Origin of the sequence: Aeromonas sp. s11 (assembly GCF_040907945.1) — a bacterium.
GTDB classification, from domain to species: domain Bacteria; phylum Pseudomonadota; class Gammaproteobacteria; order Enterobacterales; family Aeromonadaceae; genus Aeromonas; species Aeromonas veronii.
Map to the genome: position 1 here is coordinate 1 of NZ_JBFOCU010000016.1, position 57,343 is coordinate 57,343.

Below are 57,343 nucleotides of genomic sequence, written 5' to 3' on the forward strand. Positions count from 1 at the left end.
TGTAGTGGTCTAATCATCCCGGACACCATTTTAGGTGGTACAGTCGCCACCATGACCTGAGGTGTTCAATGACAAGATTACGTCGCTCATTTACTGCCGAATTCAAACTCGAAGCCGCATCCCTGGTGCTCGACCAAGGATATTCTGTCCCTGAAGCCAGCCGTTCACTGGATGTCGGTGAAACAGTGCTCCGTCGCTGGGTTCTGCAGCTGCAATCCGAACGAACTGGCACAACCCCAATCAGCAAAGCACTGACTCCAGAGCAGCAGAAAATTCAGGAGCTGGAAGCCCGTATCAACCGGCTCGAACGTGAAAAGGACATTCTAAAAAAGGCTACTGCTCTCTTGATGGCGGACGAGTTCACACATACGCGCTGATAGACCGATTAAGGGAGCAAGCCCCCATCACTTTGGTCTGCTGCGCCTTCGATGTTCCCACCTCCTGTTTTTACGATTATCTGGCTCGCAGGCGGACGATTAACCGTGAACGTATGCAACAGCGCTGTGAGTTGCGCCGGTTGTTCAAAGAGAGCAGGAGCTCTGCAGGCAGCCGCGCCTTGATGTCGATGATGCGAGAGTTGGGGTATCAGATTGGCCGATTCAAAGTACGTAACCTGATGAAGGAAGCCGGTCTGGTATCCAAGCAACCGGGCGCTCATCGCTATCAGGTGGCACAGTCTGAACGACCGGACATACCCAATCTGCTGGCCCGCGAATTTGATGTCCAGCAACCCAATCAGGTGTGGTGTGGCGATATCACCTACGTCTGGGCCGGTGGTTGCTGGCATTACCTGGCAGCGGTGCTTGACCTGCACACTCGGCGGGTCGTGGGCTGGGCGATGTCTGATAAACCTGATGCAGAATTGGCAATCAAAGCCCTGGAGATGGCCTATCAGCAGCGGGGTTGCCCATCTGGTGTGCTATTTCACTCTGACCAGGGCAGCCAATATGGCAGTAGGGCATTTCGGCAACGAGTGTGGCGCTATCGCATGACCCAGAGCATGAGTCGGCGTGGCAACTGCTGGGATAACGCCCCGATGGAACGGTTGTTCAGAAGCCTGAAGTCAGAGTGGCTCCCGGCTATGGGATATATGAGCTTGCGGGAAGCAAAGCGGGATATCAGTTATTACCTGATGGATTACTACAACTGGCGGCGTCCACATCAACACAATGACGGGATACCGCCAGCAAAAGCCGAAGAACGGCCTAACCAAGTGTCCGGATTTAGTTGACCACTACAATGGTCATGGCTGACCTGATGTGCCCAGTCCGGTGAGTAAACCCACTGTGATAACGGAACAAAGTGGTAAGGGGCATGAACCTGCGTCATTACTTATCTCCTTGCGCAAAGCCGGCAAACTGTTGCACCAGCGGCTGCCACAGGCCTTCTGTTGTGGCGGTTTGTCCTTGCTGCCACCACTGACGGTAGACCAGCTCTCGGCCTTGGGCGTGTGGCAGATCTTGGCGTAATACCAGACGTTGCTCACGGTAAGCTTGAATGAGGGTGCTGTTGCCATGGCTATTGCCATTACAATCAAGGCTATTCAACAAGGTGATCCGATAGGTTGTGCCGTGCTCGTGCTGAATATGCAGGCTGTTTCCGTTTTGGTGCCATTGGCCTTCTAGCAGATCTGCCGTGTGGGTGGGTAAGCCCAGAGCTAATTGGCTGGCGGTTTGATACCAACCTTCAGCCTGCGGCCATTGTGCCAATAAGGCGTTTAACTCTTCACGTTGGCCACGGCGACTTTCAATTTGCAGATGCCCGCTGATGAGCGTAGGCAGTTGGCAACCGAGAACTTCCGGTTGCTGTTGGCTGCATTGCGCGAGCGAGTTATAGGTTTTCAATGAGGATGCTGCTTGCATGTGTATTTACTCCTTGCCGCTGCCAGTTAATTGCGCAAAGTCGATGTCCCACGGTTGATGTGGCTGATGCATCACCAGAGATAAGCCTCGCCCACTGGCTGCGCCTAATGGCAATAAGCCCTCTTTGAGATCGTTGAGCGTTTCCTCGAAGGCTTGTTGTACCTTCGCAGATAACGGTTTTCCCGGCAGTACGTGCAATGTCAGCGTTATTTCCGGTTGCCACAAAATCTCTTCACTGAATAATCGGCCCTGACGAACCCCACCGGTAAAGCGATCAATGCTGGTATGCGTGCGATGCAGGGGATGTGGTTGCAAAATCACGCAGTCATCCACAATTAGTCGGCCCGCTAAGGGTGCATCGCTATCTTCGCTACCAAACAATTCAGCCAGTGCTGCTGGGCGGTTTTCCCAGCTCTTGCTATCGGTTTCGGTAAGCTGTTCGGCAAAGTCACCGTTAAGTCGGCGCAAGTTATACGCGGTACGGTGCGCGAGAATACCTTTAATAGTGCTACCACAGAGCACAGCTTGAGGCTTATCGCACCAGGTGGCGTGCTGTTTTTGCCATTGAATGGCACTTTCAGTGAACGTGAAGGTATCCGTATGTTCAGTGGTATTATTCCCGATTGGGCGAGCACCACTTCCCGCACGCCAGCCGCCTAGTGCCGTCACGCCGAGGAGAGCAAAAGGTGTGGCCTCTGAGGGGGGCAGAGCTTGGCCTTTCGGTAAGGTATCTCGCTGGGCAAAACGCAGCATTTGTGCGCCCGCCTGTGGCTGGCCTTGCAATGTCAGTGGCGTGATCTCACTGCTGACTAAGCCTAATTTGCCTAACCCATTGCGGGTTGATGCGCCGAGTGCAAAGGCCGGATCGGCTAACAGCGCCAGTAATGCATGCCACTGTGCTTCACGCTCGGGTGACTCATCACATTGCATCCAACGAATATCGACGACAAAACGTAAACCGCGCGGCAGTAATACGGTATCAAATTTTCCTTTATCCGCAGCGCAGCCTCTATCGTTGATCCGAACGCGTTCACGGTGTAACGGGTTGGCTTGGTATAAGCGGCTAAGTAGAGGGTCTTGATGAATATCTTGCTCGGTCATCAAACCTTGAACCGGTTTACCTTGGCTGTTCAGTAACAAGCCGTGATGTACCGAAAGCTGTGCGGATTCATTATCGGTAGTGCCAAACCAGTAATCGGCAATGGACTGACCCAGCGTGGGTGATGTGCCCAACTGTTGTGTGGCTTTTTGACGCCATACGCCGACGAAGCTGGTGGCAGGAATATAGGGCAGCCCGTTGGCATCACGCACTAATTGTTGATCAAATCCGGTATCGCGGTCACCAGAATAGATAGCAAGCGGCGAGCGGGTTTCAAAAAGTAGTCTGGCTAACCAAAGACGTTTCATTGTCCGGCCTCCTGCTGGTTGTCTGCATTATGGGTAGCATTGTTGGCCGCATATTTTTTACGGTAGGCGCGCAGACCGTCATCAGTTGACAGATCGTAACGGCATAACTCTTCAAGCAGTAAACGCAGATCATCAAGATCCAGTTGGTGACGCGTTACGGCCGCATCAAACTGTTGTGCAAAGGTGACTAATCGATCACCTTCTGGCCATTCGATACCCCAACCGCTCGGATCGTTGGTGGTTTTACAGATGGCACTTTCTGACTCAAAGGCAGCACGTCGCCAATCGAGAATGCCGTGGTGCTGGGCTCGGTCGGCATGCGATGAGCGAGCAAGATCGGCTAAACGACGCCACTGGCTGCTGCTAGGTCCGGCCTGATAAGCCGGTGGTGTGCGGTGATAGCGGCGCAGGGTCTGGTATGCATCGGCAATGTGGTGGTGCATGGATTGGCAACGCGTTTTGCGTTCAATAGTGCGAGTTTGCTTTGCCTGCTTGCTTTGCACCCATGCCAGCAGTGGGCTAGATGTTGCGTGGTTGGTCGGCGTTTCATGTAGAGCGGTCGGCTGTGGCAATGTCACGGCAAACGGCGTAAACAATTCGCTAGCTCCAGTACCAGGTGTTACTTGGTTTGCCCATGCGGGGTTAATCATGACCCAGCCTAAGCCTTGCTCTCTGGCGAAGCCACAACCTTGCTCCGTTAAGGCTTGTAGCGCCTGCTCTGTTGGTGCATCTTGTAACTGGTAAGTCAGTACGCTACCGGCTGCAATTAATAGTTGTTCGCTATTTAATCCACCTCGTGCGCGGTTAAAGCGGCGGACACGGCGACTACGAATAAAGGTACGTGTTGGGTCGAGCTCGCCACACAGCTCAGGGTGTAAATCTTGTGCACTTGGGGTGAGGGTTGGTTGGCCCAAGGCATCTAAACAAGCTACATCACTTAAACACCAGATCACCAACTCGTTACCGCGAGCCGCCGTTGGTTGAGGCTGTGTTTGTGGCTGGTACAGGCTCAGGCTGACTTTACCAAACTCACTGTTTCGTGAGCGCCCTAAAACGAACTCGCCGTGCAGAGTTTGCTCGAGCAATGCCGCAAGCGCAGGCTCTGCACAATCAACCCAGCCGGCAAATGTTTGTTCAGCCTGAATGAAGGCATATTGAAACAGTTGCCCTTCTTTAGCGCGCTGAGTGTCACTGTCTAGTGCCGTGCGGGCGGTCAGGCCGGTGCGGATATCCGCAGCGTACTGTAAGGTCCGCGCCGAAGAGATAAAACCTTGGCGGATTTGCTGGTATTGGATTAATTCATTACGCGCAAAGCGGCGAGCCGCATGGTTGGTTAGCGCGTTTTTCTCCCCTTTTGGGGTATGCCAACTGGCGGGAGCCGGTAGGGCAATTTCACCGTATTGTGGGTTATCTGGGCCGGTTACTACAGGGTAGGCGGGGGAAAAACGGCATTCACCGGAGTGAAACAAGGTAAACGCGTCTTCTGTGCTCAGTTGTGGATACAGTTTACTGGCCACCGCGCCGAGTAAGGCGCTACCCGGAATATGATCTAACGTTTGGTGCTGTGTGGTTGCAGAGCTGCGGCTAATGATCACAGGTTCGAGCGTGGTTAGGGTATAAAAAATACGCATCAGTTATTGCTCCTCTACAGTCACAATCACATCACCGAGGCCACGACGGCGTTTCCCCCCGACGGAATTAATCAGCGGAAGCACACTAGAAAGCCAATGTGCAAACTGCTGCTGTATTTCTGCAGAGGTGGTATTGAGCTCGAGATGGGCATGCAGAGCTAACGGTACGACAGTTTCCATTGCTCGTAATGACCCCTCTTTAGCCGCACCCGTGTGGCTATCAATTGCGGTGGCGTGGCGCACTAAATAAAGGTGCTCTTTATCTTTTGGATTTGCGTTGAAATAGGAGATTTCGGTGGGGCTTAATGTGGCACTGCTGATGCGCAGCGCCCCTTGGGCTTGTGCGTGTGTACCTTCGCAACCAAACAGTTGCGTTAAGGTGTGAGTATCAGCACCTTCAAGCCATTGCAGCTCAGAGGCTTCACGAAAGGCTTGGCGCAATAGCCCTTTGATACTTTTTCCACTGAGTACCGGCAGGGCGTGCTGGTCTTTTAAGACCAAACTATCGGCATAGGCACCCCCTTCACGGCCGGTACCCACATGCCATTCACTGCGCAGATCAAATTTGAGGCAAAAATGCAGCGAACTCATTGGGAACCCTCCTGCTCTGGCATGAAGTGTTCATAAACCAGTAAATCGACAATCCAGCTGTGATATCGGGTTTCACCCATATCATCGGTTTGAGACCAGAACCAGTTTGGCTCTGCGTGCTGCGCTGCAGGCATCAATGACACCAAGTGTTTATCCCACTCGATGCGCTGAGTCGGCGTGAGTTGGCTCAGGGCGCGATCATAGATCCGCATGGCTTCATCACTATTATCGCGACTTAGCTCTGTGGCCATTTGCCGGAATTTGTTGATAGACAACGGCAACGGCGCGTTACCCTTCACTTTTTGGCTCAAGAACTGACGCATACGCTCAAGTTCAATTAATGATGGCCCCGCTAAACTGGAGTTAAATTGATCTTCGTTGTCAGTGATCAGATAACCTGGCAGCGCACCTTGTAGCGGCTTACCTTTCCAGAGCCATTGCTGAGATTGCCCACGCAATACGCGAATATCTTCTGCCAGTGCTTTACTGATGCGATAAAAACTCAACGAAGCCGGTAGTACAGTAGGGGTTGCTTTGGTCACGGTTTTAGCTTCACTGCATAGCCCTTCAACCAAGTGATGGCACAGCATGAAAGGGTGATTGGCTTTGTGGTACAAAATGCCGCCACTGGCGGTCAAGTAAGGCAGCAAATCAGCGCTGCCTTTAAGGTAGCGAGTATGTAGACCTTTGAGTTGTTCTGCAGAGTACTTACGGAAAGCGCGGCAAAAACGCGTGGCATAACCTAAGGCTAAATCCGCGCGGCACAGCAGCGTAATATCATCGCCCCCTAGCACCAATGGGCGCATTGCGAGGTATGTGACAGATGCTTTTTTTAGCTGTGTTTGATAGAGCCATTGCGTGGCTTCTGCCGCGGCAAGCTCTGTGGCCTTAGCTAATGCATCTGAAAATTGGCGAAATGCCGTAGAAAATACATCATCTGGCTGATTTTCAAGGGCCTTGCGCAGAGCTCTTAACTGTTTACCAAGGCCGTTGCCATCAATATGAATGAGCGCCAAATCGCGCAAATCGGCATTCTCGGTTTGCTCGGTTTGCGCATTGTAGAAGGCGCTGGTATCCAGAGGGAATTGCAGATCGGCGGGGAGATCAGTATCGGTACTGAATTTTTGCAGTAACAGTGAGTCACGTAATCCTAGAAAGCGATAGCACTGCCGATGCAATTCAGTATCGAGATCAATGTGCTGTTCACTTTCATTAGCCTGTGGCGCAATTTCGCGCCGTGCCGCAGTCGAAAGAGGCACTGCCGCTAATCCAGTACGTGGTGAGGCAACGCAAGGCGCAGTACTGAGCGGATAGTGAGGGCGCGGTAAATTACGTGCCGCTGCCAGTGCCACATGCCCTAGTTGTAAGGCGTTCTGTAAAGAAGCGTCTTCACACAACGCATCACAAAACGTCAGGCCAGGAAACAGTTGTTGGACAGTCAGCGTCCAGAGGCTTCGCAGCTGTAACAGCGGGGCTTTACTGTGACACCACGCATAAAAGGCCCCCCCTTTACAGCGTACAAAATGGATTTGCTCATCGTGTTGTGTGCTAGGTGGGACCAGCAGATCTGACTCAAGGCCACACTGTTCGATAACGTGAGCCAGAACGGAGGTTGGGTGATTATCAATTAGACGATCCAACCGCTCGCTGGCTGAAATTACATCTTTTAACTTACCTGACCGGAACAGGTAGGACTGTATCGATTTGGCTTCGAAGAGATAAGTGAACATGAGGCATCCTGTAGAGTTCCACTAAGTAGGGCCGAAACCTGAAGAGATTTGCAATATTCAAATGCGGCCATTTTTAATCTAACTAATTAATTTGTAAAGTTTTTGACCAACACATCCAGTCGGAGTTGATCAATCTGAGCGGAACATCACGAAATTGGAAAGTGAATCAGTTCTTGGCCCATTTAATGGCATCGTGTTTCCAATCCTACGATCATGTCTGTCAATCAATCTTCTGACTAATTGGTCACTCATAATGGTTGTCGAGTGATTGCTAAAGTCCTTTCATCTAATGCAACGAGGTGAGAGATGGATACACAGGGCTGGCTCAATCAGATACTGGGGGCACTGGATAGGCCGATATCGGGCAAGCAGCAGGCTCGGGTGGCATTACCCACCAGGATGGCGAACCGTGAACAAGGGTTGCACCGGCAGGTATTCGATGCCACCGGCAGAGCGGTTGTTCTGGGGCCGCTGCTGGCCAGTGGCGGGGAGGGGAGTGTCTATCCGCTGGCAGGCAGGCCCGATGTGCTGGTGAAGCTCTACCATCCGGCCCGGTTGGCACAATCTGGGGGCAGGTTGCAGGCGAAAATCGAGGCGGCGATCATCTTGCGCCAGCGCATTCCCGAGCTGAGCCAGTTACCGCTCGCCTGGCCCCAGTTAGCGGTGTTTGATAGCCAGGGGAACTGGCTGGGGTATGCCATGCGACGTGCGCAGGGGCGGCCCATCCGTGGTTTTCGCAATCCGGCACTGGTGCGTCACGACTTTCCCGGTCTGGGGCGTGCCCTGCTGGCCACAGCGTTGTGCGATCTGATAGAGACAGTCAAGGTGCTGCATCGTCATCAGATCTGTTTGGGGGATATCAATCTGGACAACTTTTTGCTGGATATGGCCAATGGTCGCTTCTGGCTGATCGATTGTGACAGTTTTCAACTGACGCTGGATAACACCCGTTACCCCTGTCCGGTGGGGCAGGAGAGCATGATCCCCCCGGAACATCAGGGTCAGGATCTCGCCTCGGTGCGGCGTACACCAGAGAGCGACACTTTCTCGCTCACCGTGCTGGTGTTTATGGTGCTGATGAGTGGGCGTCACCCCTTCGAACATGTGGGGGGCAGTCGGGTGGCCGACAATATCCGTCAGGGCCATTTCCCCTATGGCCAGTCGATCCGGCCCGGCAGTCAGGGGGCGGTGCCGCTGGGTCCCTGGTATAACTGGTGGAGCCATCTCTCTTACCAGCTCAAAACCATCTTTATACAGACCTTCGGTGTAGGTGTGACCCAACCCGCCGGGCGGGTGCCCCTGAGCGAGCTGGCGACCCGGTTGCGACAGTATGGTTGGAGCATCCATCAGGGCCATCTCAGCGATGAACTGTGGCCGGCGCAGGCCAAGGTGGCCAGCCCGCCCCACGCTAAATAGCCGCTGAATAGCAAAACGCCCCACCCGGTGATCACCGGGTGGGGCGTTTTGCTTTTGCCAATCAGCCAATCCCTTTAGTCAGGGCGTGGTCCAACAGGACCTGTGTGGGCGTGTTACTCAACAGCTTTGCTGGAGTCTTAATCCCTTTAGTCAGGGCGTAGTCCAGTCGGACTGGGCAGGTCTGATCCTTACTCGCTGAGAGTATTGTCTTAATCCCTTTAGTCAGGGCGTAGTCCAGTAGGACAGATGGGTCCGGTTATGGAAGGCGGCGAGCGTATGTCTTAATCCCTTTAGTCAGGGCGTAGTCCAGTAGGACTACTCCGGTGTGATGTCTCTGTAACGCAGACTACGTCTTAATCCCTTTAGCCAGGGCGTAGTCCAGTAGGACCAAAATCCGTGGTCTGATGGGTACCAAAGCTAACGTCTTAATCCCTTTAGTCAGGGCGTAGTCCAGTAGGACCCCACTCGTGTAAATGAACTTCACCGCGCCTGTACGTCTTAATCCCTTTAGTCAGGGCGTAGTCCAGTAGGACTGAAGCAATTTATAACTCATTGTTTTTATTGATGCAACTTATCCACTGCAGTGAATAGGTCTGGGGATAAAAAAACGCCATTTAAGCATATTTCAGACCAGGATTATGACATGCGTTATTAACGTATTAATTTAATAGGATATTTAAATTCACCTATTTTTTAAAGTAGGGGAATATTATCTAAGAATGTTTTGCATTGACAGCTTCGCATTGCATGTGTTAAGTAGCTCATTTTCTTACCAGTTGGTGTCAATCCGTTTCCCTTTGAACGCTGTCATTATCTCTTCCGTCAGCCAATCCGGCTTTGTCACAGGAGAGAAGATGATGGAACTTGCCCATCTCGAGCAGAGTCTGCTCACCAACCCCGCCCCGCGTTGCCCCTGTATGTTGCTGCTCGACACCTCCGGGTCGATGCAGGGACGCCCTATTGCCGAGCTGGGGGATGGGGTCGGGCAATTTATCGCCGAGCTGCAGGGCGATGAGGTGGCCGCCAGTTCGGTGGAGCTGGGGATTATCAGCTTTGGGGGCCAGGTACAGGAGCTTCAGCCATTGGCCTCGGTCGCCGAATTCGATTCTCGCCCGGCCCTGGTGGCTGATGGAGTGACGCCACTGGGAGAGGCGATTGCCCTCGGCATCGAACGATTGGCGCAGCGCAAGCAGGCTTATCAACAGGCAGGGGTGAGCTATTACCAGCCGTGGATGGTGATCATGAGTGACGGGGTGCCCACTGACAGTGGTTGGCCGGTACGGGCGGCTGAGCTCAGGGCGCTGGCCCAGGCGAAGAAGATGGTGGTGCTCTGTGTGGCCATCGGTGCCGAGGCGGATATCGGTGAGCTGTCGCGTTGCGCCCTGTTGCCACCCAAGCGTTTGGCCGGATTGCGCTTTACCGAGTTTTTTATGTGGCTCTCCCAAAGCATGCAGCGGGTGAGCGCATCTATCCCCGGTGACAAGGTGCAACTGCCTGCCACCTCAGGCTGGGACAGTATCGATGTGTAACAGGAGACCGGCAGAGCATGCGTTGCATGGGGCGCAAGCCCCCCATTTGGCCATTGAGGAGCCTGTTATGACGGTGGCGTCTTATTATCATCCCCTGTTGGCCCAACTGCCTCGTTATCTTGAGCAGTTGTCAACAGCGCCGCTGGAACTGTCGGATTGGCATGGGGTGGCTAGCCAGGCGGTGGGTTACCGCCATCTGCAGCATGGTTTGCCCTGTCAGGATCATGGGGTCATCCACTGTCAGGGACGGCCGTTGCTGGTGCTGTGCGACGGGGCAGGATCGGCCCTATGCGCCGAGTTGGGGGCCCGTGCGTTAAGCGAGGGGTTACGGCGGCTGCTGATCTCGCTGGAACCTTGTTTGGCCAAGTGGCTTGATGAGGAAGAACAGAGCGCTGAGCTGGCGCAACTGGCCATGTTGTTGGTACGGCATGCCAAGGGGATCAATGCCGATCTGGCCGCAGCCGGTCGGCGCAGTGGCGATGATTTTCGTGCCACCTTGCTGTTAGCAGTAGCAGGCAAGCACTCCCTGTTCTGGCTGCAAGTTGGCGATGGCCTGTTGGCGTTACGGGAGCGGGGTTACGCTGAATCATCCTGGCGTCAGCTGGGCCAGGCGAACAAGGGGGAGTTTGCCAACCAGACTGCGTTCATCGATCCGCAGTTGGGTATGGCTCAGGTCAGTTGGGGTGCTGAGCCCGCAGGTAGGGTGGAGGCGGTTGTCGCGATGAGTGACGGGGCTGCCGAGCGACTCTATAGCAATGCACAGAGTCGGTTTGCCCCCATGCTCGATCATTGGGTTGAGCAGAAGGTGACCGTACGCGAGCTCTATGAGTGCTTGAGCCAGGGGGAGTTATGGCGACGCACTACCGGCGATGACAAGTCCGTGGCCTTGCTGGTTGGCCCGGGTGTTAAGACCGTCTGATAGATCCGCCTGCTTTTGCTGCGATGGGGAAGAGACAAGCGCTGTTTTTCCCTGGTGGCGGGACGCGCTTTATCGCCGAGCTCTGTTGCAGTTTCCAGGCATCTTGATGAGCCAACCTTGCTTCATTATCAATCATCACTGGAGTGTCATGACATTGACGCCGGGATCGGATCAGCTGGCCATGCCACTGATCAGGGGGATCTATTGCCTACTGTCAGCCGAGCGAGCTAGGGAGCTGACCGCTCTGCTTGCCAAAGGCGCGTGTCACCAAGAGGGTGAGACTTCACCGCTGGCGGTGGTGACGACATTGGCTATCCATGTCGAGCAACATCGGCTGGATCGCACGTTACAGCCCATCTACTGGGGATGTGAGCAACTGATGGCGGGTGCTGCCGATTTGCTGGGGGAGGATGCCAGCTTTGAAGATCAGGATGCGTTGCGCTTGTTGGCACTACTGCTCGACAAATTGCTGCGAGGAGGGCGCGGCAGCCGTCAGGCCAAGCTGGATGGACTCACACCAAGCGTGATGGAGCAGCGGGCGCTGGCGGCCAGATCCCCGAATACTGGTTCGGTGGTTCGGTGGTGCGTGGTAGCTGGCGGCGCAAGTCTCGCAATCAGCTGGGCCATGCCAGCTGGCTTGGATGTAGTGGAGGCAGCCCTCTGGTGCTTCTGGCATGGTGACGATTTGGCAAGCGGCGAAGTGCTACTCGGTGTGCTGCTGGGCAGGGATGAGCGAGTGCGGCTTGTTTATGGTCTGCTGGTGGGGGCTTTCTACATGGGGGAGCCTTTCAGGCTCGAGTGAGGTTGTTTGAATTTTTCAGCAAGTGATTTAAATATAACAGGAAAATGAACTTCTGCAGTTTATGCCCACGAACTTCTGCATGTGGTGTTTCAAATATGAAACAGCTGGACGGGTCTGGCTTGGCTCTATTACGGCAAAAACGTACGGCAAAAACGGATGAAATCCTGTCGGTTAAGTTGCTCAGTCGAAGAGTGTTACTATCTGTAGCAATGCCCCTCAAATTTCACCACGTCCCAGTTGTGTACCACTCTCATCAGCGTTAGAGCCATAAACCTTTATAAATCAGGTCATTAAAAAAGACATATTGCAAAACGTGGAAATAGAATGTTGGCTCGTTGCCCGCGTGTGCTGTTTTGCTCATGTTGCTCGAGATGAGGTATCCGATGACGGCGGCTAGCGCCTGGGTGGGCGGTGCCAGGCACCACAATTGTGTGCATGGTAAACCATAGCGCAGGCAGAACGAAGGGCGAGCCGCGCAGGTGGCGGTTTATTGGGCGGTTGTTCCCGATATCTTATGCACTTCTGTCTTGCTCACCGGGACTATACGACCAATTTATCTCTCAGGATATGATGATTGTTTAGTGATATCTGTAGTAACCGGTTAAGAGTGCCCTCATTGGCGATCCTGTCCAGGTTCGGGGTCTGGTAGCCCATCATCCCCTGGTTGTAGGCACTGATGTTCCAGTAGCCGATGTCATCGCCCATGATGGCAAGAATATTGGGCTTGGCGGCTGCTGTGGCACTACCAGCGGTGGCCATTAAGGCAGGGCTCATGGCTATTTTGTTTATTTGAATGGCCATTATTGGCTCCACTCCTAATCTGATGTGAATTGGTACACAAAGTGGGCGATGAAAGCAGCGTGCGTTTAACGCGGTGGAAATATCATCCCGTGCAGGCTGTTGGAGGGGATGGAATACCCGGATGGGCATATTCCCCTTTATCGCTGTCGTTATGACCTGCAAAGAGTGATATGACCTGAATAGCCCGAGTTAACCGCAGCTTGGAAATCAGCTTTCAACAGTTTCAATCTATAAATCCCGTTTATCCTTGTCGCCTTATAGCGAATATAACCGCTGGTTATCCGTTATTTTTTCGCCGACCCTTCGGTCGCAAGCTATCGGGTGAGCTGCGAGCGAGCATGGGAAGCTGTATCCAGAAGGCGGAGGTGTCTACAGCTATCGATGGCGATAAGGCGAATAAATAGGTGATGGAGTTCACAGTTCGGCTAATCAATTTAGGGGATGAGAGCTGTTATGAGCGTTGTGGTGTGCCTTTATTCAAAATTCTTACTGGCAAACCGAGCACTCTTTAATTCTGATTAAGTCATAATTAAGTAAAGTTGGGGTGTTGATTGTTTCGCTCAGATATGAGTTTTTAAAACTGCTCACAATCTCATCGCGAGATTTAAAAAGTCTGCTCGCATATTTTTGAACGTATACATATGACTTGAATGGGTGTGGCCAAATAAATCCAGCTGTAATCTTTGCCTTTTCAAGGTGTCAGGGTCATAAATGCCTATAAAAACAAGGTAAAAGGCTCGGCTATTGACTAAGTTGATAGAAGGCGAGGCATAAAACAGCGCCAGTTTGATACAACAACATCGCATGGGACCCGGATCATGGACAGAGCGCAGGGCGCAGCCCCCTTTTCGTTGCAAGTGGATCTAAGGCAGGTGGTGTATGCCCTGTCAGCCTCGCTGGATCTGGTGGGCATTGGCGATGTGGCCCACGGTAAACGGGTCGGGATTATGGCTGCCGAGTGCAGCCGGGAGCTGGGAATGAGTGAGGCCGAACGCTGTCTGCTGTTCGAGCTCGGGGTGCTGCATGATATCGGTGTCTCCTCGACCATCACCCATCACCATCTGGTCAGCGAGTTCGATTGGGAGTCCTCCCAGCGCCACTGCGAGGTGGGATATCAGCTGCTCAAGGATTTCCGTTTGCTGGCCCCATTGGCCCTGCCTATCCGCTATCACCACACCCACTGGCACCTGTTGCGCGAGATGGCCGATGTGGACCCCAATGTGGCCCGTCAGGCCAACCTTATCTTTCTGGTGGATCGCTGCGATGCGTTGGCGGCGCCCTACTATGGCGATGGTTCATTGTTGATGCATACCAACGAGATCCGCGCACGCCTGCAGGATTTCCGTGACGAGTTCTTTGCCCCCGAGCTGGTGGATGCCTTCCTCAAGGCGTCTCGCTCTGAGGCATTCTGGCTGCAGCTGGAAGCTCGCTCCATCAATGATTACATGCTGGAGATGCTGCAGGTGCGGGAGCCTTGCCTGACCTTCAACGGGGAGCTAAAAGCGCTGGCGCAGATCTTCTCTGGCATTGTCGACGCCAAAAGCCCATTCACGATGACGCATTCACTCGGTGTGAGCAGGTTGTCGCGGGCATTGGCCGAGCAGATGGGAGTCAGTGCCATCCATTGTGACATGCTGGAGATCGCCGGTTTGCTGCATGATCTGGGCAAGCTCAGGGTGCCGGACGAGATCCTAGACAAGCCTGCCAGCCTGACGAAAGAGGAGCGGGCCATCATTAATACCCACAGCTTCGAGACTTACCAGATCCTGCGCCATATCGAAGGGTTTGAGGAGATTGCCTGTTGGGCGGCCTATCACCATGAGGAGCCTGATGGGGAGGGCTATCCGTTCCACCTGCCGGCATCCGCCATGGCGCTCGAAGCACGGATCCTGCGGGTCGCCGATATTTTTCAGGCAATGGTGCAGGACAGACCTTATCGGCGCGGCCTGCCTGCCCGTGACGCATTGACCTTTATGCAGCAACTGGCGGATCAGGGGCGGGTCGATCCCGCTGTGGTGGCGGTGCTGGCCGATCACCTGCCGCAGATGATGATGGCAGCCATTCCGGATCGCGAGCCGGATCATGCCATCAATTGAGGGAGAGGCTGGCCGCTGACTCATACTGCCGTGAGCCAGCTATGCTTGGAACAAGCCGAGCATGGTGCCGGTACCGGCGCACAAGACGCCAGCTTGATGGACTACCGTAGGGGAGCAGATATGGAATCGCTAAAAGCCAAGGATTATATGCAGAGCAGACCCATCACCTTCACTGCCGACATGATGGTGCAAGCTGCGGTCGAGAAATTTCTGAACAGTCATCAGCTCGGTGGCCCGGTGGTGGATAGGCAGGGCCATCTGATTGGCTGGATCTCCGAGCAGGATTGCATCGCAGTGCTGCTTAAGGAGGCCTATCACTGCGAACAGGTGGCGCAGGTCAAGGATGTGATGCGCAAGGAGGTGTTGTCGGTGGGTCCCGATACCAGCATTTTGAGCCTGGCGGAGATGATGATGGGACAAAAGCCGAAGATCTATCCGGTGGTGGATGAGGGACGACTGCTCGGTGTCATCAATCGCCACAACGTCATGCAGGCCATTCACGCCCAGCTCACCACCTGTTTTGTCCATCACACCCACGGTTAACCCTGTTTTCCTCTCTCCCAAGGCAAGCTTCGGCTTGCCTTGGCTATTTCATATGCTGCGATTTATTCATGTTATGCCATCTTACAATGGTTGTTTTGTCATGTTTGAGGAGCGGCCAATCTCTCTGTCTTCCCATATATAACGCTACGTTAAGGCTTGCACCGTTCCCGCTCGCTCTTTAGGATCGCTCCCAGCTTATCGATATGGCCCCTCTGGGCACCTATTTAAGGAATTCGTACCTTGTCTCTCTCTATCGAGGCGCTGCGCCGCCGTCTCTCTGCCTGCATGAACCTCGACGCCCGCCGCCTTTCCAGCCGTCTGCACGGGGTCAAGAAGCTGCCTGAAGGCAAACAGGCCGCCGTGCTGGAGACCATCGCCGCTGATTTGGCCGCCGCCGAAGTACGCTATCAAACCCGTCTGGCCGGAGTGCCCAAGGTCACCTATCCGGACAACCTGCCGGTGAGCCAGAAGCAGGCGGAGATCGCCAAGGCAATTCAAGAGCATCAAGTGGTGATCATTGCAGGGGAAACCGGCTCGGGCAAAACCACCCAGATCCCCAAGATCTGTCTGGCGCTCGGGCGCGGGGTGAAGGGCTTTATCGGCCACACCCAGCCGCGCCGTCTGGCAGCCCGCACCGTCGCGGCCCGTATTGCCGAGGAGATGGAGTCCGAGCTTGGCCACTACGTGGGTTACAAGGTGCGCTTTACCGATCAGGTGAGCGAGCAGACCCACATCAAGCTGATGACTGACGGTATTCTGCTGGCGGAGATCCAGAACGACCGGATGCTCACCCAGTACGACACCATCATCATCGATGAGGCCCACGAGCGCAGCCTCAATATCGACTTCATTCTGGGCTATCTCAAGCAACTGCTGCCCAAGCGCCCCGATCTCAAGGTGATCATCACCTCGGCCACCATCGACCCGCAACGTTTCTCCCGCCATTTCAACAAGGCGCCGGTGATCGAGGTCTCCGGCCGCACTTATCCGGTGGAGGTGCGCTACCGTCCACTATTTGTTGATAAAAAAAGCAGTGACAAGAGCGAAGGGCTGGAGGAGCGCGACGAACTGCAGGGGATCTTCGATGCGGTGGAAGAGCTGGCCCGCGAAGGGCTCGGGGACATCCTTATCTTCATGAACGGCGAGCGGGAGATCCGCGATACTGCCGATGCCCTGCGCAAGCTCAACCTGCGCGACACCGAGGTGCTGCCGCTTTACGCCCGTCTTTCCAACGCCGAGCAGAACAAGGTGTTCCAGCCCCATGCTGGGCGACGCATCGTGCTCGCCACCAACGTGGCTGAGACCTCGCTGACGGTGCCAGGCATTCGCTACGTTATCGATCCGGGCACCGCCCGCATCAGCCGCTACTCCTGGCGCACCAAGGTGCAGCGCCTGCCCATCGAGCCGGTCTCCCAGGCCAGTGCCAACCAGCGTAAAGGGCGCTGCGGCCGGGTGGCGGATGGTATCTGTATCCGCCTCTACTCGGAGGAGGATTTCAATAGCCGTCCCGCCTTTACCGACCCCGAGATCCTGCGTACCAACCTGGCCTCCGTCATCCTGCAGATGCTGGCGCTCGGCCTTGGCAATATGGAGGCGTTTCCCTTCGTCGAGCCACCGGAGTCGCGCCATATCAAGGACGGTCTGACGCTCTTGAAAGAGCTGGAGGCGGTGCGCGAGCTGCCCGCCACCGGCGAGCGCGAAGCCAAGTTGCAGCTGACCGAGACCGGTCGCCAGCTCTCGCGCATCCCCCTTGATCCGCGTTTGGCGAAGATGGTGATCAGCGCGGCGCAGACCGGCTGCCTGAGCGAGGTGATGGTGATCACCGCGGCCCTCAGCATTCAGGATCCCCGCGAGCGGCCCATGGAGAAGAAGCAGGCCGCTGACGAGCAGCACAGACGCTTTGAGGACAAGGATTCCGACTTCCTTGCCTTCGTCAATCTGTGGAATTACCTGAAAGAGCAGCAGGATGCCCTTGGCAGCAACCCGTTCCGCCGCATGTGCCAGAAGGAGTTTCTCTCCTACCTGCGGGTGCGTGAATGGCAGGACATTCACTTCCAGCTGCGTCAGACGGTCAAGGAGCTGGGTTTTAAAGCCAACCATGAACCTGCAGATTTCAAGACGGTGCACTGCGCGCTGCTGACCGGACTCTTGAGCCATATCGGCAACAAGGATCTGGAAAAACCGGAGTTTCTCGGCGCCCGCAACGGCCGCTTCCACCTGTTCCCGGCCTCGGGTCTGTTCAAGAAGCCGCCCAAGTGGGTGATGGCCGCAGAATTGGTGGAAACCTCGCGCCTCTACGCCCGTATCAACGCCAAAATTGAGCCCGAGTGGGTGGAGCCGCTGGCAGGCCACCTCATCAAGCTGCACCACAGCGACCCCCACTGGTCGAAGAAAAACGGCGCCGTAATGGCCAAGGAGAAGGTGACCCTCTATGGCCTGACCCTGGTCAATGAGCGCACCATCAACTTCAGCCGTATCGATCCGGCGCTGTGTCGTGAGCTGTTTATCCGCCGCGCGCTGGTGGAGGGGGATTTCGAGACCCGTCATCGTTTCTTCAGCGATAACCGCAAGCTCTTGGCCGAGGTGGAGGCGCTGGAGCACAAATCCCGTCGGCGCGACATTCTGGTGGATGACGAGGATCTGTTCCGCTTCTACGATGCCCGTTTGCCGGAGGAGGTGATCTCTGCCCGTCACTTCGACAAGTGGTGGAAAGAGGCGCAAAAGCGGGATCCCGAGCTGCTCAACTTCGAAAAAGAGATGCTGATGAAGGGGGATGCCGCCCACATCAGCGATCTCGACTACCCCAACTTCTGGCAACAGGGGCGCCTCAAGCTCAAGTTGACCTATCAGTTCGAGCCGGGTGAGGCGGCGGATGGTGTGACCCTGCATATTCCGCTGCCGCTCCTGAATCAGGTGGAGGTGAAGGGGTTTGAGTGGTTGATCCCCGGGCTGCGTCACGAGCTGTTGGTGGCCCTTATCAAGTCGATGCCCAAGCCGATGCGCAAGAACTTTGTGCCGGCGCCCAACTATGCCGATGCGCTGCTCGCCAGTATCAACCCCGAGCAGGGGCCGCTACTGGACGAGATGGAGCGCCAGCTGCGGCGGATGACTGGCGTGACCGTGCCCCGTGAATCCTGGGACTGGAATGCGGTACCCGATCACCTGAAACTCACCTTCCGGGTGGTGGATGACAAGCACAAGAAGGTAGCGGAAGGCAAAGATCTGGAGGCATTGAAAGAGTCGCTTCGCGGCAAGGTGCAGGAGACCCTGTCGCAAGTGGCGGACGATGATATCGAGCAGTCCGGTCTCACTCTGTGGAGCTTTGGCGAGCTGCCGCAAGAGTACAGTCAGAAGCGGGGCGGTTTCGAGGTGAAGGCCTACCCGGCCTTGGTAGACGAGAAGGATTCGGTCGCCATCCAGCTGGTGGAGAGCCCGGTGGTGCAGCAGCAGCTGATGTGGGCCGGTCAGCGCCGGCTGGTGCTGCTCAACGTGCCATCTCCTATCAAGTATCTGCAGGAGAAGCTGCCCAACAAGGCCAAGCTGGGGCTCTATTTCAACCCGTTTGGCAAGGTGGCTGAGCTGATTGACGACTGCATCGCCTGCGGCTGCGACAAGCTGATTGAGCAGCATGGCGGACTGGCTTGGGACGAGGCCTGTTTCGAGGCGCTCAAAGAGTTTGTCCGTGCCGAGCTCAACGATGCGGTGGTGGAGGTAGCCAAGCAGGTGGAGGCCGTACTGACGCTGTCCCACGAGATCAAGAAACGGCTCAAGGGGAAGATGCAGCTCGACACCGCCTTTGCCATGTCCGATATCCAGCAGCAGTTGGGCAACCTTATTCACAAGGGCTTTGTCACCGAGACCGGCTGGCAGCGGCTGCCGGACCTCTTGCGTTACCTGCGGGCCATCGAGCGTCGCCTGGAGAAGCTGGCCATCGATCCCAACCGGGATCGGGTCTACATGCTCAAGGTGCACAGCGTGGAGTCGGAGTACAAGGCGCTGCTGGCCAAGATCCCCAAATCCCAGCTTATTCCCACCGAGGTGGCCAATATCCGCTGGATGATCGAGGAGCTGCGGGTATCCTTCTTTGCCCAGAATCTGGGGACCCCTTATCCGGTCTCCGATAAACGGGTGCTTAACGCCATCGCTCAGTGCTAAGCTGCTATCTAACTGTTTTAACAGCATGATAGCGGGTGCTGAGAAGGGGCTGCCGGTCAGGTAGCCCCTTCAAACCGCAAGTCAGGGAGGCAAGGATGCTGGGGATCTGGTTGAGTGTGGCGCAGGTGGTGATCAGCGGTTATCAACCCATCGCGGAACAAACCTGGGTGCAGTTGAACCCGGAATATTACCCGCTGGCGCGCACGCCGCCTGCGATGTTTGTGGCCTGGCGTGGCAATCAGTTTCCGCCGCTGGCCAAAAAGCAGAAGCACGGTCGCTGGCAGATCCTCTTTCCCGCCCGGTTGGTGCCCCCCTTCGATCTGTTCGAGGGGGAGGCGCAGCTCTCCAAAACCTATCTGGCAAGGCTGCGGCGCATCGACGAGATGGCTTACGGGGTCGTCCCCGGCCAGGTCGCTGCAATTGTGCAGCAGGGGAGTGGGTCCCCTGCTTATCACGCGCAACCTGTCGCGCCCTTTATCGCCGAGTTCCGTACACCCCAAGACGCGTTCGGTGGTGTTGATATACCCAGCGACCCCGACGAGAGCGAACCTCTACTGGCTCAGCTGGGGGCGACCTTTCGCACTGCGGGGATGAGTGGTGCCCAAGGAGATGAGGGAGTAGTGAGCGCAGATATAGCGCTCGCCAGCCACACGGCTAGCTTATCCGCAGGCAGTGACGTCATGCTTACCCTCTCGGCTCCTGCGGCCGGCGGTCCACAAACCGTGTGTCATCAGGTCGCCGCAGGGGAGACCCTGTGGCGTATAGCGAATCAGTTATCCAGCGCCCGGGGAGCAGATACCTACAGCTATTTGCTGGCGCTGGTGGCAGATAATCAGCCGCGGCTTGGCAAGAGCATTCGAGTCAGAACGGGGGAGGGTCTCTACTGCCCGCGCGCCGAGACCCTGGCGCGGTTTGATGCCCTGAGCCCGGCCCAGCGTCAGCAGCAATTCGCCCGGTTGGAGCAGGGGCGCTAAATGCAGAGTCGGTACCTTGTATCCGAAGTTGGCCCGTGGTAGTATTCGCGCTCGTTTTGCGAGGTGTTGACCGGTCGCAGTTAGCACCATAAATTCATCCAAAAGAGATACATACTATGTCTTTCGTATTCCAAGCTGAAGTCCGTTCTGACCTGGGGAAAGGTGCGAGCCGCCGCCTGCGTCAAGCTGACCAAGTTCCTGCCATCGTTTACGGTGCAGGCAAAGAAGCCCTGTCCATCACTGTTGACCACAAGAAAATGATCCTGGCTCAAGAGAAGCCGGAATTTTATGAGTCTGTACTGACTCTGGTTATCAACGGTGAAGAAGTTAACGTAAAAGTGAAAGCTATCCAGCGTCACCCGGTACGTTACAAGCTGATCCACCTGGACTTCGTTCGCGTTTAATAGCGAACCGTCAGGTCGAAGAAAAGCCACTCTCAGGAGTGGCTTTTTGCTATCTGGCATCTTGTGAGCGGGCTGAAAGGACTTTGCCTGATAAGCCAGCAAGGTGGTTATCCCAGCTGGCTAAGGGCCTGTTGGCAGCGCTGCTCGGCGGCATCAAGTTCCAGCAGTACCATCCTGATATCTTCCATCTGCTGTTGCAGTGTCTCCCGTTTCTCCTCAACCAGTCCCAGCATGGTCTGTAACTGGGTGCGGCTGCTCTTGTCGGCATCATAGAGATCAAACAGCTCGCGGATCTCGGCGAGGCTGAATCCGAGCCGCTTGCCGCGCAGGGTGAGCTTGAGGCGAACCCGATCCTGCTTGCTGTAAATGCGGGTCTGTCCTTCTCTGGCGGGATTGAGCAACCCCTGATCCTCGTAGAAACGGATACTGCGCGTCGTAATATCAAATTCCCGGGCCAGCTCACTGATGCTGAAGCGCCGTCCTTCATCCTTGTTGTTCATACAGACTTCTTGGCGAACTAAATCCTGTCTGCACCTTACCTAAACGTAAACTGCACTGCAACTCTTGTTCCATCGCGTCAGAACCCCTATGTTATGGCCATGTAACAAACAGAGGCAGGCAAATGGATATTGCAATTGTGGCGGCAAAACGGACTCCGATGGGAGCGTTTCAGGGTGCATTGGCAGAGGTAACTGCGCCTGAGTTGGGAGCCTGTGCCATCGAGGCGGCACTGCAGCAAAGCGGGCTGCGTCCGGAGCAGGTCGATGAAGTGTTTATGGGCAATGTGCTGGCGGCGGGCGTGGGGCAAGCGCCAGCCCGGCAGGCGTTGTTGAAAGCAGGGTTGCCAGATAGTGTGCCTGCTACCACGGTCAACAAGGTGTGCGGATCCGGCATGAAAGCAGTGATGTTGGCCGCGGATACCATCCGCCTTGGTGACAACAGGGTAGTGGTCGCGGGGGGGATGGAGAGTATGAGCCGTGCCCCCTATCTGCTGGATAATGCCCGCAGCGGCTTTCGGATGGGGCATCAAAAGGTGCTGGACCACCTATTCCTCGACGGTTTGCAAGATGCCTATGATGGCCAGCTGATGGGGATACATGCCCAGCGCAGCGCCGATCAGGCCGGTTTGACCCGCAGTGCCATGGATGAGTTTGCTCTTGCGTCGTTGCAGCGTGCGCGCGATGCACAGCAAGCCGGCGCGTTTGCATCCGAGCTGGCAAGTGTCTATCGCGGTGAGTGCTTGTGGCTGGCCGAAGACGAGCAGCCCGGCAAGGGCAGACCGGAGAAGATCCCTACCCTGAAGCCAGCGTTTGGCAAGGAGGGCACCATTACGGCAGCAAATTCGAGCTCTATCTCGGACGGTGCGGCGGCGCTGATATTGATGGATGGCGCCACGGCGCAAGCCTGGCAGGTACCAGTGCTGGCACGGATCGTCGGTTATCAGAGCCATGCAGCATTGCCCGCCGAGTTTACCTCTGCGCCCATTGGCGCCATTTCACGCTTGCTGGCGCGTCTTGCATGGTCGGTGGAAGAGGTGGATCTGTTCGAGATCAACGAGGCCTTCGCCATGGTCACCATGCTGGCCATGAGCGGGGTCGGCATCCCTCATCACAAGGTCAATGTGCATGGTGGGGCCTGTGCGCTTGGTCATCCGCTGGGTGCGAGTGGCGCACGCATTCTGGTGACGCTGATCGCCGCGCTGCGGCAACGGGGTTTGCGGCGAGGCGTGGCCGCGCTCTGTATCGGGGGCGGGGAGGCGACCGCTATCGCGGTCGAGGTGAATGACGAGACGAATTAATTGGTGGCTTCCATCGCCAGCAGTTGTTCCGTGACCCAGGTGGTGGCGGCCAGATAGAGGTGACTCACCTTATCCTCGCTCAGCCCCAGGCGGGCTGTTCTGGCCGTTACCCGTGACCAGTTGGCGCTCTCGTAATCTTCACAAAACGCGAGGTAGAAACCGAGATTGCCTTTTCGCTCCAGCAGCGCCAGCCGAATATCGTCGATAAGAGGGATAGTGCCGAGCAGCTTGTCCATCGGCTGCTCCATCAGTACATCCAGCAGGGAGAAGAGACCGGTGATAAAGGCTTGTTGTGCCTGCTGGCTCGGAGCGTGGGCGTGGGCCAGCAGTTCACAGAATCGGGCACGGATCATCGACATCTGGTAGAGCTCGGCGCTCTTGCCCTTGCCGGCGCTGGTCGCGGCTACCAGCGAAACAAAGCGCTTTAGTTGGGTGTTTCCCAGATAGATGGCAGCCTGGCGAAATGACGAAATAGGGTTGGTGTGACCTTTGAGATGGTTGACATAGCGCAACAGCTTGAGAGAGAGGGAGATATCCTGACCGAGTAGCTGCTCAATCTTGTTGATATCAGGCTCTGCCTCGTTGACCACGTTGAGCAACTGCATCACCACGACTTGCGCTGGCTCCATGGTGGCTTGCTTGACCATCTCGGGTCTGCTGAAGAAAAAGCCCTGGAACAGCTGGATCCCCAGCTGTTTGACCCGCTCGAACTCCGCCTTGTCCTCTACTTTTTCCGCCAGATAGGTGAGCCCCAGCGTCTGATGCCGCTGGATAAACACTTTGATCTGCATCAGGGGGGTGGCACGAAGATCAAACTTGATGATGTGGATAAAGGGGAGGAAGCGCTCCCAATCCGGCGACATGGTGAAGTCATCGAGTGCCAGTTGATATCCCAGCTTGTGCAACTGTTTCACCTTTTCCAGCAGGGCATCATCCGGTGGGGAATCTTCCAGGATCTCAATCACCACTTTTTCGGGCGGCAGGCACTCTGCCAACCCCTCCAGCAGCAGTGAGTGGGGAAAATTGATAAAGCAGGGGCGGCCGCCCAAGAGCTGATCGATATTTTGTTGCAGGAACTGTTCGACCACCAGGCGTGACGTCGCCTGTTGGGAGGAGATGCTCGGGAAGACATTATTCAGACTATCGCGAAAGAGCAGCTCATAGGCATGAGTTTTGAGGTCTCTGTCGAGGATCGGCTGTCTTGCTACGTAGGAATACATGCCTTGCTCCAGTAAAGGTACTGGGTTGATTTTATGGTGTTGCAGAACACTATGCCAGTGTTCACCTTATTGAGTAAGGCAATAATTGGCATAGCGTTTTTTGCAGGGAAGGAATTTAGAAGAGATAGCTCAATTGTGCACCAGCCAGCCAGGCATCCCCTTCAGAAGTGCCCTGGAAGGTGGAGGTCGTCATCGGATTACCCGGTTGCAGCTCCATTTTTTCAGTGACATCCACCTTTTTGCCATCGATCAGGGTCAGCCCCAGATCCACGGTCAGGTTGGGCGTGAACTGATACCCCATTCCCAGGCTGTACCAGAGCCGATCGGCATCCGGGATGGAAATGGTACGACGATCGGCTGGCACCGGGCTGGCGTCATAGGCCACACCGGAGCGCAGTTGCCACTTGGGAGTGACCTGATAGGTCATACCGATGGCGTAGCGCCAGCTATCTTCCCAGTGCTCGTCCTTGATGTGCATGTTCTGCAAATTGTTGAGATCAGCTTCCAACTGAACGAATTTGCTCCAGTTGGTCCAGTTCAGGCTGCCGTGGATAGCCAGCTTGTCAGTCAGCTGATGGAATGCCGCCAACTCTGCTGTCGCTGGCAACGGCAGATCCAGACTGCCGGTATCTCTGATCTCGGTAACGGAGCCATCTGCATTGGGTCGGCCCACGATAGCATCTCCCGAGAGGGTCAAAGTGACATCGTGACGGTAGGATAGGCCAATTCGGGTTTGTTCGGACAACTCCAGCAAGGTGCCGACATTCCAGCCCCATGCCCAGCCATCCCCTTGCAAATGTTTTGCGATCAGGTTGCGAGAAGGGAAGGTGCCACCGACTTCGCCTTCGCCCTGAATAGCAGAGATCCCGGCACCAATTGACCACATCTCATTGAGGCGATAGGCGAGTGAGGTACCCAGATCCATGGTCTTGATATCGGAGACATTGCCAAAGTGTCCCGCGCTGTAGTTATCCGGCATCTTGACGCCAAGACCGTAGTAAGAGGTCGCCGAGAAGCCGAGTCGCCACTGCTCATTGAGTGGAATGATCAGATAGGCGTTGGGAACCCAGGCTGCGGCGGCGATATCGTGTGCACTGGCATCGGAGGTGACGATGCCGGCTTTGGTCGGCAAGCGGGTGTTGCCTTCAATATTGACGTCAGGACTGACATAGATGACTCCGCCAGAGAGCGCCATCTGATCGAAGCGGGTCATGGCTGCTGCATTGCGGGAGAGCACACTGGCGTTATCCGCGATGGCGGCCTCACCTGCAAAGGCGCGCCCCAGGCCTGTAGCGGACTGTTCAGCCAGCTGGAACCCGGCGGCATGAGTCTGACCCGCGATCACCAGCAGGGCGATGGCGGACGGTTTGATGATGGGATGCATGGCAAAATCCTTGCTGTTACCCGAAGGTTCAATCGGTCATATGAATGGAGGCAGGATTTTATATGGTATGACCAGTAAGGCAACGGTAATGGCCAGTATCTGGATAAAACAAGATTAAATGCTGGGATGATGCACTCTAATAGCTTGATTAGAAAAGAAAAATAAACACGTGTGTGCTACATGTGTGCGCTGAGATGGTTTTGTCGAATAAAAAAAGAGCGCCTGACGGCGCTCTTTCAATTCTATCAATAATCAGAACTTCATGTTGAACTGGGCAGAGGCCAGGAAGGCGTTGCCGTGGGAAGTACCTTTCCAACGGAGGCTGTCGGAGTGGCTACGCAGACCTTCGTTGACGTCAACTTCTTTACCGTCCAGATAAGCCATACCAAAGTCAACGCTCATATCGGTGTTGATATGGTAGGTGGCACCGGCGCTGTACCAGATACGGTCAGAGTCGGGAATGCTCAGGCTGCGGTAGTCAGCTTCGATCGGGGTGTTGTCATAGGCAAAGCCCATGCGAGCTTCCCATGCCGGGTTGATATACCAGGTACCGCCGATGGAGTAGCGAGTAGAATCTTTGAACTTCTCATCTTTTTGCAGACATACGCCGCCAGCACATTGGCTGCTGGTTGCTTTCAGCTCCTGGAAGGCGCTCCAGTCAGTCCAGTTTACAGAGTAATGAACAGCAAACTGCGGGCTCAGGCGATGGTAACCGGCGAACTCGGCTTGTGCAGGCAGATCCAGCTTCAGGTTGCCATCCACTGTGCGATTCAGTGAGCTTGCGCCTTGGAAATCACCGTCAAAGCTCATATCGACTTGTGAACGGTAGGTCAGTGCGAAGCGATGGTTTTCATTGACTTCATACAGGGTCCCAACGTTCCAGCCAAAGCCCCAGGTGTCGCCTTTCAGGTGAGCCAGACGAGTATCTGTCGGCAGCGGGCCACCTTTGTCAGGAGGATTCAGCGGACCCAGCAGACCGGCATAGCGGTTGAGTTCGGCGGCACCGTAAACGGCGTTGATACCAGCACCGACACTGAAGTGTTCGTTGACACGATAGGCAATGTTCGGGTTGATATTGAAGGTCATCAACTCGGTATCGCCAGCACCGGCACCAGCCGGGAAGGTTTTGGAGTATTCGGTGGAGAGACCGTAGTTGGAGAAGATGCCAATACCCCAAGCCCACTGGTCATTCAGCGGCTGAATAAAGTAGGAGGCGGGAACGAAGGCTGCCGGAGCAATACCACTTTCGCTGGCTGGAGCCATTTTGTTCGCGCCAGCGTAAACAGCACCATCCACATCGACATCCGGTTTGATGTAGGTGCCGGAGACAGAAACTGCCATCTTGTCGAAGGTGGTCATGGCGGCCGGGTTACGGGCCAGAACGGAGGCGTTGTCGGCAATAGCGGCTTCACCGGCATAGGCGCGACCCAGACCAGAGGCCGAGTGCTCGTTCAACTGGAATGCCGCGGCATGGACTTGACCGGTGGCCAGCGCGATGGTGGCGGCAATCAGGCTCTTCTTGAAAATAGTTGTCGTCATGGTGTTCTCTCTTGTAGGCAGATTTTTTTGCCGATATTGGCTGCACGTTCAATGCAAACCTCGACAAAATCCGTTTTTATTTCAGCTTCTTCCCAATCAATTCTGGCGTGATTCTATGGATCTGGTAGGAGGTAAGAAATCAGACCAGTGACAGCAGAATACATAAAAGTGATCGATGTGTTAATCATTTGTTTTAACTTGCTGTTTAATTCATCATTTTGAGGGTCTAAAGGTGGATTATTGACCTGGATTGCCGATCTCCGTCACAAAAATAATTTTGTCAATTTTTCGAAATCTTGAGGCAAATGAGTGACAAAGGGGAGTAATCAGGGGGGGAACAGGCAGCGGCTGGTGACCGCCGCCTGCTATTGAGGATGGCTCTGAGGTTGTTAACCGGCGATGTTAAATGTCCCACTGCAGACGTGACTGCAGAGCGTTGGCAACGGGGGCAAGTGGCTCTTTCATCTCGCCAATCAGTACCATATTGGCGCCTTTGAGCTGGACTATCTCCCCTTTGAGGGTGCCATCTTCAAAGGTGGCCTGTTGCAGGGTTAATGGCACATGTTTGGGCACTAAAAAGAGAGTGACAGGCCCCATTTTTCCCTGGATCACCATGTGCAAGGCCGGTCCCTGATAAAACGAGCAGTGATTGACATAGGTCACCTTGAGCCCATCCATCCCGCTTAAGGTGGCACCATACTTCTCCATCTTGGCATTGATGTTATGCAGATTGACCTGCTCATCGACACCTTCAATAAAGGGTTCTTCGCCATAGACATGAGCCATCGCCACCTGTGCGAGGGAGAGGGCCGCAGGAGCCGTTTCTGGCAGCGTGATCCAGCGGGTGCTCATTCCCAGCAGGAAGGCGACCGATGCAGCCAGGGCGATCTGGCGCCAGGATGTCGATGTCCGGAGCTTGACTGGCGCCGTGCCAAGGGGGCGGGATGGCGGCAAATCATCTGGCGCGTCACTGTCTTGCTGCATGGCTTGCCTGAGCAGGATCCGCTCGGCCAGTCCGGCTGGGACCTCTACCTGCATGGCGCGCTTGAGGGTTCTGTCGAACTGCTTCATCTCGTCGAGATAGTTCCGATTGGCCTGGCTGGCGTCAGCGGTTCTGAGAAAGTCCGGTTGTTGATCGTTGGGCTGGATCATGGCGTTGCGGCGAAATTCGAGTTCATCCATGTCCGTGTCCTCTTGCTTGGTTCTTCTGCTCCATCGCCTCCTTGATCTGGTTGCGGGCGCGAAACAGGCGGGTCATAACGGTGTTCTTGTTGAGGCCGAGCATCTCGGCAATCTCCTCACCACTGAATCCTCCCACGACTTGCAGCAGCAGTGGCTCCTGGTACTCCTCGGGTAACCGGGCGATGTGACGGTGCAACCACTCGTTCTCCATCTCCTGCTCGCTGTGCAGCGCATCGTGCTGGGGTTGAGGGTGATCGTCGAGATCCACCAGCTCCAGCTGTTTACGTTCAAAGCGGCGGGCGTTCTCCCGTCTGAGGATGGTGATCAGCCACCCCTTGGCCGCCTTGTCATCCTGCAGGGTGTCGATAGCCTTCCAGGCACGAAGGAAGGTCTCTTGCACCAGATCTTCCGCCACGTTGGGATCCCTGGTCAGCCAGTAGGCATACCGGTAGAGATCGCCATGTAGTGCATGAACCAGTGCTTCAAATTTGGTTTGTTTGTCAGCCATGGGATCAGAGACCGGCGAAGTGGCCGGATCATTTCCACCAATATGCTGCTGAGCACGTTTTTTTCTAAAAAACAGCAGTGCCATAGGGCAATCCTTGTCAGGGGGCGTGGCGGCGGGAGCGGGAACTCCCGTGCGCCAGCAGGTAAATCAGGTACGCAATACCGGCCATTTCATCAGCCCTGAGGGTACGCGCCAGAGCGCGCCACTCGATGGGCGGGCCAGAAGAGGGCCGTGCAAAACAGGCTCGCTCGAGTGCGGCGAGCCCGTTGCCGAGCCGATTATGCCCAGTGTCGGGCAACTGGCCTAATTGATAATAGGAGACCTGCCAGCGCAAGGTCGCCCACTTGATCAGCGCCTTGCGACTGGCATCCGGCTGGTGTTGGGCAAGGGCACGTTGTAGTTGATAGAAGGCTCGCCAGCGGGGCCAGTGGCGCCATAGCGCACGCAGCGTTATGGCCAGCACGACCCACCAAAGGCTCTCTCGCAGTGCCATCTGTGATGTCTGCTGATCAGGTTGCCGATTTGTCGTTGCCTGAAACGCCAGCGTGATGGCAGGGAGGCTGGCCTGCTCAATCCGGCCACTTTGGGTATTAAACCAGGGCAGATCAATGGGGGGCAGCTGGTAGTCGCCGCTCTGCTCCGCGACCAGAGTCTGGCGCCACTGTCGCTCAAACAGCAGCTTGCCATCTCGGTAACGCTCCTGCTGTTGCTCGCCATCGGGATGTGCCTGTATGCCGTTTGGCAGTTGATGGGCCATCAGGGGGGCAAGCTGTATCTGGCCGCTGTCACCATTCTCCATGGTCAGGGTGAGGATCCGGATCAGCGGTTCACCCACTTCCCCCGTGGAGGCCGGTTCAAGCCGTTGACTCAGGGTCAGCCGGGTGGCCACTGGCGTGGCGGGGGCTTTGTCGACCCGAACCTCGAGTGGTGCCGCGCGGGCCGAGAGTTTTTGCGGCTTGCTCCCTTGCTGCGTGAGCTGCCCCTGCAAGCGGGGTGAGTCGAGGTGCCAGAGTCCCGGCGCTTTTGCCTGAACGAGCCAGCTGCGGGTGAGCCTGCCGGGCAGACCTGCCTGAGCGGGGGCGATCCACTCGTCGCTACCGAGGCGACGGATGGTGAAGTGGGCAGAGCTAAGCTCGCTTAGCGCCGGGTTTTGCATACTGGTGGGCAGCCACAGTGTCAGCCGGTAGATCACCGGCTGGCCGGGATAGAGCGGGCCCTGATGTTCAAGGCTGGCCTGCATCTCGAGGGGCGAGGGGGCTGCGGGTTGCGGCAGTGCCGCTGTTTTCACCTCTCTCAATGGCAGGGTGAGCGAGGGGGTAAACTCATTTCCCAGCTTGAGCGGGGCAATCACCATCTCGGTATTTGCAGGTGAACCGCTCTGGTGCAGCGGGATCTGCCAGCGAGTCAGTTGTTGTACCGGGGTGGTGACCCGGCTTATGGTCACTCTGCCCACCGCAAACTGGCGCAGTAAGGGGGTGAGCTCAAGCTCGCTGCTCTGGCGCTCGCCATCCGCTTCGATGATCAGCAGCCAATCGCTGGGGTCAGCCCCCGGCAGCAGCTCTGCCCGGGGGGGCAAGGCCCAGCAAAGTGGACTCGCGAGTGCGAGCAACAGCCCCCATCCTGCCCGCGTCACCAGGGCTCCTCCACCTTGATAAGATCCCGGCGCAGCGCCTCTTTACGCAATCGCTGTTCGAGCAGCAACACCGGGGGAGAGGGGGGCAGGGGCATTGCCGTCGCCTGCTGAGTTGCCGATGGTTCGGGTTGCTTGCTGTTGCTGGTATCGGGAGCAGCCGCCGCAGCGCCCTGTAACAGAGAGAGATTATAGAGCGCATCTTCATGCCCGGGTTCGAGCGCCAGAGCGGCCAGATAGGCCTCCTTGGCGGCCGCAAACTCCCCCAGTTGCAGCAGGGCATTGCCGCGGTTGTAGTGGGCGGTGGCGCTCGTCGCTTCCTGATAGGCTGAGATAGCTTGTCGGTAAGCTCCGGCCCGATACCAGGCGTTGCCGCGCCAGACTGGATCGTTGAAGGTATGGGCAGCCCGCTGAAAATCCCCCTCTTGATAAGCCTGCATCGCTTGCAGATCCCCCCTCTCTGTTGCTTGCAGATCTTGTGGCGCAAGCAACTGAGCTCCCACCATCAGTACCATCATCAACCGGGCGCCGACTCTGGCCAACAAGGCCAGTGGTAACAAGGGGATCAGCAGCCAGGGGCCAAGATCCAGTGGTGCCGGGGTGAGGGCCGAGGTCGTGGTGGGCAGCGGTGCAAAGCGGGGTGCGTCGCTGCCAAGCCACTGCAGCTCACCACCGAGACGATTGGCCAGTGCGGCAATGGCCTGACTATCGGGGGCGGGCAACCGCGCGGGCATGCGGGTGGCAAACCCCAACTCATTGGCCGGAATGGCGGGTATGGGGGCCGGTTGACCGCTGCTGGCAAGCAGAATATCGAGGCGTGCCGACTGGGTGTCGCGGCAAAGAAGGCGTTGTTGGCAGGGCCACAGGGCGGCGATTTGGGTCATCTGATTCTGGGTGAGGTCGTCGGTGATCAGCAGCAGACGCGCTTGTTCTCCAGGGGCCAGCTGCTTCATGGCAAGTTCCACCGCCCGTGCCGGGTTGCTGCCCTGCAACGGCATGATATCGGGGCGCAAGTCGGGCAGTAGCAGCGAAAGGGCCTGATGATCCCGGGTTGGCGGCATGGCGAGGTAGGCGTCGCCTGCGTAGAGGATCAGCGCAATGCGCTCGCCCTTGGCGCGGCTCAGCAGCTGCTGTAATTGCCATCTGACCCGGGTTGCCCGATCCGGTTTGAGATCGGTGGCGGTCATCGAGCGTGACAAGTCGAGCAGCCAGATATCGAGCGGTGCCGCGGGCTGCTGTTGCAGCTCACCGCGCAGTGCGGGACCACTCAGGGCCAAAATCACGGGCAGGGTTGCCAGCCAGAGCCAGGGGCGTTGAGGACGGGAGGCTGGCAGCAGATAAGCCTGCATCGCAGGTGCGAGCAGCGGGGGCTGGCGACGACGGTGCCACCCTTGCCAGAGCCAGGGGATGAGTGCGATCAGCCACAGGGGGCGGAGCAAGATCAGCTCCATCTGCGCGCGCCTCGTGCCAGCCAGTTACGCACCATGCGAAACTCCAGTCTGCAGTGTCCTGATGGCAGAAGCAGCAAGCCACAAAGCAGTGCCAACGGCCAGGGGTAGAGCTCGATCACCGGCTGGTACTGGGCAATCGGCATGGGGGCAGGTTCAAGGGTATTGAGGGTCGCATTGATGGCATCGAGATCGCTTTGGGTTCGCGCCCTGAAATAGCGCCCCTGTCCTGTTTTTGCCAGCTCTTTCAGGAGCGGTTCGTCCAGTTCGCTGCTGGGATCGGCCTGACCGCTGCCTGCCTCATCATAGGGTTGGATAAAGGTATCGGGATCGGCCCCGACCCCCAGCGTGTAGATCCGTATTCCCTGCGCTGCGGCGAGTTTGGCCTCCTGTAGCGGGTCGGCATTGCCTGCGGTATTGCGGCCATCAGTGACCAGCAGCAGGGCGGTGGGGCGACGAAGATCCCCATGCTGACGTGCCAGCTGGATCGCCTCGCCAAGGGCGGTGGTTCGGCCGACCAGATCAAAATCGAGCTCGTCGCTCAAGGTCAACAGCGCCGGGATCTCCTGAGTGAGGGGAGAGAGCAGATAGGCGTGATCGGCAAAGACGATGAGGCCCACCCTGTCTCCGGCACGTTTGGCGATCAGCGCCTTGATCTGCTGGCGAACCGCCGTCAGCCGTGCTTGCTGCTCGCCGTTATCGAGCATATCAGGGGTGCGCATACTGTCTGATAGATCCACCGCCAGCAGCAGATCCCGACTCCCTTCATATTGGATCACCGGTTCTCCCCACCACTGGGGACGGCAGAGGGCGAGGATAAGGGCGCACCAGAGCAGCATGGCGCGCCAGAGCGGTAATCCTGCCTGAGGACGCAGCAGCGCAAACCCGGGGTGAGCCAGATAGCCGCGGCGCAGGGGCGGCAAGCCGAAGCGCACCAGCAAGGGCAGCACCAGCGCCAGCGCAAACCAGGGCCAGGCCAGGATCATGGATGCCTCCGCGCGACTTTACGCCCAGAGCGGGGGGAGCGTTGCAAGAAGAGGGTTTGACCCCAGCGGCGATAATGTTGCCGAAGCTGTTCGCTCTGCTCGCTGCTCGGCTTCTGACTGCCATAGAGCCAACTGCTCCAGTGAGACGAAAACTGGCTAAAATTGCTGCCGCCGTGACGATCGACGAAGGCGAGCCACGCCTCTCCCTGAAGCTGGCGCGCCTCGGGCCAGCGTTGCAGTGCTTCATGACGCAGGGCCTCCTGTATGCGTGCCACCAGCAGCGCCGGATCTCCATCCAGCTGGCGACACCAGCGGCAGTAACGTATCACCCTGCGGGCAATCAGGACGATCAGCAGCAGCAATAACGCTGTGATCAACAGCCACAATAGCGCCAGCACTCTGGGGTCAAGACTCTGTTCAATCAGATCCGGCCCCGGGTGGATGTCTCGCATCAGGGCGGCCAGCGGCGGGGTGATAGCCTCCGAGGCGGGACTGGCGCTGTCGAGTTCGGCGGGCGAGATCATCCCTGATGACATAACCCCTCCTGCCACTGCTGTTGCAGCGTCTGGCTGTTATCGAGCAGATAGAGACGCTGCACCAATGGCAACAGCAACTGTTTGCCGTGGGCCAACTGCTGCTCGGCGGCATGCCGGTAGCGCTGGGAGAAACCGGCATGGCCTCCATCCAGCCAGCCCTGATAGTGCTGCCCTGGCCGATCGATGGCCACTGGCAGCTGGCCGTCAGAAGGAAGGGCAGCCTCGAGGGGGTCACGGATCTGCCAATAGTGAATATCGTGGCGACGGGAGAGCAGTTGCAATTGCTGACAGAGCACAGACTCGCAGGGTCTGTGATCGGTGATGATCGTCAGCTTGGCTCCGTGAGGCAACTTCACGCCAGACAAGGTGTCGGCCAGCGAGTGAGAAAGCGCCCGGCGGGCCAGCCCTTGCTGATAGTGATGGCAGAGGGATTCGAGCAGGGGCAGCACGCTGCCGCGCTGGCTCTGGTGATGGGGGATAAGCCCGTGGCAGATTAGGGTGTTGTGCTGCTTCTCCCCTTGCCAGATCAAGGCTGCCGCCAGCTCGCAGGCGAGGCGCGCCTTGAGCTGCAGTGTGGAGCCGAAATACATGGCGGGAGAGAGATCGAGCAGCAGCCAGTGCGCCTGATCCAGCTCCTCGCTATAGAGGCGGGTATAGGGACGACCGAGGCGTGCGGTCACTCGCCAGTCGATATGGCGTACCTCGTCACCAGCCTGATAGGCGCGCAGCTCTCGAAACGTGAGTCCGGGAGATCGGCCCGGTTTGCCGCGTTCGCTGTTGCTTCTGCCCGCGTGAGGTGGCTTCCTGGCCTTGGCCCATAGCCGGATACTGAGCAGCCGTGGCAGCGACAGGACGATATCGGGATGCAGACCGGGATCTAGGGGCATGGCACCTGATCCAGCAGTTGGGCGATCAGGATATCGTTATCCAGATTGTCTGCCAGTGCCTGATAGCTGGGTATAAGGCGATGGCGCAGCACAGGATAGGCTTGCAGCTGGATATCTTCCGGCAGCACATAATCTCGTCCGGCAAGCCAGGCTCGGGCGCGGGCGGAGCGAGCCAGCCCCAGCGTAGCCCGAGGGCTGGCCCCCACGGCAATCAATGGCTCAAGGGCAGGGCAAAGACCACTGCCCGGGCGAGTGGCGCAGACCAGCTCCACCAGATAGTGCTCCAGTCTGCTTTGCATGGTCACCGCCAGCACTTCGCTGCGGGCATGCTGCAAGCTGGTCTGACTCAGTGTCACCGGCGCCGCGCCAAGCTGTTCGCCGCTGGCGTTGAGCTGCAAGATGGCGAGCTCCATCGTGGGGCTCGGGTAATCCACCATCAGCTTGAGCAGAAATCGGTCGAGCTGGGCCTCCGGCAGGGGATAGGTTCCCTCCTGCTCGATGGGGTTCTGGGTGGCGGCGACCATAAAGAGAGGCGGCAGTCGCCAGCTCTTTTTGCCTACGGTGATCTGGTGTTCAGCCATGGCTTCCAGCAGCGCTGATTGTACCTTGGCCGGCGCCCTGTTGATCTCGTCCGCCAGCACCAGATGGTTGAAGAGGGGGCCTGGCTGGAATACAAAACTGGTATCCTGCGGGTGAAACACCTCGCTGCCGGTGAGATCCGCGGGAAGCAGGTCGGGGGTAAACTGGATACGGGCAAAGCGCCCCTCAACGGCGCCAGCCAGCGCCTTGACTGCGCGGGTTTTGGCCAGCCCGGGGGCCCCTTCGATTAACACATGTCCTTCACATAACAGGGCAATCAGGAGCCCTTCAATTAGCTCCTCCTGCCCCAGGATCTGACTGCCAAGATAGTCCCTAAGCGCTCTGAACTCCGCCGCTGCCATGCGATAAACCCGTTGTTTTTATGGAAGTTGATCTTTTTATACTCCAGTTGCTTCCCAAGGGCGAGCAAAGGGGCCTTGCCGCGCTTAATTTAGTTTCAATCAGCTGTATGAAACTTGTGATTGGATTGTTAAGATGTGGCGCAATGAGGTCAGACCTCTGCCTTTTAAACCAAGGAGCCAGGATGAAACAGCCATTGAAACTGACGACTCGCCAGGGCGAACGGATTGCCGTCGTGGCGGGGCTGCGTACCCCCTTTGCCAAGCAGGCCACCGCCTTTCATGGCGTGCCAGCAGTCGATCTCGGCAAACTGGTGGTGAGCGAGATGCTTGCCCGTACCGATCTCGATCCCAAGCTTATCGACCAGCTGGTGTTTGGTCAGGTGGTTCAGATGCCGGAAGCCCCCAACATTGCTCGCGAGATCGTGCTCGGTACCGGCATGAGCGTCAATACCGATGCCTATAGCGTCTCCCGCGCCTGCGCCACCAGTTTCCAGGCGGTGGCCAACGTCACCGAATCCATCATGGCCGGTACCGTAGACATCGCCATTGCCGGTGGGGCTGACTCCTCCTCCGTGCTCCCTATCGGAGTGAGCAAGAAGCTGGCCCGTGCCTTGGTGGATCTCAACAAAGCGCGCAATCTGCAGCAGCGCTTCAATATTTTGCGTCAGCTGCGGGTCAAGGATCTGCTGCCAGTACCGCCTGCCGTGGCGGAATACTCTACGGGACTTTCGATGGGACAGACCGCCGAGCAGATGGCCAAGAGTCACCAGATCAGCCGCGAGACGCAAGATGCGCTGGCTCACCGCTCCCACACTCTGGCCGCGCAGGCGTGGGCTGATGGCAAGCTCAGCGGTGAGGTGTTTACCGCCCATGTACCGCCTTACAAGTCACCGCTCGAGCGGGACAACAATATCCGTGAAAGCTCGGATCTGGCGAGCTACGCCAAGCTCAAGCCGGTGTTTGATCGAGTCCATGGCACAGTCACTGCTGCCAATGCCACCCCGCTCACTGACGGCGCCGCTGCCGTGCTGTTGATGCGGGAAGGGCGAGCCAAAGAGCTGGGCCTCGAACCGCTTGGCTATATCCGCAGCTTCGCTTTCTCGGCCATCGATGTCTGGCAAGACATGCTGATGGGGCCCTCCTATGCCACGCCGCTGGCGCTGGACAGAGCCGGCATCACGCTCAGCGATCTGACCCTGATCGACATGCACGAAGCCTTTGCCGCCCAGACCCTGGCCAACCTCAAGATGTTTGCCAGCCACGAGTTTGCCCGTGACAAGCTGGGCCGCGATCAGGCCATCGGCGAGGTGGACATGGAGAAGTTCAACGTCCTCGGTGGTTCGCTGGCCTATGGCCACCCCTTTGCCGCGACCGGTGCGCGGATGATCACCCAGACCCTGCACGAGCTGCGTCGTCGCGGTGGGGGACTGGGGCTCAACACCGCCTGTGCGGCGGGTGGATTGGGCGTGGCTATGGTGTTGGAGGTTGAATGATGAGCGCTAAGACTTTTTCCCTGGATGTTCGCAAAGATGGCATCGGCATCCTCACCATGGATGTGCCGGGCGAGAGCATGAATACCCTGAAAGCTGCCTTTGTCGAGGAGATCCGCTCCGTACTGGCCGAGGTGAAACGCAACAAGGATTTGATCGGTCTGGTGATCACCTCCGGCAAGAAGGACTCCTTCATCGCTGGCGCTGATATCACCATGCTGGCCGCCTGCACCAGTGCCAAGGATGCCGAGACCCTGTCGCGGGAAGGGCAGGAGATTTTTGCCGAGATCGAGGGGCTGACCATCCCGGTGATCGCCGCCATTCACGGCCCCTGCCTCGGAGGCGGGCTGGAGTTGGCGCTGGCCTGTCATGGTCGGGTGGTGACCGATCACGGAAAATCTGTGCTGGGATTGCCGGAAGTTCAGCTCGGTCTGCTGCCGGGCTCTGGCGGTACCCAGCGTCTGCCGCGCCTTATCGGGGTGGCCAAGGCGCTGGATCTGATGCTGACCGGTAAGCAGGTGCGGGCCAAACAAGCCAAGAAATTGGGGCTGGTGGACGATGTGGTGCCGCCGTCAATCTTGCTGGATGCTGCCATCAAACTGGCCAAAAAAGGTAAACCGCGTCATCAATTGAAGCGGGATCTGCAGGGCAAGGTGCTTGAGACCAACAAGCTGGGTCGCAAGGTGCTGTTCGATCAGGCCAGCAAGGGGGTGAAAGCCAAGACCCGTGGCAACTATCCGGCGCCGGAGCGGATCCTCGAGGTGGTGCGGATCGGTGTGGAGGAGGGGATGAAGGCCGGTCTGGCCGCCGAATCCCGCCACTTTGGCGAGCTGGTGATGACTGCTGAGTCTGCCGCCCTGCGTTCCATCTTCTTTGCCACCACCGAGATGAAGAAAGAGGTCACCTATCAGGGGGCCGCGCCGCGCAAGGTGGCCCATGCCGCCGTGCTGGGCGGTGGTCTGATGGGGGGCGGCATTGCGTTCGTCACCGCTACCAAGGCGGGCGTGCCGGTGCGGATCAAGGATGTGGCAAGCGCCGGGATCGGCAATGCCATGCGCTACAGCTATGACATTCTGGCCAAGAAACTCAAGCGCCGTCACATCTTGCGCAGCGAGCTGGAAAAGCAGATGAGCCTGCTGACCGGCACCCTCGACTATTCCGGTTTTCACAGGGTCGACATGGTAGTAGAGGCGGTGTTTGAAGATCTCGCGCTCAAACACCAGATGGTGAAGGACGTGGAGCGCGAGTGTGGTGAACACACAGTGTTTGCCTCAAACACCTCCTCCCTGCCTATCAACCAGATTGCGGCAGAGGCGGCGCACCCGGAGCGAGTCGTGGGGCTGCACTACTTCAGCCCGGTGGACAAGATGCCGCTGGCGGAGATCATCCCCCACGCTGGCACCAGTGCCGAGACGGTCGCTACCACCCTGGCTTTTGCCCGCGCCCAGGGCAAAACACCCATCGTGGTGAAGGACGAAGCCGGTTTCTACGTCAACCGCATCCTGGCGCCCTACATGAACGAAGCGGCGCGACTGGTGCTGGAAGGGGAGCCGGTGGAGGTGCTGGATAGCGCACTGCTGGACTTCGGTTTCCCGGTTGGCCCCATCACCTTGCTGGACGAGGTGGGGATCGATGTGGGCGCCAAGATCTCCCCCATTCTCGAGAAAGAGCTGGGCGGCGAGCAGTTCCAGGCGCCCAAGGCGTTCGACAAGCTGCTGCAAAATGATCGCAAGGGACGCAAGAACGGCAAGGGCTTCTACCTCTATGGCAAGGCGGCTCCGCGCAACAAGCTGACCGGCAAAGAGGGCAAGAAGACGGTGGACGAGAGCGTCTATGGCGTGCTCGGCATCAAGCCTTCTGCCAAGCTGGCCCGTCAGGAGATCGCCGAGCGCTGCGTGTTGCTGATGCTCAACGAAGCGGCGATGGCGCTGGATAGCGGTGTGGTGGCGTCGGCCCGTGATGGTGATATCGGCGCCATCTTCGGCATCGGTTTCCCGCCTTTCCTTGGCGGCCCGTTCCGCTACATGGACACCTTAGGAATTGATCATCTGGTTGGCCGTCTGGAGTATTACCAGAAGCGCCATGGCGACCGGTTTGCCCCCTGTGCCCGCCTCAAGGCGATGGCCGCAGAGCAGCAGACCTTCTACTGATAACTGCTGCCGATTGACCGCAAGGCAAAGAGGCCCGCACCCCATGCGGGCCTCTTTCTATGTTGTGGCTTGTTCGGGTTGTACGGCTTGGGCTGCGCTCATTCTGGCAGAGGCGGCCGATTAAAAAATGGCCCACCGAAGTGGGCCGTCGAGATATCACGTCACGGGTCAGATCCCCGGTTTGCGCTCCGGGCAACGACCTATGATATCTGCAGGCAGATCACCGTTATCCTGCTCCAGCACCACATCGAATCCCCACAGCTGATGCAGGTGTTTGAGCACCTCGTGGCGTGAGTCACCAAGAGGGATACGGTTGTGGGGAACATAGCGCAAGGTAAGGGAACGATCCCCTTTTACTGCTACGTTGTAGACCTGAATATTGGGCTCCAGATTGCTCAGGTTGTACTGGGCCGACAAAGTATTGCGCACCTGACGGTACCCCTCGTCATTGTGGATGGCGGAGACCTTCAGATAGTTCTTCAGATCGTCGTCATCAATGGCGAACAACTTCATATCCCGCATCACTTTGGGACTGAGGAACTGGCTGATAAAGCTCTCATCCTTGAAGTTCTGCATGGCAAAGTGGAGGGTTTCGACCCAGTTGCTGCCGGCATAGTCGGGGAACCAGTATCTATCTTCCTCGGTCGGGTTCTCGCAGATGCGGCGCAGGTCGGTAAACATGGCAAACCCCAGCGCATAGGGGTTGATCCCCGAGTAGTAGCGGCTGTTGTAAGCCGGTTGATAGACCACGTTGGTGTGGCTGTGCAGCACCTCCATCATGAAGCGATCGCTCAGCTTGCCCTCGTCATAGAGGTGATTGAGGATGGTGTAGTGCCAGAAGGTGGCCCACCCCTCGTTCATCACCTGGGTCTGCTTTTGCGGATAGAAATACTGACTTATCTTGCGCACGATACGCACCACTTCACGCTGCCAGGGCTCCAGCAAGGGGGCATTCTTCTCGATGAAGTAGAGAATGTTCTCTTGGGGCTCTGCGGGGTAGCGCCTGTCCTCCACCCCTGCCGCTTTATGCTGCTTGGGCAGGGTACGCCAGAGCTCGTTGACCTGAGTTTGCAGATAATCTTCCCGCGCCTTCTGACGCCGTTTCTCCTCTGCCATCGAGATCTTCTGGGGTCGCTTGTAGCGATCCACCCCGAAGTTCATCAGGGCATGGCAGGAGTCGAGCAGCTGTTCCACCGCCTCGATGCCGTGTTTCTCTTCGCACTGGGTGATGTAGTTCTTGGCAAACAGCAGGTAGTCGATGATGGAGGAGGCATCGGTCCAGGCCTTGAACAGGTAGTTGTTCTTGAAGAAGGAGTTGTGACCGTAGCAGGCGTGGGCCATCACCAGCGCCTGCATCGGCATGGTGTTCTCCTCCATCAGGTAGGCGATGCAGGGATCGGAGTTGATGACGATCTCGTAGGCCAGTCCCATCTGGCCACGCTTGTAGTTGCGCTCGGTATGGATAAAGCGCTTGCCGAACGACCAGTGCTGATAGCCGATGGGCATGCCGACGCTGGAGTAGGCATCCATCATCTGCTCGGCGGTGATCACCTCGATCTGGTTGGGGTAGGTATCCAGCTTGTAGAAACGGGCGACCCGGGCGATCTCCTGGTGATAGGTCTCCAGCAGATCGAAGTTCCAGTCTGGTCCGTCATCCAGTGGCGCTACACGTTTTTCTGTTTCGATCATGTGACCTCCTCACGCCGCTTGTTTCTTGAACAGCTCGCGGAACACCGGATAGATATCCTCGACTTTGCGAATGTGCTCCATCGCAAAGTGGGGGAACTGGCTGGCTACCGACTCATATTCGTGCCACAGGGTCTGGTGGGCACGGGTGGTGATCTCGATGTAGGAGTAGTACCGTACCCTTGGCATGATGTCCCGCGCCAGGATCTCCCTGCATTGCGGTGAGTCATCAGCCCAGTTGTCACCGTCAGATGCCTGCGCCGCATAGATGTTCCACTGGTTGGCGGGGTAACGCTCGTTGATGATGTCGTTCATCATCTTGAGGGCGCTGGAGACAATCGTGCCGCCTGTCTCCTGGGAGTAGAAGAACTCGTGCTCGTCCACCTCCTTGGCCTGGGTATGGTGGCGGATATAGACCACCTCGACGTTCTTGTAGGTCCGGCTCAGGAACAGATAGAGCAGGATATAGAAACGCTTGGCCATCTCCTTGGTGGCCTGATCCATGGAGCCCGAGACGTCCATCAGACAGAACATCACCGCCTGGCTGGAGGGGACGGGCCGTTTGACGAAGTTGTTGAACTTGAGATCGAAGGTGTCGATAAACGGCACCGCATCGATCCGTCGTTTCAGCTCCCTGATCTCCTTCTCGAGCAGGGCGATCTCGGCAAAGTGTTCGTTGGGATCGGTGGCCAGCAGGGCCAGCCGATCTTCCAGTTCATGCAGTTGGCGTTTCTTGCCCGCTTGCAGCGCCATGCGACGTGCCAGCGAATTTTGCAGGGAACGCACCACGTTGATGTTGGCGGGCACCCCGTTGGAGGTGTAGCCCGCCCGATAGGTTTTCACCTCCATCAGCTGATTGAGCTGGGTTTTCTGCAGCCTGGGCAACTCCAGATCTTCAAACAGCAGATCGAGATACTCATCCTTGGAGATCTGGAACACGAAATCATCGGCCCCTTCCCCCTGATTGGATGCTTGTCCCTCGCCGGAACCCTGTCCGCCGCCTCCTCCTTTGGGACGGTCAATCTTGTCGCCGGAGACGAACTGATCATTGCCGGGATGCACCATCTCCCGTTTACCGCCGTGCCCCTGATGAAAATGGGGCTCGCCGATATCCTTGGTCGGGATGCTGATGCTCTCGCCCTTGTCTACGTCCTGAATGCTGCGCTTGGAGACAGCATCCGAGACCGCTTGTTTTATCTGCTTCTTGTAGCGGCGGATGAAGCGCTGCCGATTGACAGCGCTTTTGTTTTTGCCGTTGAGCCTGCGGTCGATAAAATGCGCCATAACTCCCCCTTGAACAGTCAGGGTCAGGATGACTTGCGTACCCTGAGATACCATTCGGAGAGCAGTCGCACCTGTTTGCGGGTGTAGCCTTTCTCCATCATCCGTTCGACAAAGTTATCGTGCTTCTTCTGCTCCTCGGCCGAGGTTTTGCTGTTGAAGGAGATAACCGGCAGCAGCTCTTCCGTGTTGGAGAACATCTTCTTCTCGATCACGGTGCGAAGCTTCTCGTAACTGGTCCAGTTGGGGTTACGGCCTGCATTGTTGGCCCGGGCACGCAGCACGAAGTTGACGATTTCGTTGCGGAAATCTTTCGGGTTGCTGATCCCGGCGGGTTTTTCAATTTTTTCCAGCTCGCTGTTGAGAGACGCTCTGTCAAACAGCTGGCCGGTTTCGGGGTCACGGTACTCCTGATCCTGGATCCAGAAGTCGGCGTAGGTTACGTAGCGATCGAAGATGTTCTGACCGTACTCGGAGTAGGACTCGAGATAGGCGGTCTGGATCTCCTTGCCGATGAACTCCACATAACGCGGAGTCAGATAACCCTTGATGAACTCAAGGTAGCGATCGTGCAGCTCTTGCGGGAACTGCTCGCGCTCGATCTGCTGCTCCAGCACATAGAAGAGATGCACCGGGTTGGCGGCCACTTCCGCGTGGTCGAAGTTGAAGACGCGGGAGAGGATCTTGAACGCAAAGCGAGTAGAGAGACCATTCATCCCCTCGTCCACACCGGCGTAGTCGCGATACTCCTGATAGCTCTTCGCCTTGGGATCGGTGTCTTTCAGGCTCTCGCCATCATAGACCCGCATCTTGGAGTAGATGCTGGAGTTTTCCGGCTCTTTCAGCCGTGACAGTACCGAGAACTGGCCCAGCAGCTCGAGGGTGCCCGGAGCGCATTTGGCCTCGGTCAATTCGCTGTTGATCAGCAGTTTCTCGTAGATCTTCACCTCTTCGGAGACTCGCAGGCAGTAAGGCACCTTGACGATGTAGACCCGGTCGAGGAAGGCCTCGTTGTTCTTGTTGTTGCGGAACTGCTGCCACTCGGATTCGTTGGAGTGAGCCAGCAAAATGCCGTCAAAGGGGAGGGCTGAGAGCCCTTCGGTACCGTTGTAGTTCCCCTCCTGAGTTGCAGTCAGCAGCGGGTGCAGCACCTTGATAGGCGCCTTGAACATCTCCACAAACTCCATCACCCCCTGGTTCGCTTTACACAGCGCACCTGAGTAGGAGTAGGCATCTGCGTCATCCTGGGCGAAGTGCTCCAGCATGCGGATGTCGACCTTGCCGACCAGTGAGGAGATGTCCTGGTTGTTGTCATCGCCCGGCTCGGTTTTGGCAATGGCGATTTGATCGAGGATGGAAGGATTGACCTTCTCCACCTTGAACTTGGTGATGTCGCCGCCAAACTCGTGCAGGCGTTTGGCCACCCAGGGGGACATGATGGGGCGCAGATAACGGCGCGGGATGCCGTACTCTTTTTCCAGGATCTCCCCATCCTCTTCGATGTCGAACAGGCAGAAGGGGTGATCGTTGACCGGTGAGCCCTTGATGCGATAGATGGGCACCTTCTGCATCAGGGATTTGAGTTTCTCTGCCAGCGAGGATTTACCGCCGCCAACGGGGCCCAGCAGATAGAGGATCTGTTTCTTCTCCTCCAGCCCTTGGGCGGAGTGTTTGAGGTAGGAGACGATCTGTTCGATGGCCTCTTCCATCCCGTAGAAATCCTTGAAGGCGGGATAGCGTGCCACGACGCGGTTGGAGAAGAGTCGGCTCAGTCTGGGGTTGGCTGAGGTGTCTACCATCTCCGGCTCACCAATGGCGGTCAGCAGACGTTCGGCTGCGGAGGCGTAGCAGGCTTTGTCCTGCTTACACATATCCAGGAACTCCTGGATGGTATATTCCTCTTCTCTCGCTTTTTCATATCGCTGTTGGTAATGCTCGAATATGCCCATAACTTTGCCCTCGTTATAGTCGCTTACCCTGAAAAAAGTGGATGACTGCTTTTGTGTTGTGCGCTTTTAAAGCCTAGTCAACAGACTCCAGTAATCCATCACGGTTGATAGGTTAAATTCTGAAGAAACCTGCCCGATCCTTGTGCGGGGAGGGTCAGTCAACAACACCGCTATGTTACTGACTGTTAAATTATTTTTGCCACGATAGTGAGGTAAATGTCAAAGACATAAAAAATAAATGTTTATGGGAAAGAGGGAACTTATTGCGAAAAGATTAAGGGGTTTGACGAAAGGCAATGGGGCTGCGGGTTGGCGGGGTTATGGATGAGAATGTCATTACGTGAACGTCAACGTAAATCACTTTGTTTGGAGTTTTGGCTCTAATTTTTACATTGACGCTACATTTTGAGTGCCCTAGATTGGCGATGTGTGAGCAGCAAGACGCTTTAGCAAGAGAGTTGACTGTTGCCTCACCAAGCTCTGTTTAAGCACGTTTCCGTTGGCTTGACCCTCGCAACCGCGAGGGTCTTCTTTTTCGCGTCTGTAAACGCTTGTTTCTGCTGGTGGCTATTGACGCCGCCGGCACTCATCTAGCAAGGGTAGGCTTGTTGCACGGCCGCCAGGACGCGGGCAAACGGGTGGGCGGCCAACTGGCCTGCGCCCGCCAGCGATTTGGCCTTGACCCGGCTGGTCAGCGGTGTGGTGATGCCGCACAGGAAACGGGCCAGAACACGCGCATCCACGGAACCGGTCTTGGCAATCAGCGGATCGCACCAGGCACGGATCCCCGCCTCGTTTGGCATGGCCAGTTGGGGCAGGGGAGGGAGATGTGCCACCTCGCTGCGACAAACCGAACAGTGGCCACAATGAACCGGCGCCACCTCATCGGCAAAATAGCGGGCGAGGCGGTGGCTCAGGCACTCACTTGAGGTGAAAAAGTCGAGCATGGCTTGCAGTCTGGCCAGCTCGCTCTGCTCTTTTTGCAGGAACAGGGCGTGCAGGGCTTTTGCTTCCTGCTCGTTGTCCCACCCCTGACGGGTGATCCGGTAGACCTCGGTCATCTGTTTGCTTTCAAGCTCGATCCAGCCTTGCTGCTGCAGGTAGTCGAGCGCCGCAACCGCCCGCTGCCGCTCCCCCTGATAGCCCTGCCAGAGGGCATCAAAGTCCATGGTGCACCAGCTGCGCGCTTGCGGGGCACAGGCGAACAGCTGCTCCAGAAACTGGCGGCGATCCGGATTGAAGCGGCTCACTATCTCGCCTTTATCCAGCACAAATTTGAAGCGGTAGTCGGTGTAGTAGCTATAGGCCGGGGTGATGATGCCTGCCATCTCCAGATAGACCAGCAGGGTTTTAAGGGGCAACTGGCGGATATTGGTGTCGTTGGAGAGGCGCAGCAGGGTGAATTCCCACTCGCTCCCGCTCTGCTTGATGATGGCAAGAAGTTGGATAATGGCACTCAAATCCGGCGTATCGCCGTAGACGAAGTTCTCCAGCACCGGTAGTTGGCTCTGGTTGGCCAGCACGATACAGCGCGATGGCTGGCCATCTCGTCCGGCGCGGCCAATCTCCTGGCTGTAGTTCTCGATGGATTTGGGCAGATCGTAGTGAATGACCCGCCGGATATCCGCTTTGTCGATGCCCATGCCAAAGGCGATGGTGGCGACGATGCAGTCCACCTTGCCCACCATGAAGTCGTGCTGGATCTGGCTGCGCAGCGCCGAGTCGAGCCCGGCATGATAGGCGCGGGCGTTGATCCCTTCTCTAATGAGTTGCTCGGCACAGGCTTCGGCGGTGTGTTGCAAGGTGACGTAGACGATGGTGGGGGCCGCCGGATCGTTGGCCAACTCCTGCGCGAGCCAGCTATCCCGCACATCGAGCGCCAGGGGAATGACCGCCAGATCAAGATTGGAGCGGTAGAAACCGGTGACCACGACCCCCTCCGGTTCGATGCCGAACTTGGTCTGCATATCCTGAATAACCGCCGGTGTGGCGGTGGCCGTCAGCAGCAACACCTGCGGGATCTTCAGGTCATGGCGATAGCTCGGCAGCTTGAGGTAGTCGGGGCGAAAGTTGTGGCCCCACTCCGAGATACAGTGCGCCTCATCGACGACCAGCAGCGAGAGCGGCACTTGCTGGATAAAACGGCGAAAACGCTCGTTCTTGAGTCGCTCTACCGAAATCATCAGGATCTTGAGCTGGCCATCCAGCGCCTGCTGCATCACTCGTCGGCTCTCCTCCGGGCTCTGGCTTGAGTCGAGGGTAGCGGCGCTTATTCCCTTGCTTTTGAGGAAGGCGAGTTGATCGTGCATCAGCGCCAGCAGCGGCGAGATAACCAGGGTCAGGTGAGGCAGGGCGAGGGCAGGCAGTTGATAACAGAGGGACTTGCCGGAGCCGGTGGGAAAGATGGCGGCGGCACTCTGACCTGCCAGCACCCGGCTGATCACCGCTTCCTGACCTGGCCTGAGTGCGGAGAAACCAAAATATTGGTTGAGCAGGGATGGGATCATGGCAAGGCTCCGCGGCAAATGGGGGATGATAGCACAGCGACACGGTCACGGGTGGCATAGGAATGGTCGTGAGGGTGAGGGCAGAGAGTGTCGATAAAACGTACAAAAATGGGTGGTTGCGCTGTAGTTAAGGTTTTGTTGCGGTTTTTTGTGATGGAAACGGGATATTTTTTGGTGAGTCTCTGGAAAAAAAAGATGGTGAATGGGATATTCCGTCATGCAATCCGGTGATTGGCGGATCGGCCCGACAGAAGGCTGGCCACAGACACCACATCCGGGCGACAGGGGTCTCCCGATGAGTGGTTGCAGACAGGACTCATGATTCATGCACTACGGTGCTTAGGGACTTTTTTGATGACACAACAACACCCCCTCCTTCGGCTGGTCAATAGCACCAGCCTGGTCAGCCAGATCCTGGTTGGTCTGGTATTCGGTATCTTGCTGGCACTGTTTGCGCCCGAGTGGGCGAAAACGGCAGGTCTGCTCGGCAGTCTGTTTGTTGGCGCACTGAAAGCGGTAGCACCGCTGCTGGTATTCGTACTGGTGATGGCGGCCATCATTGGTCACAAGCAGGGTCAGAAGACCAATATTCGCCCGCTGCTGGCGCTCTACCTGTTTGGTACCTTCTCTGCGGCCGCGGTCGCGGTGATCGCCAGCTTCCTGTTTCCCACGAATCTACATCTGGTGGCCAATACTGCCGAGATCACCCCGCCAGGTGGGATTACCGAGGTGCTGCAGACCCTGCTGTTCAACGTGGTGACCAACCCGGTCAAGGCGCTGATGGATGCCAACTATATCGGGATCCTGGCGTGGGCCATCGGTCTGGGTATCGCCATGCGCCATGCCAACGAGAGTACCAAGGCGCTCATCACTGACCTGTCTCACGGTGTCTCCGCCATCGTGAAAGCGGTGATCCGCTGTGCTCCGCTCGGGATCCTGGGTCTGGTTGCCTCCACGCTGGCAGAGACCGGCTTTGACGCCCTGTTTGGCTATGCCCAACTGCTGGTGGTGCTGATCGGCTGCATGCTGTTTATCGCCTTCGTGGTCAACCCGTTGATCGTCTTCTGGAAGATCAAGCGCAACCCCTATCCGCTGGTGCTGACTTGCCTCAAAGAGAGTGGCGTGACCGCCTTCTTTACCCGCAGCTCTGCCGCCAACATTCCGGTCAACATGGCGCTGTGTGAAAAACTGCGCCTGCCCAAAGATACCTACGCGGTCTCCATCCCGCTGGGTGCCACCATCAACATGGCAGGTGCGGCCATCACCATCACTGTGCTCGCCATGGCGGCGGTACATACCCTGGGGATGGAAGTGGACATGGCAACGGCCGTGCTGCTCTCCGTGGTTGCCACCATCAGTGCCTGTGGCGCATCCGGTGTCGCCGGTGGCTCTTTGCTGCTGATCCCGCTGGCGTGCAGCCTGTTTGGTATCAGCAACGACATCGCCATGCAGGTGGTAGCCGTTGGCTTTATCATCGGCGTGCTGCAGGATTCTGCCGAGACAGCGCTGAACAGCTCCACCGACGTGTTGTTCACCGCCGCAGCGTGCATGGCCGAAGATGAAACCCTGCTGGATGTGGCTCCGATACCGAGCCGCGAAGCCTGATCCAACAACGCTCAATTTCGCAACACACTTGCGCCCTCTTCGGAGGGCGCTTTTTATTGTCGGATTTGCTCTCTTTTCCTCTTTGAGCAATCTCATTGGCTGATGTGCCAGACATTCTGTCGCCCTTGTCCAGGGCGCTGCCTTATCTTTATCCCTTCGAGTTGTGCTTCCTCCTTCTGTTGTGCGCTACACATTTTTGTCTGTTCTGCTAACAGCCGATTGCTATGGCTTACCCCAGCTCTTTAAGACAATCACAGCATCACAGCATCACAGCATCACAGCATCAAAGAAGAATGGAGGTGGCTGGCTGCGGCAGATGAACCCGTCCTATCAGACACGCCATCATGGTTTGGTGAGGGGGAGTAAACGTGTTGGCGATATTGAGCTGCGGGCATGAGGGGTCATGTTGATACCCGACGTGCTCAGTCATGGTGCTGGTGAGCATGCAGATATCCAACAAGGTGAGGAGAGTAATAAGGAGAGAGCAGGGCAATCGCGGAGGCACAGATTGCAGAGATAAAAAAGCCAGCCGACTGTTCGGCTGGCTTTTTGTTATCAGTGGCAGGTGGGGGATTAACCGACCAGCTGATAGAGGATGGCGGAGATGGCGATCATCCCCATCACAGCGACAAATACGTTGCTGATATGGCCCTGATATTTCGCCATGGCAGGTACGCGCTTGATGGCGTACATCGGCATGATGAACAGGATGGTGGCGATGATCGGGCCGCCCAAGGATTCAATCATGCCCAGGATGGAGGGGTTGGCAATGGCAGTGCCCCACAGGGTCAGGATGAAGAAGGCGATGATGAACATCTCGACTTTTTTGGCGTTTGGCTCTTTGCCGGACTTGCGCATGTTCTGCACGATCATCCCTTTCAGACCTTCACGGGCACCCAGATAGTGGCCGAAGAAGGAGGAGACGATGGCCACGAACGCAACCAGCGGACCGAAGTAGGAGATGATGGGGCTGGCATGCTGGTTGGCCAGATAGGAGAGCACGGCAATGTTCTGAGCCTTGGCTTCTGCCAGCTGGGCCGGTGTCAGGCTCATGACGCAAGAGAAGACGAAGAACATCACGAAGCCCAGCAGCACCATGGCGGTACGCTTGAGGATGGCATCGGCTTTCTCGACAGCCTGATCACCGTGGTCGCGGCGCTGTGCCAGAGAGAAGCTGGAGATGGCCGGGCTGTGGTTGAAGGAGAAAACCAGTACCGGGATGGTCAGCCACAGGGTAGTGGCGAAATCCTTGGCAGAGGGCACTTGCTCCAGCGCGGCACCGGTCCAGTCCGGAATGAGGTACAAAGAGATACCGGCCAGAATGGCGATCAACGGATAAACCAGCAGCTCGGTCACTTTCAGCATCAGCTTTTCACCGGCCAGCATCACCGACATCATGCCCATGATCAGCACGATGGAGAGGATCCAGCGCGGCGGAGCACTCATCTGCAGCTGGTTGACCATAAAGCTTTCGACGGTGTTGGTGATGCCCACGCCGTAGATCAGCACGATGGGGTAGATGGCGAAGAAGTAGAGCAGGGTGATTAATTTACCGGCACCCACGCCAAAGTGCTCTTCCACCACTTCGGTGATGTCTGCATTTGGCTTTTTGGAGGAAAGGACGAAGCGGGCCAGACCACGGTGGGCCAGATAGGTCATGGGACCTACCAGCAGCGCCATGACGACCAGCGGCCAGAAACCGCCCATACCCGCGTTGATCGGCAGGAACAGGATCCCCGCGCCAACTGCGGTCCCGAACAGACTGATGACCCAGGTAGAGTCGCGTTTTTCCCAACGAGTGGTTTGAGTAGAGCTGATCCCTTGCTCTGTTGACGCCGCAACTCCCTGCGTGCCAGTGACTGTGTTTGACATCTATCTCACCCCGAATGTGTGGTTCTTATTAAGTCGGCGCAAGGATACGGTTTTTCTAATCAAAAATGTTGATCAAATTCATCTTTACGGCACGAAAAACCACACTTTCTTATGGAAATGTGATCAAAACAAGAAAAATTCAATTATTGTTTATCAATTGGCACGTTATTTTAGTGTTAATGATTAAATCTCGCTCAGCCAAATGTAGGTAAATTGTTATTTTGCGAGGTGCTGGGCTAGCTGGTTGATCATGCTGGCGGTAGCCCCCCAGATAAAGTGCTGTTGCCAGGGGATCCAGTAGATGGTGTGTGCTTTCCCCCCCCTGTAAAGGATTAGGGGGATGTGGTTGCGTCGATCCAGCAGATGGGTCAGCGGCACTTCGAAGGCGTGATCCACCTCATCCGGACTCAGGATGAGGGGATAGTTGCCATCGAGCAGCCCCAGCACCGGCAGTACCTCGAATCGTGACACCGTATTGAGCGGGTTGAGGGTGCCGATCACCTCGATCAGCCGGGCCGGAATGCCGAGCTCCTCTTCGGTCTCCCGCAGTGCCGTGGCAATCAGGTTTTCGTCGCCGGGATCCTGTCGCCCGCCGGGGAAGCTGATCTGTCCCCCATGATGGCGCAGCCGGGGGCTGCGCCGGGTCAATAACACGCTGAGCCCCTCATCGCGCATCACCACCGGGATCAACACCGCCGCCGGACTGAGCCCGCCGATGGCGAGGCGATGTGCCGGGGCGGGTTGCTGCAACTGGAAGCGGGTCAGCAGTTCGTGGCGATCCATGGCGGGGAGCTCTCCTGTGTGTTGCCTTGACGGTGGGGAGGGTTACAGCGCCGACAGCGGCGGCAGGATGCGGGCGACCTTGTCATAGGTCTCCTGATATTCGCTGTCGGCGTCGGAGTCGGCGATGATGCCGCCACCGGCCCAGCAGTGCAGGCGACCCGCTTCGGCGATCAAAGTGCGAATGCAGATGCTGGTGTCCATCCGGCCATGCTGGCTGAGATAGCCGATGCTGCCGCAATAGGCATTGCGGCGCTGGGGCTCCAGCTCTTCGATGATCTCCATGGCGCGGATCTTGGGGGCGCCGGTGATGGAGCCACCCGGGAAACAGGCGCGCAGCAGATCGACTCCTTGCCAGCGTGCATCCAGCTCACCATGGATGGTGGAGACCAGATGATGTACCGCCGGAAACGACTCCACCGCAAAGAGATGAGGCACGCTGACCGAGCCCGGCCGGCTGACCCGACCGATGTCGTTGCGCAGCAGATCAACGATCATCAGATTCTCTGATCTGTCCTTGTCGGCCTGCGCCAGCTCCCGTGCGACTTGTCGATCGGTCGCCGGATCGGGGTGGCGAGGGCGAGTGCCCTTGATGGGTTTGGTTTCGATATGACGGCCATCGAGCAGCAGGAACCGCTCGGGGGATAGGCTCAGCAGCGCGCTCTCCGGCAAACGGATAAAGGCTGAGAAGGGGGCCTTGTTGGCGGTTGCCAGCAGGCAGTAGGCCTGCCACTCATCCCCCTGATAGGGGGCGCTGAAACGCTGGGTCAGGTTGATCTGGTAGCAATCCCCCGCGGCGAGATATTCCTGAATGCGGGCAAACTTCTCGCCATACTCGGCGCGGCTCATATTGCTCTGCCACGACCCCTGCAAGGCAAAAGCGGGGGCCGGTTTGGCCTGCTGCTGTTCAAGCCAGGCCAGCCGGTTGGCAAGGCCCGCTTTATCCCCCCAGTGCACCAGCTGCCAGTCGTCGGTCGCCACATTGCGCAGCAGCGCCCAGTCGTAGATACCTACCGCCATGTCTGGCACCGCGATATCGGCGGCGGCCTGCACTGGCAGTCGCTCGAAGCGACGGCCCAGATCATAGCCAAACAGGCCGAGGGCGCCGCCAATAAAGGGCAGGTGAGTGGCGCACAGATCCAGCTCCCCCAGCAGCTGTTGCTGGGTATGGGCCAGCAGGGCGAGGGGATCTTCGCTGTGTTTGCTGATATTCACCCCGACACGCAGAGTGGTCACCTCGCCGCGGGTTTCGAGGGTCGCCAGCGGATCGGCAGTGATGATATCAAAGCCGTTATCGGCGCCGAGTGGTCCCGCCGATTCCAGCAACATGGCCCACGGCTGATGTTGCAGGCGGGCAAAAAGCTGATGGAGTTCAGCACTATGGTCTAGATGATGGATATGAAGTGTTGGCGTCATTTTATGTTACACAGGCAACAGTTTGGTTCCCGAACCCTAGTCGGTGCTGGTGGGCAAGCGTATCATAGGTGTCGGTGACTTAAGAAAAAACTGCCGTGTCGTTCGTTTTTTGCTGGTTGATAGTTTTTAGCCAGCACGTCAGCACGGCCCATCATATGGAAGCCCTTGCCCTGCTCCGTGGCAGAGACAAGGACCAGTGAGGATGATATGAGCATTATAAAAAAACAGGATTTCATCGATTCTATCGCAGATGCCCTCCAGTACATCTCCTATTACCACCCGTTGGATTTTGTTCAGGCGGCCAAAGCGGCGTATGACCGTGAGGCCAACCCGGCCGCCAAAGATGCGCTGGCCCAGATCCTGATCAACTCCCGCATGTCCGCCGAAGGTCATCGTCCGCTCTGCCAGGACACCGGCATCGTGACCTGTTTCGTCAAGATCGGCATGCAGGTCCAGTGGGATAGCGACATGACGGTGCAGGAGATGGTGGACGAAGGGACCCGTCGTGCCTACACCAATCCTGACAACCCGCTGCGCGCCTCCGTGCTGGCCGATCCGGCCGGCAGTCGCAAAAACACCAAAGACAACGCCCCTGCCGTGGTCCATATCGACATGATCCCCGGCAACAAGGTGGAAGTGAGCATTGCGGCCAAAGGCGGCGGCTCCGAGAACAAATCCAAGATGGTGATGCTCAACCCCTCTGACGATATCGTCGAGTGGGTACTGAAAACCGTGCCGACCATGGGCGCAGGCTGGTGCCCACCCGGCATGCTGGGCATCGGCATCGGCGGTACCGCCGAGAAAGCGGCGGTGCTGGCCAAAGAGGCCCTGATGGAGCACATCGACATTCAGGAGCTGATCGCCCGTGGCCCGCAAACCACTGAAGATAAGCTGCGGGTCGAGCTCTACGACAAGGTCAACAAGCTGGGGATCGGTGCCCAGGGGCTGGGCGGTCTGACTACCGTGCTGGATGTGAAGGTGAAATCTGCGCCGACTCACGCCGCCTCCAAGCCGGTGGTGATGATCCCCAACTGCGCCGCGACCCGCCACGTTCACTTCGAGCTGGATGGTTCAGGCCCTGCCGAACTGACTCCGCCGAAACTGAGTGACTGGCCGGAGATCACCCGTGAAGCGGGTGGCAACGTGCGCCGCGTCAACGTCGATGGCATCACCAAGGCCGAACTGGCCAGCTGGAAGAGCGGTGATACCGTGCTGCTCTCCGGCAAGATCCTCACCGGTCGCGATGCCGCCCACAAGCGTATCGCCGACATGCTGAAAAATGGCGAAGGGCTGCCGGAAGGGGTCGATTTCACCAACCGCTTCATCTATTACGTTGGCCCGGTCGATGCGGTGCGTGACGAAGTAGTTGGCCCGGCTGGCCCCACCACCTCCACCCGGATGGACAAGTTCACCGACATGATGCTGGGTGAAACCGGCCTTATCGGCATGATCGGCAAGTCCGAGCGTGGCCCGAAAACCGTCGAGAGTATCAAGCAGCACAAGGCTGTCTATCTGATGGCGGTGGGCGGCGCAGCCTATCTGGTGGCCAAGGCCATCAAGAAGGCGCGCGTGGTGGCCTTTGCCGATCTCGGCATGGAAGCGATCTACGAGTTTGAAGTGGAAGATATGCCGGTGACCGTAGCGGTCGACTCCGAAGGCAACAATATCCACGAAACCGGCCCGGCCTACTGGTCTGCGAAAATTGCAGAGCTGGACGGCAAACTCTCCTCCTGAGTGACCTTTTTCGCTGCCGGTTAACGGCATCGGCCATGTAAACAAGGCGCGTCCATCCGGATGCGCCTTGTTGCTTTGACTGGCCTATTATGGGCTCAAGTTGGCCGTTTGCGGCAAGCGGGCATAAAAAAGGATGGCGTCACGCCATCCTTTTTCGTTGTGCTTGTGCTCTGGCAGTAGACAGCAGAGAAATCGCCCTTGGCTTAGGCCTTTTTAAGGTAGGCAGCAACCAGTACGATCTGCACGCCGTTGACCTTGCCTTCGATATGGAGCGGGTTGTTGGTCAGACGGATGCCCTTGACCAGGGTGCCGCGCTTGGCGGTGAAACCGGCGCCTTTCACGTCCAGATCCTTGATCAGGGTGACGGAGTCGCCCTCTTGCAGCACGGCGCCGTTGGAGTCAACGGTTGGTACGCTGTCATCATCTTCGTCAGCAATACCAGCTTCAGCCCAGGCCTTGGCTTCGTCTTCCATGTACATCATGTCCAGCAGATCCTGAGCCCACACTTCACCCTTGCCGGAGAGTGCTTTCAGCTGGCGCCATGCCATCACCTGCACCGCAGGCACCTGGCTCCACATGCTGTCACTCAGGCAACGCCAGTGGTTGACCACCAGGGTATCCGGTTGTTCCAGCTGACCACGGCAGGTGTCACAGATAGCAACGCTGTGATCATCGTCGCTGGCGGGGGAGTGAGGCACCACGAAGGCGGTCAGCGCCTGCTCGGCGCTGCACAGTTCACACTTGGCGCCCGCGCGCGCTTGCAGAATGGCGTTGATGGTCATGTTGTTGGTCCCATAGCTAGTGGTAAAGCGACCCGCGTTGGGCGGGGCGCGTGAAAGAGGGGGCGGAATATAGCATAAAACCCCGCACTTTGTCAGGTCTGCCCTGGCTCACAAGGTTGGCTGTGCTGTTGCGCGGCGCTGATCGTTTGGTATTGAGAGTGCAATTTGAAGCGGGATCGCTAGAATGAGCCTCCTTTTTGACTGCAAGGCAGGGGCATTCGTGCTGGCTCAACGTTTTCAACACCTGGATCGACTGCTCACCCGCTACCAACGCTGGTGGCAGTATCAGCCATATCATCATTTGACCATAGCCTTTGCCGATGAGGCGCCCGAACTGGCGGCGCTGCTCAATGGGCTGACCTTTGCCCAGTTGGCGGAGCTCGATGCGGATATGGATGCACTCAGCACGCTGCTTGCCCCCTGGATTGCCGAGGGCGCCGAGCTGCAGCAACTCAGCCAGCTTGCCCCGTTTACCCCGGAGCCCATCACTTGCAGCAAGGAAATGGCGCTGCATATGCCGGGGCGCAAGCAGGCTCAGATCGAGTCGTTCACCGCCTGTCTGCCTGCCCATCAGGGCCCCTATCTGGAGTGGTGTGCTGGCAAGGGGCATCTTGGGCGGCTGGTGTCACTTCATCGACAGGCTCCTATCCTCAGTCTGGAGTTGCAAGGGCAGCTTTGTGACGAAGGTCGGCTGCTGGCCGAGCGGGATGGCGCCAATATGACCTTTACCTGCGCCGATGCCTTTGCCCCCGAATCGGCGGTGCTGATCGCCCCCGAACATCATGCCATGGCACTCCATGCCTGCGGCGAGCTGCACACCCATCTGCTGGAGCGGGTGGCCGAGCGCAGTGCCCGCGGAGTGACTATCTCTCCCTGTTGTTACCACCTGATCCGTACCAGCCACTATCGCCCGTTGTCAGCCGCGGCCAGCGCCAGCGAGCTGGTGTTGAGCAAGGCGGATCTCAAGTTGCCGTTACAGGAGACGGTGACTGGCGGTGCGCGGATCGCCCGCCTGCGCGAGCAGGAAGTGGTGTGGCGGCTCGGGTTTGACTGCCTGCAGCGTCAGGTGCGCGGTGTGGATGAGTATCTGCCGGTGCCCAATATGCAAAAGAGCCTGCTGACCGGCACGTTTGAGGCATTCTGCGTTTGGGCTGCCGAGCGCAAAGGGATTGTGCTGCCCGCCGGGCTCGACTACTCCGGCTGGTTGGCACTAGGGGAGCGCCGCTTTGGTGATGTCGCCCGCATGGAGCTGGTGCGCCACCTGTTTCGCCGTCCCCTCGAGATCTGGCTGGCGCTGGATCGCGCGCTCTTTTTGCAAGAGCAGGGTTATCGGGTCGAAGTGGGGGAGTTCTGTGCCAAACCCATGACCCCGCGCAATATCCTGATCCGTGCCGTGCGTGCCTGACATCCGGCTATTTTGAGCATTTATCTTGAACATTGATGATGGCTGACAGATTGAGCCTGTCAGCCATTTTTTTCATCACGAACAATGACCGTATGGCAGGTCACCTGGCCGTCTCAACTGTTCTAAAAATGGGCGACAGATCACGCTGTGGCGTTTTCGTTTGGGTTCTATTTCTTTGTTTCAGCTGCACTGAATATCACAAGGTGAAATGGCTCACAAATTCTGCTTATTTCTTAATTCTCATCGTGAATTTAGTTGTTGAAACACCTACTCTTGGAACGCATTAATTCAAACAAGGACGATAAACATGTTCAAACCCAAGCGTTGTGCCTGGCTGATCGCTGCCGCCTGCGCATTGCCAAGCTATGCCGCAATGAGTGCAGCCATGAATATTCAACCCGATCCGCAAAATGCGGGAGGATACGTGATTGCGGCCCCGGATCTGGCTGCCGTGGAAAAGGCCAAGACGGCTAATCCCATGTATGCAATATGGGCCAAGGCATTGGCGACCCAGGGCGAGAGCGTGAACATATTGTTAAATTGACTTCAATTCAGCCAGCCCTGAATCCAATACCTTTTCCAGATATGGGCTGCTCATGCCCGCAAATTGCTGCTTCTTCCGCAAGCTTGCCTTACGGCTGGTTTCGGCTCGCAGCATGTTTTGCGCCATGTGTCGTGCACAGGCCAATATTTGAGGGGCATCACCTCGATATATCTGGCAGGCATCCTCATTCATCACGACATCCAGAACCCAGTGCAGGCTATTTTCAATTGCCCAGTGCCCTCGTACCGCTGAAGCAAACTGCTCTGGTGTCAGTTCAGCCGAGCTGATGTAGTAGCGATACTCCATCGAAAATTTTTCCATATTTTCAATTCGATAGGATATTGCGACACCGACAGTCTTCAGCGATTTCCACTCTGGAAATTGCTCTGATAGTGCTCCGGCTGGTAACACATGGTACTCGCGGCCATCGATGCGACCGTGCTCTTTCTCGACACTGAGCGTTTCTTCACTCAGCGGCTTCTTGGTCGACTCGGCCAGAGCTGCGCGTACTGCATTATGCAGTGTGGGCTGGTTACCTTTTACCGCCAGCAAGTAGTCGCCACCGCCCTTGACTATGGTTGAGGCTATTCCAGTCTGGCAGCCCATGGCATCGATGGATACCAGGCAGCCTTTTATATCGAGGAGTGCCAGTAATTCAGGAATGGCGGTGATTTCGTTAGATTTCTCATCTGTTTTGACTTGCCCGAGCACCAGACGATTCTCAGCGGCAAAGGCACTGACCATATGAATGGTAGACTGACGACTGTCTCGGTCGTAAGAGCTGCGTAAGGTCTTGCCGTCAATGGCAATCAGCTCACCATCGGTACGTTCTGATGTTGCTTGCATCCAGCGGACGAAGGCGTTCTGGAATTGCTCCGGTTGAATACGGGAGATGATCCTGGCTATGGTGTCGTGAACAGGTAATCCGTTATGAAACAATCCATTACGCTGAAACCATTCCAGATGTGCCTCGCCGAAAAGCTCGATATCTTCCCAACCTTGAGCTCCACCAATAGCAGCACAGACGGTGAGAAAAACCACATCGAAGAAGGGGTACGCGATTTTGGTTGTCTGACGAGGGTCTTCAAGTTCGGAGAAGAATTGGGTAAATGCCGCTTGATGGTTCATGACGAAACTCCCGTAAAAGAGAGTATAAGATCACACCCTGTTCGGTCGGTCAAATCCTCGTGCCCTGCTTAAAAAACGTTCGCGATCTTGCCCTG

General features: G+C 57.1%; 43 protein-coding genes, 1 pseudogene and 1 CRISPR repeat array. Of the genes and pseudogenes, 17 read left to right on the forward strand and 27 right to left on the reverse strand.

The genetic code is table 11. The annotated features are described in order from the left end of the window. Nucleotides 1–68 precede the first annotated feature (68 nt). A protein-coding gene (locus AB5Y84_RS03260) for an IS3 family transposase (RefSeq protein ID WP_368176341.1) occupies nt 69–1,231 on the forward strand; the annotation gives its coding sequence in 2 pieces (ribosomal slippage) (nt 69–324 and nt 324–1,231; 1,164 coding nt in all). 97 nt (nt 1,232–1,328) lie between these two features. On the opposite strand, the gene AB5Y84_RS03265 is transcribed toward AB5Y84_RS03260, so the two are convergent. The 5 genes from AB5Y84_RS03265 to AB5Y84_RS03285 are packed head-to-tail and all read right to left on the reverse strand — an operon-like array spanning nt 1,329 to nt 7,221. Further along, nucleotides 1,329–1,862, reverse strand: a complete 534-nt coding sequence (locus AB5Y84_RS03265) for a hypothetical protein (protein ID WP_368176359.1) — start codon at nt 1,860–1,862, stop codon at nt 1,329–1,331. A 6-nt stretch (nt 1,863–1,868) separates the two neighbouring features. Continuing rightward, nucleotides 1,869–3,269, reverse strand: coding sequence for an RAMP superfamily CRISPR-associated protein (locus AB5Y84_RS03270; RefSeq protein WP_368176360.1), 1,401 nt, complete (start codon nt 3,267–3,269; stop codon nt 1,869–1,871). Beyond that, a complete protein-coding gene (locus AB5Y84_RS03275) occupies nt 3,266–4,900 on the reverse strand; it encodes a hypothetical protein (RefSeq protein ID WP_368176361.1) in 1,635 nt (544 codons plus the stop codon). Before AB5Y84_RS03275 ends, AB5Y84_RS03270 begins: the two co-directional genes overlap by 4 nt. A gap of 3 nt (nt 4,901–4,903) precedes the next feature. After that, nucleotides 4,904–5,491 (reverse strand): RAMP superfamily CRISPR-associated protein, encoded by a 588-nt coding sequence (locus tag AB5Y84_RS03280; protein ID WP_088869015.1) that lies wholly within the window; start codon nt 5,489–5,491, stop codon nt 4,904–4,906. Further along, complete coding sequence (locus AB5Y84_RS03285; protein ID WP_368176362.1) at nt 5,488–7,221, reverse strand: hypothetical protein; 1,734 nt, start codon at nt 7,219–7,221, stop codon at nt 5,488–5,490. The genes AB5Y84_RS03280 and AB5Y84_RS03285 overlap by 4 nt, the downstream gene beginning before the upstream one ends. Nucleotides 7,222–7,527: 306 nt before the next feature. Between AB5Y84_RS03285 and AB5Y84_RS03290 the strand changes: the two genes are divergently transcribed. From AB5Y84_RS03290 to AB5Y84_RS03305, 4 genes are all read left to right on the forward strand, one after another. After that, nucleotides 7,528–8,637: a hypothetical protein gene (locus AB5Y84_RS03290; protein WP_368176363.1), complete on the forward strand. Its 1,110-nt coding sequence runs from the start codon at nt 7,528–7,530 to the stop codon at nt 8,635–8,637. Nucleotides 8,638–8,699: 62 nt separating this feature from the next. After that, a CRISPR array of direct repeats spans nt 8,700–9,170; the repeat unit is 38 nt; unit sequence GTCTTAATCCCTTTAGTCAGGGCGTAGTCCAGTAGGAC. A 321-nt stretch (nt 9,171–9,491) separates the two neighbouring features. Then, nucleotides 9,492–10,166 (forward strand): VWA domain-containing protein, encoded by a 675-nt coding sequence (locus AB5Y84_RS03295; protein WP_088869012.1) that lies wholly within the window; start codon nt 9,492–9,494, stop codon nt 10,164–10,166. A 67-nt stretch (nt 10,167–10,233) separates the two neighbouring features. Next, complete coding sequence (locus tag AB5Y84_RS03300; protein ID WP_368176364.1) at nt 10,234–11,085, forward strand: PP2C family serine/threonine-protein phosphatase; 852 nt, start codon at nt 10,234–10,236, stop codon at nt 11,083–11,085. A 148-nt stretch (nt 11,086–11,233) separates the two neighbouring features. Further along, entirely contained in the window at nt 11,234–11,887 is a 654-nt protein-coding gene (locus tag AB5Y84_RS03305) for an ADP-ribosylglycohydrolase (RefSeq protein ID WP_368176365.1), read from the forward strand. Between the two features lie 540 nt (nt 11,888–12,427). Here AB5Y84_RS03305 and AB5Y84_RS03310 read toward each other — a convergent pair. Further along, a complete protein-coding gene (locus tag AB5Y84_RS03310; protein WP_368176366.1) occupies nt 12,428–12,688 on the reverse strand; it encodes a hypothetical protein in 261 nt (86 codons plus the stop codon). 818 nt (nt 12,689–13,506) lie between these two features. On the opposite strand from AB5Y84_RS03310, the gene AB5Y84_RS03315 reads away from it, so the two are divergent. The 5 genes from AB5Y84_RS03315 (at nt 13,507) to rplY (ending at nt 20,860) form a co-directional block, all read left to right on the forward strand. Further along, nucleotides 13,507–14,784 (forward strand): HD-GYP domain-containing protein, encoded by a 1,278-nt coding sequence (locus AB5Y84_RS03315; protein ID WP_088869010.1) that lies wholly within the window; start codon nt 13,507–13,509, stop codon nt 14,782–14,784. 120 nt (nt 14,785–14,904) lie between these two features. Next, nucleotides 14,905–15,327 carry a CBS domain-containing protein gene (locus AB5Y84_RS03320; protein WP_368176367.1) on the forward strand — a complete coding sequence of 141 codons (423 nt, stop codon included), beginning with the start codon at nt 14,905–14,907 and terminating at the stop codon, nt 15,325–15,327. Nucleotides 15,328–15,567: 240 nt separating this feature from the next. Further along, nucleotides 15,568–19,482, forward strand: coding sequence for an ATP-dependent RNA helicase HrpA (hrpA, locus tag AB5Y84_RS03325; RefSeq protein WP_368176368.1), 3,915 nt, complete (start codon nt 15,568–15,570; stop codon nt 19,480–19,482). Nucleotides 19,483–19,577: 95 nt separating this feature from the next. Further along, the gene (locus AB5Y84_RS03330) at nt 19,578–20,456 is read left to right on the forward strand and encodes a hypothetical protein (protein ID WP_368176369.1); all 879 of its coding nucleotides are present in this window, start codon (nt 19,578–19,580) and stop codon (nt 20,454–20,456) included. 116 nt (nt 20,457–20,572) lie between these two features. Further along, the gene (gene rplY, locus AB5Y84_RS03335) at nt 20,573–20,860 is read left to right on the forward strand and encodes a 50S ribosomal protein L25 (protein ID WP_005333252.1); all 288 of its coding nucleotides are present in this window, start codon (nt 20,573–20,575) and stop codon (nt 20,858–20,860) included. A gap of 107 nt (nt 20,861–20,967) precedes the next feature. On the opposite strand, the gene AB5Y84_RS03340 is transcribed toward rplY, so the two are convergent. Beyond that, on the reverse strand, nt 20,968–21,360 hold the full coding sequence (locus tag AB5Y84_RS03340; protein WP_005360322.1) for a MerR family DNA-binding transcriptional regulator: 393 nt from the start codon (nt 21,358–21,360) through the stop codon (nt 20,968–20,970). Nucleotides 21,361–21,482: 122 nt separating this feature from the next. Between AB5Y84_RS03340 and AB5Y84_RS03345 the strand changes: the two genes are divergently transcribed. Then, a complete protein-coding gene (locus AB5Y84_RS03345) occupies nt 21,483–22,658 on the forward strand; it encodes an acetyl-CoA C-acyltransferase (protein ID WP_368176370.1) in 1,176 nt (391 codons plus the stop codon). On the opposite strand, the gene AB5Y84_RS03350 is transcribed toward AB5Y84_RS03345, so the two are convergent. The 11 genes from AB5Y84_RS03350 to AB5Y84_RS03400 all read right to left on the reverse strand — a co-directional run bounded on the left by AB5Y84_RS03350 (nt 22,655) and on the right by AB5Y84_RS03400 (nt 34,919). After that, entirely contained in the window at nt 22,655–23,878 is a 1,224-nt protein-coding gene (locus AB5Y84_RS03350) for an EAL and HDOD domain-containing protein (RefSeq protein ID WP_005333249.1), read from the reverse strand. The genes AB5Y84_RS03345 and AB5Y84_RS03350 overlap by 4 nt on opposite strands. Before the next feature lie 115 nt (nt 23,879–23,993). Next, nucleotides 23,994–25,262, reverse strand: a complete 1,269-nt coding sequence (locus AB5Y84_RS03355) for an OmpP1/FadL family transporter (RefSeq protein WP_368176371.1) — start codon at nt 25,260–25,262, stop codon at nt 23,994–23,996. A 252-nt stretch (nt 25,263–25,514) separates the two neighbouring features. Beyond that, nucleotides 25,515–26,801: an outer membrane protein transport protein gene (locus tag AB5Y84_RS03360; RefSeq protein ID WP_139741171.1), complete on the reverse strand. Its 1,287-nt coding sequence runs from the start codon at nt 26,799–26,801 to the stop codon at nt 25,515–25,517. A 402-nt stretch (nt 26,802–27,203) separates the two neighbouring features. After that, on the reverse strand, nt 27,204–27,983 hold the full coding sequence (locus AB5Y84_RS03365; protein ID WP_118853799.1) for a DUF3379 domain-containing protein: 780 nt from the start codon (nt 27,981–27,983) through the stop codon (nt 27,204–27,206). Then, complete coding sequence (locus tag AB5Y84_RS03370; RefSeq protein WP_005333245.1) at nt 27,976–28,575, reverse strand: sigma-70 family RNA polymerase sigma factor; 600 nt, start codon at nt 28,573–28,575, stop codon at nt 27,976–27,978. The genes AB5Y84_RS03365 and AB5Y84_RS03370 overlap by 8 nt, the downstream gene beginning before the upstream one ends. Before the next feature lie 13 nt (nt 28,576–28,588). Beyond that, nucleotides 28,589–30,100 carry a hypothetical protein gene (locus tag AB5Y84_RS03375; protein WP_368176372.1) on the reverse strand — a complete coding sequence of 504 codons (1,512 nt, stop codon included), beginning with the start codon at nt 30,098–30,100 and terminating at the stop codon, nt 28,589–28,591. A gap of 20 nt (nt 30,101–30,120) precedes the next feature. Further along, a complete protein-coding gene (locus AB5Y84_RS03380; protein WP_368176373.1) occupies nt 30,121–31,572 on the reverse strand; it encodes a VWA domain-containing protein in 1,452 nt (483 codons plus the stop codon). Beyond that, the gene (locus tag AB5Y84_RS03385) at nt 31,563–32,555 is read right to left on the reverse strand and encodes a VWA domain-containing protein (RefSeq protein ID WP_368176374.1); all 993 of its coding nucleotides are present in this window, start codon (nt 32,553–32,555) and stop codon (nt 31,563–31,565) included. Before AB5Y84_RS03385 ends, AB5Y84_RS03380 begins: the two co-directional genes overlap by 10 nt. Next, on the reverse strand, nt 32,552–33,091 hold the full coding sequence (locus AB5Y84_RS03390) for a DUF4381 domain-containing protein (RefSeq protein WP_368176375.1): 540 nt from the start codon (nt 33,089–33,091) through the stop codon (nt 32,552–32,554). Before AB5Y84_RS03390 ends, AB5Y84_RS03385 begins: the two co-directional genes overlap by 4 nt. Further along, entirely contained in the window at nt 33,076–33,978 is a 903-nt protein-coding gene (locus AB5Y84_RS03395) for a DUF58 domain-containing protein (RefSeq protein WP_368176376.1), read from the reverse strand. The genes AB5Y84_RS03390 and AB5Y84_RS03395 overlap by 16 nt, the downstream gene beginning before the upstream one ends. Continuing rightward, nucleotides 33,969–34,919 carry an AAA family ATPase gene (locus AB5Y84_RS03400; protein ID WP_368176377.1) on the reverse strand — a complete coding sequence of 317 codons (951 nt, stop codon included), beginning with the start codon at nt 34,917–34,919 and terminating at the stop codon, nt 33,969–33,971. The genes AB5Y84_RS03395 and AB5Y84_RS03400 overlap by 10 nt, the downstream gene beginning before the upstream one ends. Before the next feature lie 182 nt (nt 34,920–35,101). Here AB5Y84_RS03400 and fadI point away from each other — a divergent pair, with 182 nt between their 5' ends. Continuing rightward, the gene (fadI, locus tag AB5Y84_RS03405; protein WP_368176378.1) at nt 35,102–36,412 is read left to right on the forward strand and encodes an acetyl-CoA C-acyltransferase FadI; all 1,311 of its coding nucleotides are present in this window, start codon (nt 35,102–35,104) and stop codon (nt 36,410–36,412) included. Further along, nucleotides 36,412–38,559, forward strand: a complete 2,148-nt coding sequence (gene fadJ, locus AB5Y84_RS03410; RefSeq protein ID WP_368176379.1) for a fatty acid oxidation complex subunit alpha FadJ — start codon at nt 36,412–36,414, stop codon at nt 38,557–38,559. Before fadI ends, fadJ begins: the two co-directional genes overlap by 1 nt. A gap of 168 nt (nt 38,560–38,727) precedes the next feature. On the opposite strand, the gene AB5Y84_RS03415 is transcribed toward fadJ, so the two are convergent. From AB5Y84_RS03415 to AB5Y84_RS03430, 4 genes are all read right to left on the reverse strand, one after another. Further along, nucleotides 38,728–40,248, reverse strand: a complete 1,521-nt coding sequence (locus AB5Y84_RS03415) for a SpoVR family protein (RefSeq protein ID WP_005333227.1) — start codon at nt 40,246–40,248, stop codon at nt 38,728–38,730. A 9-nt stretch (nt 40,249–40,257) separates the two neighbouring features. Beyond that, a complete protein-coding gene (locus AB5Y84_RS03420; RefSeq protein WP_005360363.1) occupies nt 40,258–41,529 on the reverse strand; it encodes a YeaH/YhbH family protein in 1,272 nt (423 codons plus the stop codon). 23 nt (nt 41,530–41,552) lie between these two features. Beyond that, complete coding sequence (locus AB5Y84_RS03425) at nt 41,553–43,475, reverse strand: PrkA family serine protein kinase (protein ID WP_005333223.1); 1,923 nt, start codon at nt 43,473–43,475, stop codon at nt 41,553–41,555. Between the two features lie 590 nt (nt 43,476–44,065). Further along, nucleotides 44,066–45,982, reverse strand: coding sequence for an ATP-dependent DNA helicase RecQ (locus AB5Y84_RS03430; RefSeq protein WP_368176380.1), 1,917 nt, complete (start codon nt 45,980–45,982; stop codon nt 44,066–44,068). Nucleotides 45,983–46,336: 354 nt separating this feature from the next. On the opposite strand from AB5Y84_RS03430, the gene sstT reads away from it, so the two are divergent. Then, nucleotides 46,337–47,587 carry a serine/threonine transporter SstT gene (gene sstT / locus AB5Y84_RS03435; protein ID WP_368176381.1) on the forward strand — a complete coding sequence of 417 codons (1,251 nt, stop codon included), beginning with the start codon at nt 46,337–46,339 and terminating at the stop codon, nt 47,585–47,587. Between the two features lie 573 nt (nt 47,588–48,160). Here the strand turns inward: sstT and AB5Y84_RS03440 are convergent. From AB5Y84_RS03440 to pabB, 3 genes are all read right to left on the reverse strand, one after another. Next, nucleotides 48,161–49,459, reverse strand: coding sequence for a serine/threonine transporter (locus tag AB5Y84_RS03440; protein WP_005345325.1), 1,299 nt, complete (start codon nt 49,457–49,459; stop codon nt 48,161–48,163). Nucleotides 49,460–49,675: 216 nt separating this feature from the next. Next, the gene (locus tag AB5Y84_RS03445) at nt 49,676–50,242 is read right to left on the reverse strand and encodes a CoA pyrophosphatase (RefSeq protein WP_368176382.1); all 567 of its coding nucleotides are present in this window, start codon (nt 50,240–50,242) and stop codon (nt 49,676–49,678) included. A gap of 42 nt (nt 50,243–50,284) precedes the next feature. Beyond that, nucleotides 50,285–51,568: an aminodeoxychorismate synthase component I gene (gene pabB / locus AB5Y84_RS03450; RefSeq protein ID WP_368176383.1), complete on the reverse strand. Its 1,284-nt coding sequence runs from the start codon at nt 51,566–51,568 to the stop codon at nt 50,285–50,287. Between the two features lie 294 nt (nt 51,569–51,862). Between pabB and AB5Y84_RS03455 the strand changes: the two genes are divergently transcribed. Beyond that, a complete protein-coding gene (locus AB5Y84_RS03455) occupies nt 51,863–53,389 on the forward strand; it encodes a fumarate hydratase (protein WP_368176384.1) in 1,527 nt (508 codons plus the stop codon). 203 nt (nt 53,390–53,592) lie between these two features. Here the strand turns inward: AB5Y84_RS03455 and AB5Y84_RS03460 are convergent, their stop codons facing one another. Beyond that, nucleotides 53,593–54,171: an alkylphosphonate utilization protein gene (locus tag AB5Y84_RS03460; RefSeq protein ID WP_005333203.1), complete on the reverse strand. Its 579-nt coding sequence runs from the start codon at nt 54,169–54,171 to the stop codon at nt 53,593–53,595. A 184-nt stretch (nt 54,172–54,355) separates the two neighbouring features. On the opposite strand from AB5Y84_RS03460, the gene AB5Y84_RS03465 reads away from it, so the two are divergent. Both AB5Y84_RS03465 and AB5Y84_RS03470 read left to right on the forward strand, forming a co-directional pair. Continuing rightward, nucleotides 54,356–55,576: a methyltransferase gene (locus tag AB5Y84_RS03465; protein ID WP_368176385.1), complete on the forward strand. Its 1,221-nt coding sequence runs from the start codon at nt 54,356–54,358 to the stop codon at nt 55,574–55,576. A 307-nt stretch (nt 55,577–55,883) separates the two neighbouring features. Further along, nucleotides 55,884–56,090: pseudogene (locus AB5Y84_RS03470) on the forward strand (carbohydrate-binding protein); the annotation flags it as partial. 21 nt (nt 56,091–56,111) lie between these two features. Here the strand turns inward: AB5Y84_RS03470 and AB5Y84_RS03475 are convergent. Beyond that, the gene (locus tag AB5Y84_RS03475; RefSeq protein ID WP_024943479.1) at nt 56,112–57,248 is read right to left on the reverse strand and encodes an ISAs1 family transposase; all 1,137 of its coding nucleotides are present in this window, start codon (nt 57,246–57,248) and stop codon (nt 56,112–56,114) included. Nucleotides 57,249–57,343: the final 95 nt, after the last annotated feature.

Excerpts from the sequence above, each read along its gene's own strand:
- AB5Y84_RS03350 (WP_005333249.1), bottom strand. The coding sequence starts at position 23,878 with ATGTATTCCTACGTAGCAAGACAGCCGATCCTCGACAGAGACCTCAAA.
- AB5Y84_RS03265 (WP_368176359.1), bottom strand. The coding sequence starts at position 1,862 with ATGCAAGCAGCATCCTCATTGAAAACCTATAACTCGCTCGCGCAATGC.
- AB5Y84_RS03400 (WP_368176377.1), bottom strand. The coding sequence starts at position 34,919 with ATGGCAGCGGCGGAGTTCAGAGCGCTTAGGGACTATCTTGGCAGTCAG.
- rplY (WP_005333252.1), top strand. The coding sequence starts at position 20,573 with ATGTCTTTCGTATTCCAAGCTGAAGTCCGTTCTGACCTGGGGAAAGGT.
- AB5Y84_RS03380 (WP_368176373.1), bottom strand. The coding sequence starts at position 31,572 with ATGGAGCTGATCTTGCTCCGCCCCCTGTGGCTGATCGCACTCATCCCC.
- AB5Y84_RS03475 (WP_024943479.1), bottom strand. The coding sequence starts at position 57,248 with ATGAACCATCAAGCGGCATTTACCCAATTCTTCTCCGAACTTGAAGAC.
- pabB (WP_368176383.1), bottom strand. The coding sequence starts at position 51,568 with ATGTTGCTGGAATCGGCGGGACCACTCGGCGCCGATAACGGCTTTGAT.
- AB5Y84_RS03360 (WP_139741171.1), bottom strand. The coding sequence starts at position 26,801 with ATGACGACAACTATTTTCAAGAAGAGCCTGATTGCCGCCACCATCGCG.
- AB5Y84_RS03340 (WP_005360322.1), bottom strand. The coding sequence starts at position 21,360 with ATGAACAACAAGGATGAAGGACGGCGCTTCAGCATCAGTGAGCTGGCC.
- AB5Y84_RS03330 (WP_368176369.1), top strand. The coding sequence starts at position 19,578 with ATGCTGGGGATCTGGTTGAGTGTGGCGCAGGTGGTGATCAGCGGTTAT.
- AB5Y84_RS03280 (WP_088869015.1), bottom strand. The coding sequence starts at position 5,491 with ATGAGTTCGCTGCATTTTTGCCTCAAATTTGATCTGCGCAGTGAATGG.
- AB5Y84_RS03390 (WP_368176375.1), bottom strand. The coding sequence starts at position 33,091 with ATGTCATCAGGGATGATCTCGCCCGCCGAACTCGACAGCGCCAGTCCC.
- fadJ (WP_368176379.1), top strand. The coding sequence starts at position 36,412 with ATGAGCGCTAAGACTTTTTCCCTGGATGTTCGCAAAGATGGCATCGGC.
- AB5Y84_RS03385 (WP_368176374.1), bottom strand. The coding sequence starts at position 32,555 with ATGATCCTGGCCTGGCCCTGGTTTGCGCTGGCGCTGGTGCTGCCCTTG.
- sstT (WP_368176381.1), top strand. The coding sequence starts at position 46,337 with ATGACACAACAACACCCCCTCCTTCGGCTGGTCAATAGCACCAGCCTG.
- AB5Y84_RS03355 (WP_368176371.1), bottom strand. The coding sequence starts at position 25,262 with ATGCATCCCATCATCAAACCGTCCGCCATCGCCCTGCTGGTGATCGCG.
- AB5Y84_RS03315 (WP_088869010.1), top strand. The coding sequence starts at position 13,507 with ATGGACAGAGCGCAGGGCGCAGCCCCCTTTTCGTTGCAAGTGGATCTA.
- AB5Y84_RS03440 (WP_005345325.1), bottom strand. The coding sequence starts at position 49,459 with ATGTCAAACACAGTCACTGGCACGCAGGGAGTTGCGGCGTCAACAGAG.
- AB5Y84_RS03290 (WP_368176363.1), top strand. The coding sequence starts at position 7,528 with ATGGATACACAGGGCTGGCTCAATCAGATACTGGGGGCACTGGATAGG.
- AB5Y84_RS03455 (WP_368176384.1), top strand. The coding sequence starts at position 51,863 with ATGAGCATTATAAAAAAACAGGATTTCATCGATTCTATCGCAGATGCC.
- AB5Y84_RS03430 (WP_368176380.1), bottom strand. The coding sequence starts at position 45,982 with ATGATCCCATCCCTGCTCAACCAATATTTTGGTTTCTCCGCACTCAGG.
- AB5Y84_RS03285 (WP_368176362.1), bottom strand. The coding sequence starts at position 7,221 with ATGTTCACTTATCTCTTCGAAGCCAAATCGATACAGTCCTACCTGTTC.
- AB5Y84_RS03415 (WP_005333227.1), bottom strand. The coding sequence starts at position 40,248 with ATGATCGAAACAGAAAAACGTGTAGCGCCACTGGATGACGGACCAGAC.
- AB5Y84_RS03300 (WP_368176364.1), top strand. The coding sequence starts at position 10,234 with ATGACGGTGGCGTCTTATTATCATCCCCTGTTGGCCCAACTGCCTCGT.
- AB5Y84_RS03295 (WP_088869012.1), top strand. The coding sequence starts at position 9,492 with ATGATGGAACTTGCCCATCTCGAGCAGAGTCTGCTCACCAACCCCGCC.
- AB5Y84_RS03310 (WP_368176366.1), bottom strand. The coding sequence starts at position 12,688 with ATGGCCATTCAAATAAACAAAATAGCCATGAGCCCTGCCTTAATGGCC.
- AB5Y84_RS03465 (WP_368176385.1), top strand. The coding sequence starts at position 54,356 with ATGAGCCTCCTTTTTGACTGCAAGGCAGGGGCATTCGTGCTGGCTCAA.
- AB5Y84_RS03445 (WP_368176382.1), bottom strand. The coding sequence starts at position 50,242 with ATGGATCGCCACGAACTGCTGACCCGCTTCCAGTTGCAGCAACCCGCC.
- AB5Y84_RS03320 (WP_368176367.1), top strand. The coding sequence starts at position 14,905 with ATGGAATCGCTAAAAGCCAAGGATTATATGCAGAGCAGACCCATCACC.
- AB5Y84_RS03395 (WP_368176376.1), bottom strand. The coding sequence starts at position 33,978 with ATGCCCCTAGATCCCGGTCTGCATCCCGATATCGTCCTGTCGCTGCCA.
- AB5Y84_RS03270 (WP_368176360.1), bottom strand. The coding sequence starts at position 3,269 with ATGAAACGTCTTTGGTTAGCCAGACTACTTTTTGAAACCCGCTCGCCG.
- AB5Y84_RS03425 (WP_005333223.1), bottom strand. The coding sequence starts at position 43,475 with ATGGGCATATTCGAGCATTACCAACAGCGATATGAAAAAGCGAGAGAA.
- AB5Y84_RS03420 (WP_005360363.1), bottom strand. The coding sequence starts at position 41,529 with ATGGCGCATTTTATCGACCGCAGGCTCAACGGCAAAAACAAAAGCGCT.
- AB5Y84_RS03365 (WP_118853799.1), bottom strand. The coding sequence starts at position 27,983 with ATGGATGAACTCGAATTTCGCCGCAACGCCATGATCCAGCCCAACGAT.
- AB5Y84_RS03345 (WP_368176370.1), top strand. The coding sequence starts at position 21,483 with ATGGATATTGCAATTGTGGCGGCAAAACGGACTCCGATGGGAGCGTTT.
- fadI (WP_368176378.1), top strand. The coding sequence starts at position 35,102 with ATGAAACAGCCATTGAAACTGACGACTCGCCAGGGCGAACGGATTGCC.
- AB5Y84_RS03275 (WP_368176361.1), bottom strand. The coding sequence starts at position 4,900 with ATGCGTATTTTTTATACCCTAACCACGCTCGAACCTGTGATCATTAGC.
- AB5Y84_RS03370 (WP_005333245.1), bottom strand. The coding sequence starts at position 28,575 with ATGGCACTGCTGTTTTTTAGAAAAAAACGTGCTCAGCAGCATATTGGT.
- AB5Y84_RS03460 (WP_005333203.1), bottom strand. The coding sequence starts at position 54,171 with ATGACCATCAACGCCATTCTGCAAGCGCGCGCGGGCGCCAAGTGTGAA.
- AB5Y84_RS03305 (WP_368176365.1), top strand. The coding sequence starts at position 11,234 with ATGACATTGACGCCGGGATCGGATCAGCTGGCCATGCCACTGATCAGG.